The sequence below is a fragment of the Hyphomonas beringensis genome, from assembly GCF_000682755.1.
GTDB classification, from domain to species: domain Bacteria; phylum Pseudomonadota; class Alphaproteobacteria; order Caulobacterales; family Hyphomonadaceae; genus Hyphomonas; species Hyphomonas beringensis.
The window spans coordinates 1-56052 of sequence record NZ_AWFF01000098.1; the positions used below are offsets into that span (position 1 = coordinate 1).

Genomic DNA, 56052 nt, shown 5'->3' on the forward strand with positions numbered 1-56052 from the left:
GTGTGAGCAGACCTGAAGTATGGCTTGGGGCACTATCAGACGGATTGGGTTCGGGGTGGAGGGTCTCATGAGCCGCCAGTCATCCTTCGACTTCTCTCAGGATGAGGTGCGGTTCTTGGGGTGAGGCGAAAGAGCGCTCATGGTGAGCGAAGTCGAAGCATGGAGCGCGGGCTTGGGGAGTGAGCCTCTCTCTGTCCCACAAACTTCTGCTCCTGTGGCTCTGGACCCCGGCCTGCGCCGGGGTGAGCGGAAGAGGGGAAAGCTCCCCACCCTTGTCATCCCGGAATTTGCATCAGCAAATATCCGGGACCCAGTTCAGACTTGCGCCTCTGCGTCTGGGTCCCGGATAAACGCGCAGCGTTTTCCGGGATGACACGGCAGACTCAATCGCAGTGTATGGGGCAGGGCCATTATCATGTGGCGCGAATGCCCTTACTCTGCGCGCTGAAAGCGGGATGAGGGGCGCGAGTGTGCTGAAACGGGCGATCATTGCGGCAGGGCTGGCCATTTCCGGGCCGGGCGCGCTGGCAGAGGGGGAGGCCGCCCCGCCACCGGATTGCGAGCATTTGCTGGTGGAGGTGGATGGTGCCGGGCAGGTGAGCGCAGGGGACAAGGCCGCGCTGATTGAAGCTGTCCGCTCAGGCCAGTCCGTTCAGGTCGGCTTCCGGCTGGCCGAGACACCGGCGGGCGGCTTTTTCCTGACGCACTGGTATGCGCCCTATTCGATGACGGTGATGGGGGAAGATGTGTTCACCCATTCATCGCGTGTGCACCTGCAGATGCCGGACGCAGAGATTGAAGACCTGCCGCCGGCAGAGCGCTCTCAAATGTGGGTGACGCTGATCGGAACCGACGGTGTTCTGCATGGCCGCTATCCGGATGAAGCCACCCCCACAGCCCACGCCGTCACCGCTTGGTGGTGCGCACTGGAGTAGGCAGGACAGGCGGAAGCGAAACTCGCCCCTCACGGGAATCGATTCCTCAGTCTGGCCCTTCCAATTCCCCTGAAAATGGGCCATAAGCCGCGCCTTGTGGTGGGATTTCGGGTTTTGACCCGGCTGGACGACATCCCGGCCGCGGCCAAAGGCTTCGATCCCCACCAGAAAACCCCGCCAAATCAGGCGTTTATGTGAAACCCGCCGCAAGGCGACAATATGAAAGATATACGATGTCGATTACTGCTGAGAAAAAGCAGGAGCTGATCTCCAAATTCGCCACCAAGCCTGGCGATACCGGCTCTCCTGAAGTCCAGGTCGCGATCCTGACCGAACGGATCAACAATCTGACCGACCACTTCAAGACCAACAAAAAAGATCACCACTCCCGCCGCGGCCTGCTGGCCATGGTGGCAACGCGCAGAAAGCTGCTTGATTACGTCAAGGGCAAGGATGAGTCGCGTTATACCAAACTCATCTCCGAGCTGGGCATTCGCCGCTAGGCTCTTCAAAAACAAGCCCGCCGGGCACTGGGGCCGCGGCGGGCTTTTCGTATGTGAAAGAAAGACTTTTAGATGTTTGACAAGAAATCTGTGTCGCTGGAATGGGCCGGCCGCACGCTGAAAATCGAAACGGGCGAAGTTGCCCGTCAGGCCGATGGTTCCGTCATGGTGACCTATGGGGACTCTACTGTCCTGGCCACGGCTGTTTATGCCAAGGAAGCAAAACCGGGTCAGGACTTCTTCCCCCTGACCGTGAACTATCAAGAGAAATATTACGCATCGGGCCGCATCCCTGGCGGCTACTTCAAGCGTGAAGGCCGCCCGACAGAGAAAGAGACGCTGACGTCTCGCCTGATCGACCGCCCGATCCGTCCGCTGTTCGTCAAAGGCTTCAAGCATGAAGTCCAGGTCGTTCTGACCGCCATCTCCTATGACCTCGAAAATGATCCGGACATTCTGGGCATGATCGGTGCGTCTGCGGCGCTGGTTCTGTCCGGCGCGCCCTTCATGGGCCCGATCGGTGCAGCCCGCGTTGGCTACAAGGACGGCGAATACCTGATCAACCCGACCGTCATGGATCTGGAAGAGTCCGAACTGGACCTCGTCGTGGCCGGCACCGCCGACGCCGTGATGATGGTGGAATCCCAGGCCAAGGAACTCTCCGAAGAGATCATGCTGGGCGCCGTTGTGGCTGGCCATGACGCGATGCAGCCGGTGATCGACGCGATCATCGAGCTGGCAGAGCAGGCCGCCAAGGAACCGTTCGACTTCCAGCCCGTGGACAATTCCGCCGCGCTGAAAGCGATTACGGATCTGGTCGGTACGGATCTGTCCGCCGCCTACAAGATCACCGAGAAGCTGGAACGCCAGGCCGCAGTGGGCGCTGCCCGCGACAAGGCCAAGGAAAAACTGGTCGGCACGGAAGACGCGCCGGGTGAACTGAGCGGTGAAGCCTTCAAGGCTGCGTTCAAGGAAGCCGAAGCCAGCGTTGTCCGCGGTGACATCCTGAAAACGGGTCAACGTATTGACGGCCGCAAGCTGGATCAGGTTCGCCCGATCCTGGCTGAAGCCGGTTTCCTTCCGCGTACGCACGGTTCTGCGCTGTTCACCCGTGGTGAAACGCAGGCGATCTGTGTCGCCACTCTGGGAACGTCAGACGACGAACAATACATTGACAGCCTGGACGGCACCCGCAAGGAACGCTTCCTGCTGCACTATAACTTCCCGCCATATTCCGTTGGTGAGACAGGCCGCATGGGCGGCGCTGGTCGCCGCGAAATCGGCCACGGCAAGCTGGCATGGCGCGCCCTGCAGGCTGTTCTGCCGGACCATTCGGAATTCCCGTACACGATCCGTCTCGTTTCCGAGATCACGGAATCCAACGGGTCTTCCTCCATGGCAACGGTTTGCGGTTGCTCTCTGGCCATGATGGATGCCGGCGTGCCGGTCAGCCGTCCGGTCTCCGGCATCGCGATGGGCCTGATCCTGGAAGGCGAAGAGTTCGCTGTCCTGTCCGACATTCTGGGTGACGAAGACCACCTCGGTGACATGGACTTCAAGGTCGCCGGTACGGAAGCGGGTGTGACCAGCCTTCAGATGGACATCAAGGTGGCCGGTATCACCAAGGACATCATGGAAAAAGCCCTCGCTCAGGCGAGCGGTGGCCGCATGCATATCCTGGGTGAAATGGGCAAAGCGCTGGATACGTCCCGCGACAGCCTGTCCGAAAACGCCCCGCAGATGGAAATCATCAAGGTGCCGACAGACAAGATCCGTGACGTGATCGGTTCTGGCGGCAAGGTCATCCGCGGTATCGTGGATGAGTCCGGTGCCAAAGTGAACATCGATGATGATGGCACGGTTCAGGTCTCTGCCCTGGACAAGGAATCCATCAACAAGGCCCTGAAGATGATCAAGGAGATCGTCGCAGAGCCGGAAGTCGGTGAGATCTATGAAGGCAAAGTTGTCGGCCTGAAGGATTTCGGCATCTTCGTGAACTTCTTCGGACCGAAGGACGGCCTCGTCCACGTTTCCCAGATGGCCAACAAGCGCGTGGGCCATCCGAAGGAAATGGTGAAAGAGGGCGACACGGTCTGGGTCAAGCTGATGGGCTTTGACGATCGCGGCAAGGTTCGCCTGTCGATGAAAGTCGTCGATCAGGAGACCGGTAAGGAAATCACCGAGGACGAAAATGGTGGCGAAGAGGAATAGTCTTCCTCTCCACTGCCCAAGAATTGGAAGGCCGCTCCCCGGAGCGGCCTTTTTTTGTGCAGAAATCAGGCAAACAGCTCATGCTGCGCAATGTTCACTCATTTGTCGGGAACCTGCCTCACAAAAGAACGTATCGCTCATCTCCAATCGCAAGCCGGACCATGCCATGCCGAACAGAGTCGATACCGTCAGCCGAGTGATCAGGGCTTCGGCAGCTGAGGTTTATGACGCGATGTTGCACCCCGATGCGCTGGAATTCTGGCTGGTGCCCGATGGGATAGAGGCGCGGGTGGTGGCGTTTTCCCCACGGCCTGGCGGGCATTACAGGCTGCAGGTGGAACCAGGCTGTGGCCGCGACGAAGCAGAAATCTGGAGCAGCGCCGAAAGCATGGAAGCGCGTTACCTGGATATGGTGCCGGGCAAATGCATCGTGCAGGCGGTCGATTTCGCAACGGAGGACGCGCGCTTTCAGGGCACAATGCGGCTGAGCTGGCTGATGAGCCCGGTGGCAGAGGGCACAAAGGTGACGATAAGGGCCGAGAATGCGCCCGATGGCCTGACTGTCCAGAGCCATGAAGCGGAGATGGCGTCATCCCTTGCAAAGCTGGACCATTATGTGACCGGACTTCAGGAACGTCAGGTCGCCTGAGACCTGTCAGAGGGCAGGCTGCAGACGAAGGCCCGTCTACGGGCTTTCCCCGTTGAACATGTGGGGGCTTTGCCAGTAAACCCCTCCCATGATGGCGAAACGCAAACCCTTTCTCGTGGCTATGTCCGGCGGCTCTGGCTCCGGCAAGTCGACCCTGGCAGAAGCCCTTCTGGAGCATTTGCCGGACGGCCAGGCCGTTCTCTTCGGGGAAGATGCCTATTATTATCCGATGAGCCATTATGGCGAGCCGCAGAGCAAGGAAGAGTGGACCGAACTTGTTGCAGGCATCAACTATGATGCCCCGCGGTCGAAAGAGGCAGACCGTCTGGTAAAGGATCTGCGCGCGCTGAAGGCCGGCGAGACGATCCAGCAGCCCATCTATGATTATGAGCGCCATGACCGCAGCCCGGACACACGGGAGATCAAGTCTGCGCCGATCCTGATCCTGGAGGGGATACACGCGCTATCCTTCCCGAAAATCAGTTCGCTGATCGATTTGTCAGTCTATGTGGACACGCCGGACGATCTGCGCCTGGCGCGTCGTATCCGCCGAGATGTGACAGAGCGTGGCCGCAGCCTGGAAAGCGTGTTGCAGCAATATCTCGGCACGGTCCGCGCGGCGCATTATCAGTGGACTTATCCGGCGAAATTCGAGGCGGATCTGGTGATCGCCGATGAAGGCCTTCCAGCCTATGGCAATGTGCGCCCGACTGGTGAAGCGATCGAGCGCATGATTGCGCCGGTGCTGGCACGTCTGCAGACGGCCGGCGTCATCTGATCAGACGCCCTGTAAAGTCCGCATGATTTCGATCTTCCCTGAGGGGGGGAGACTGAGTAGGGTGCCCGCACATCAGAGCGGAGCACGTGAAAATGACGGTTAAACGGACAATCCTTACCGGCCTGGCCCTGGCCACCAGCCTGGCGCTTTCCGGCTGTATCATCGTGGATGAACAGACAAGCCCGCCGCGTGTTGTAACCGTGACGGAAGTGGTGGAGCCTGCTGGCCCGGCGCCCGATGACCGGCTGAACGCGGCACTGTGGATGCAGCAGGCCGTGGAATACAAGGCAACGACAGACGGCATTTACGCGCTGGCGGGAATGCGCCTGGATGAAGCGCTGGCGGACCCGGACTGGACCGCCGTGCCGGAAGCGCAGCAGGCAGGCTATCAGGATTTGCCGCCCGCCATCATTCTGGATGCCGACGAAACCGTTCTGGACAATTCCGCCTATGCGGCCTTTGGCATCCAGCAGGGCCGCGAATTCGACGGGCCGAGCTGGAATGCCTGGGCCAGTTCCGGTGTGGCCGGGCCCGTGCCGGGCGCGGTGGAGTTCACCAATGCCGCCGCCGCCAAGGGTGTGAAAGTGTTCTATGTCACCAATCGCGATGCGGTGACGAAAGAGGGCACGGCGCGGAATCTGCAGGCGCTGGGCTTTCCGATGGGCGGCAATGTCGACACGTTGATGACCAAGGGAGAGCAGCCGGACTGGGGCTCTGCCAAGGGCACACGGCGTGCGGCGGTTGCCGCGAACTACCGGGTTGTCATGCTGCTGGGCGATAATTTCGGTGACTTTACTGACGAATACAAAGGCTCCCCCGAAGAGCGTGAGCGCGTTTATGAGGCAAACGCCGCCAAATGGGGCCGGGAATGGATCATGCTGCCGAACCCGGAATATGGCAGCTGGGAAAGCTCCGCCTTTGGCAATGACTATTCCCTGTCGCCGGAACAGCGCCGCGAGATGAAGATCGAGCAGCTGAAGGCCTGGTCTCAGGACTGATCGCGCGTAACTGTTCTGTTCATGTTCGGCGCGCTAAACTTGTCGCCGATATGACATTGCGTTCCTTGCTTCTGGGCCTCGGCCTGTCAGCGGCTGCTTTGCCGGCGATGGCGTGCGATCTGGATTTGGCAGGCCGGGCCACGGCTGTGGCCGATTATGTGGAAAGCGTTGCGCCCTGTTTCAGCGACTTGCCCATCGGCTATCAGTTCGATGCCGGGATGGAGCAGGAGTTTCTGGACCGTATCAATGCGGCGCGCGCAGATGCGGGGTTGCCGCCGCTGATCTATCGCCCGGCGCTGCGCAATACGGCGCGGTTCCACAGCCTGGACATGGCGTATAATGACTTTTTCGGTCATGTCGGCCCGGATGGCCGAGAGCCACAAGACCGGGTCTCTGCCTTTGATCGGCGAGACTTTATTCAGTACTCAGCCGAAAATGTTGCCATGGTGGAAGTCACGCGCGGGCGCTGGAATGTGGAGCGCAATGCCGTAAAGCGCCTGCACCGGAATCTGATGGAGAGCCCCGGCCACCGCGCGAATATTCTGAGTGAAGAGGCCACCCATGTTGCGATCGGTGTTGTGCGCACGGAGACCGGCGTCTGGGTGACGCAGAGCTTCCTCAATCTGTCGGGCAGTCTTGCGCGGGATCTGCCGGTGCGGATGCGTGTGGGACAAAAGGTGCAGCAGATGCCTGTGCTGGAAGGCTGGCGCTTCCGCCGCTTTGGCGCCCAGACTCCGAACGGTGACTATCTGCCGATGGAGAACGGCGTGCCGGCCGGCATCAGCGGCGATGTCGGCATTGCTGCAGAAGGGCGAAGGCCCGGCGACGAACCGCTCAGCTATTACACGATCCATCTGCCGGGCCCGTCTGTAACCGTAGACGGATAATCAAGATGCCCGGCGGGCGGCCTGCGCGCCGCGGGCCTCTGCCTTCTTCAACCATTTTGCGATTGTTGCGTCTGAGGCCGTCTTGACCGGCCCGACCTGCAGGATGCGGGCGGGTTTGATGCCGGCAAAATGCAGCACAGGTTTCTGCACCTGCAGCTTTGCCGCGCGCCCATTGGAGAGCCGGTCAAACCAGACCGGGGCATCGGCGGTCATCAGCACATCGGCTTTACGGCCGGAGAGCAGGCGATCCCAGAACGGATCATCCTCATGATACTTCATGGCATAGCCGGGCAAGAAGCAGCGGTCGATCACGCCTTTCATCTTGGCAGGCATACCGCCCCACCATTGCGCGTAAGCCCAGCATGTATGGTTCGCCCAGGAGAGAGTGTCCCGCCATTCCTCAAGACAGGGCTCCAGCGTTTTGCGGGCGTGATAGCCTTCGGTGAGGTCCGGGTCGAACTGCATGTCGGACAGGTTCATCCGGCGCACCTCAGCGCCCTCAGCCTCAGCGCCCCGCTGATAGGCATCTGCCAGGCCATGGCTGAGGGATGTGGACCGCGGATGGCCGACGAAAACGAAAAGTCGGGCTGACATGTTATCTCCAATGATACGAATGAACAAAACGCTCATTATTCAATCTGGGTATCATTGCAAGGAGAAAACAGGTCGTTTCTGCAATTGGCTGGGTGGCGTCAGAGGGCCGGTCAGCCCCGCTTCAGCGCGCTGACGGCTTCAGCAACAGGATGGTCGCCATTCGTCAGCTCGATGATCTCGTTGGTGATGTCCGGCGCATCGATCAGCTCTGCGAGCATGGCGGCGACGTTACCGCGTGCGACATCACCATAGGGAATAGCGCGGCCTGAATTGACGCGGCCATCGCCATCATCATCCTTCAGCGTGCCGGGGCGGACGATGACATAGTCGACGCCGCTCTGCGCGAGGGACGCATCGGCGCGGCGCTTCATGGCCATGTAATGCTCAAAGCCCTCGGATGTGTCGCGGTCGCGGCCGGCATCCATGAAGACGGAAACGAGATAGATGCGCTGAAGCCCGGTGGCCTTGGCGGCGGCGACCAGTTTCTCCGGGCCTTCGCCGTCAATCTTGGTGGCACGCTCTTGCCCGCTGCCAGCGGCGCCTGCGGAGAAGACGGCGATGTCACAGCCTTTTACGGCCTCTGCCAGATCGTCCGAACTCATCTCGATAATGTCGCCAAGTACGGGTTCGACGCCCTGCGCGCGTAAATCATCCGCCTGTTCGGCCTTCCGGTGCAGGCCTTTGACTGTGTGACCGGCAGAAATGAGCTTGGGGATCAGACGGCTGCCAACGCCGCCTGTTGCGCCAATGATGAAGATGTTTGCCATGAGGGGGGAACTCCCGTGTTCTTTTGTGGATCTGCCGTAACAACAGACCGCACAGCACGGGAGTTCCCGGTTCAACTCAGCCGGTGCCAATCCATCGCATCAGCGATTGCCCAGTTCGGCGCGGACGAGTTGCAGGCCCCGGCGCGTGATGCGGTAAGGCCCGCCGCCCTGAGAGGCGATGGCGCGGTTACGCTTCAGCTTGCGGAAGAGGCGCAGATTGAGGCCCGCATAGCGCCAGCCATCGCGGGTATAGCAATACAGCTCGACCGGCTTTTTGCTCTCGTTACGGATGATGTCGATATGCCCGCCCTGGGCGAGCAGGTGGAGGATGCGCTGTTCGGCGCGTGAGATATCCATTTGCAGGTGGTCCGAAGTCGGGCGCCGCATGGATGTGCATGGGGCGCGCAAAAACGTTTCCGGCACATGGCTGTGCCAGGCTTCGCTCTTGCCGGCCTGCCAGACGCTGACCCTCAGCGCCTCAAACGGCAGGCCCCTTACCGGGACTCAAACAAATTGGACATAAACACTCCGTTGAGGCTGCAAATTGGGGATGCAGCCTCAACGGGTCAAGTCGTTTTTAAGAAGATCAGTCTTCCGGCAGGTCCGGGACGCCGACGACGTGGAAGCCGGCGTCGACATGGTGGACTTCACCGGCGACGGAGTGGCCGAGGTCTGACAGCAGGTAGAGCGCGGCGCCGGCGACGCCTTCCATGCGCGTGTCTTCCTTCAGCAGGGACCAGTCACGGCCCGTGCCCATAAGGCTCTTGCCGCCGCGGATCCCGGCGAGGGAAAGCGTACGCATCGCGCCGGCGGAAATCGCGTTGACGCGGATGCCTTGTGGCCCGAGGTCGCGCGCCGCATAGCGGGTTGCCGCTTCGAGGCCTGCCTTGGCAACGCCCATGACATTGTAGGAAGGCACGGTACGCTCAGCGCCCAGATAGGTCATGCAGATCATCGCGCCGCCATCGGGCATGATCTCGCTGGCCCGGCGGGCGCAATCAATGAAGCTGTAGACAGAGATATCCATCGCGCGGCGGAAGCCTTCGCGGGTCGTGTTGGCGACCATGGAGCCCTGAAGCTCGTCCTTGCCGGCAAAGGCAATGGAGTGAACCAGGAAATCGATCTTGCCCCATTTGTCTTTCACGGCCTCAAAGGCTGCGTCCATGGAGGCATCATCGGTCACGTCAGCCGGGATCATGAAATCCATGCCGATGGATTCGACCAGAGGGCGGACGCGCCGCTCAAGGTTTTCGCCCTGATAGGTGAAGGCGATCTCTGCGCCCTGGGCGGCCAGCTGCTGGGCAATGCCCCAGGCGATGGAGTTCTGGTTGGCGACACCCATTATGATGCCGCGCTTGCCTTTCATCAGGTCGCCGGAAGGCGGGGTCCAGTCATCAGCCATGGCGGCATCTCCCTTGGATACTGTCGTTTGCTATCTATGAAGGGCTAGGCAGCGCCTCGCCAAAGGTCAAGCGCTCTAGGCTTGTGCGTCCACGTTCTTGAGGCCGACTTTCATGTCGAGCGCGGTGTAGACATGCTCTCCGTCGACATAGACGCGGCCATCCGCGATGCCGAGATTCAGCTTTCCACGGCGCACGCGCTTGATGTCGATCTCGTAGCGGACAAGTTTCTTGTCCGGTGTGATCTCGCCCGTGAACTTCACTTCGCCAACGCCCAGCGCGCGGCCCTTGCCGGGGCTGCCGGACCAGCCGAGCCAATAGCCGACAGCCTGCCACATCGCGTCCAGGCCGAGACAGCCCGGCATCACCGGATCACCCGGGAAGTGACACTGGAAGAACCAGAGGTCTGGTGTGATGTCGAGTTCGCCGATCACACTGCCCTTGCCGAACTGGCCGCCATCCACGGTGATCTCCGTGATACGGTCCATCATCAGCATGGGGGGGACAGGCAGCTGGGCATTGCCCGGTCCGAAATACCCACCCTTGCCGGATTCCAGCAGGTCTTCCTTTGTGTAGGAATTCTTGGGCGTGTGATAATCGTGCGGTCCGGACATAGCGGTTCCCTTGTTCAATCAGCGCAAGCAGTCTTACGAGCGCGCCCGGGCCAGCTTGTCAACACTCAGGGTAAGCGCGCAGGCATGCAGATTTACAGGGCAGCCTCTGCCGTATCTGTGCCCCAGAGGGCCGTGGCGGGCACGAAACCTTTGAAATTCCTGGCTTCAATCCGGCACCATCCGCTTTTGCAGGGGCCAAGCTCTACCAGCACAGTTGCCTCGATATGCGCAATTTCCGGGCTCATCGCGTCAGGGTCTTCATGCAAGGTGACATTCGATTGCACCATGGCGGTATGACCGGGTTCCAGCATGCGGGCATGCACCCAGACCTCCGCGCCGGAGGGATCGCGCACGCGCCGCCAGTTCTGGCTTTCCTTGATGATCAGCAGGGGCAGGCCCTTGCGCTCATAATGCCAGAGGATGGGGTGATCGCGGCTCGGCCCGGCGCGTCCGTTCACGGCATTGTATTTCAGCACCTCGAACCGGGGCACCTCCTTGCCGGAAAATTTGCTGACGCGGACATAGGTCGGCCCCTCTGCGAAGGCGCTTGCGCCAGCCAGTAATAATCCGGACAGGAATATGGGTGCCCACTTCATGTGCAGTCTTTTCCCATTGTCTGCGAGCCGCTACGATTCCACGGTCAAATGAATCTAGGGTAAAATATGAAGCGTTGGCGATGCAGGATCCCTCTGCTAAGGCCCGTTTTGAGAATATTTGCAAAAAGAGTCCCCATGTCTGCAAAGAAGCTGAAAGTCGTTGTGACCCGTAAACTTCCCTCACCCGTAGAATTGCGGCTGAAGGAATTGTTTGATGCGCGGCTGAACGAGGATGATCACGCCTTCACCCAGGATGAACTGGTGGACGCGATGCAGACCGCAGATGTGCTGGTGCCGACCGTGACGGACCGTCTGGATGGCCGTGTCATGGCGCGGGCAGGCGAGCAGCTTCGCCTCATCGCGCAATTCGGGGCAGGCGTGGACAATATTGATGTGCAAAGCGCCATTCAGCGCGGCATCACCGTGACCAACACGCCGGGCGTGCTGACCGATGATACGGCGGATGTCGCCATGGCGCTGATCCTGTCCGTGCCGCGCCGCCTGTTCGAAGGCGCACAGATCATGAATACGGGCGGCTTTGATGGCTGGACGCCGACCTGGATGATGGGCCGCCGACTGGCAGGCAAGCGTCTGGGCATTATCGGCATGGGCCGCATCGGTCAGGCGGTCGCCCGCCGCGCCAAGGCCTTTGGCCTGCAAATTCACTATCACAACCGCAAACCGGTCAGCCCGCGTATCGAGGAGCTGCTGGAAGCGACCTATTGGGACAGTCTGGACCAGATGCTGGCCCGCATGGACATTGTGTCCGTCAATTGTCCGCACACGCCGGCGACGTTCCACCTGATGAATGCCCGCCGCATCGACCTGATGAAGCCGGAAGCCTATGTGGTGAATACGGCGCGCGGCGAAGTGATTGATGAGGCCGCGCTGGCGCGTGCGCTGAAGGCTGGCAAGATTGCGGGCGCAGGGCTGGATGTGTTCGAGCGCGAACCGGCCGTTAATGAGGAATTGCTGGGCCTGCCGAATGTCGTGCTGCTGCCGCATATGGGCTCAGCCACGATCGAGGGCCGCACCGAAATGGGCGAGAAGGTCATCATCAACATCAAGACCTTCGCGGACGGTCACCGCCCGCCGGACCGGGTAATTCCGGCAATTCTGTAGGGTTTGCGGGTCTAGTCCAGTGCGCCGATATAGGGCAGGCCGCGATACTTGCCCGCATCGTCCATGCCATAGCCGACCAGATAGCGGCCTGGTGCTTCAATGGCGCAATAATCCACACCGTCTTCACCGCGCGGGGCCCAGGGCTTCTGGGTCAGCGCGCAGGTAATCACCTCCCGCGCGCCCTTGGCCAGCATATGCTGTCTGGCAAAAGCGAGCGTGCGGCCGGTGTCGAACACATCATCCAGGATGAGCACGCCGCGATCCGTGACCGAGCGGGTGAGATCCGCACGCACAACGACCCGGCCAGAGCTCTCGCGCGCGTCGCGATAGCTTTCCAGCCAGATGACATCCAGCGTCGGGTGAATGTCGCGGCGGGCCAGCGCCTTCATCAGGTCTGAGGTAAACGGCGTCGCGCCAATCAGGATGGAGACAATCGTCCACTCACCGGTGAGGCGCGGGGCCAGCGTCTGGGCCATCTTGTCGATATGCGCCATCAATTCTTCTTCCGGCACGACGACTTCTATCTGGGGCGTTTCGCTCATTCCGGGGACTCGTCTGTTTCTGCGTCTGTCGCCAGACTTTCATGAGGGGGCATGTCCGCTGTCGCAGGCACCTGGTCTCGCGGTACGAAGGACAATTCGATTTCGAAGCTTTCAATCGGTGCCTGCTGCACCACGATCTGGAAACTGCCGGTCTTTCCGGCGGGCAGGGTTTCCGGCTGGATCGGGCCGTAAGTGGTGCTGACAATCGCGCCGCGTTCATCCTTCAGCTCTACCCGGACGGCAGGGGTGTGCACGGCGGAGCGGGAAATGTTCACCGCCTTGCCTGCCACGGTGACGATCGGGATCGTGTCATTGAAGGTTCGGCTGCGCTGAATGTCTTCGAATTCCAGCCCGTAAGGGTTCACATCAAAGCCCAGCTGCTTGTAGGCGCCGGCGGCCTGGGGCCAGGCTTTCACAACTTCATTGCGGAAGACGATGGCGCCAACGCCGAGCGCGAAGAACAGGCCCGCCGTGATCAGCCAGGACAGCAGGGCCGCAAAGCGGCTTTTGCGGCGGCGCTGTTCGCGAACGCGCTCACGATAAATCTCGTGGGCGGCAGCGGGATTACGCCGGGCCGATTCTTTCTGCTCTTTCGGGGCGACGAACCATGAGTTTCCGCAGGCAGCGCACTTAACCGTGCGTCCGCTTTCACCGATTGTTGAGTCATCGGCGAAATACTGGGTCTCACAATTGGGGCAGGTGAGGATCATGTCTTGGTCTTTCCCGCAATTCGCCCCAATAATCCACTCGTCTGAGCAACCCGACAGGAGCCGATGACCCTATCCCGCCTCGACCTGTTTGACGATGTCGCCGTGCGCCTCGACGGAGTGTCGCTTCGGTATGGTACGTCAGAAGATATACTTAGCGGTATTGATCTGGTCCTGAAACCCGGATCATTCAGCTTTCTGACAGGTGCTTCAGGGGCGGGCAAAACCACCCTGTTGAAGCTGCTTTATCTGGCGCTGAAACCCAGTATGGGAGAGGTGTCCCTGTTTGGCCGGCCAACCAGCCGCCTGACGCGGGACCAATTGTCGGCCCTGCGCCGCAGAGTGGGCGTCGTGTTCCAGGAGTTCCGCCTGCTGGACCATCTCACTTCATATGAAAATGTTGCATTGCCGCTGCGTGTCCTGGGTCGCAAGGAAGCGAGCTATCGCAGTGATGTGCAGGAATTGCTGGCCTGGGTCGGCCTTGGCGAGCGGATGCATGCGCACCCGTCCACCCTGTCGGGTGGGGAGCAGCAACGCGTTGCCATTGCCCGCGCTGTGGTGACCCAGCCGGATATCCTGATTGCAGATGAGCCAACGGGGAATGTTGACCCGGAAATGGGCTCTCGCCTGATGCGGCTGTTCCTGGAGCTGAACAAGCGGCGTGGCACCACGGTGATCATCGCGACGCATGATCTGGGCCTGGTGCGTCAGGTGCAGGCGCCGGTCTACCGGTTGCAACATGGCCTGCTGGTGCAGGATGCCGAATACAGCGATGGCACGTCTGTGGCCGGGCGCCGGCGCACAGACCCGGCAAAGGCGGACTAGATGAAGGCCAAGGAAACCCCTCTGTTGCCCGTTGAGGATGCGCGCGAAGCGGCGCTGTTCTTTGTCGTGTGCGCGCTGTGCTTCCTGGCAGCCTTGGCGGCCCTGTCGGCAAAATCCACTTATGGCGCGGCGCGCAGCTGGACGGCGGAAGTGGAAGGCGAGCTGACGGTCTCCCTGCCGGATGTCGACCGGCGCGCGGCGGAAGCGGCGCGTGAACTGATCGCGAAAACCGATGGTGTGCGCGAGGCCCGCCTGCTGACCAAGGAAGAGATCGACGACTTGCTGGAGCCCAGCTTTGGCAGCCGCGGCCTGCCGGAAAGCCTGCCCCTGCCGCAATTGGTAGCGGTGACGGCGGACCCGCTGGCGCAATTTGTCGGGCCTAATATTGAACGGCGTCTGACAGAGGCCGGCTATGTCAGCGCGGTGGATGAACATGCCGAATGGGCCGGGGATGTGCGGCGCGTTCTGGGCATTGCGCGGCTGGTGGCGCTGACAGCAGTCGCCCTGCTGGCCTCAACAGCTGTGGCGGTGATCGCCTTTGCGACGCATGCCGCGCTGCTGACCCGGCGGGATATTGTGGATGTGCTGCATCTGGCGGGCGCCCGGGATAAATTCATTGCCAGCCTGTTTGAGCGGCGTTTCTGGTTGCTGGGCCTGAGGGCCGGATCGGTGGGGGCGCTGATGTCTCTCGGCGCGGCGGCGGCGATGATCTTTGCGGCCCGCTCCAGTGGTGCGCGGAGTGGCCTGTTGCCGGAACTGAGCATGGATTTCTATGATCTGCTGATTCTGGTGCTGACGCCGCTGATTGCGGGGCTGGCAGCCCGGCTGGCAGCGCGAATTACGGTAATCCGGTCTCTGAAGAGTGTGATGTGAGTGGAGAAAGGCGGCTCAGGAAGCGGCGGTTCGGCATTGTCCCCGCCATGGTGCTTGCCGCCTTGTGTGTGGCTGCAGTGGACTTCATCCTGTTCGCCAATCGCGTTGCCTCTGCCACGCATGATGAAGGTGCAAGGGCAGACGGCATTGTCGCGCTGACCGGTGGCTCCGGCATCCGCATTGCGGCGGGCGTGGAATTGGTGGCTGAGGGCCGCGGCCAGCGTTTGCTGATCTCCGGCGTCAATCCCGATGTGACCCGGCAGGAGCTGATCAATCTGGCCGGCGGTTCGGAAGAGGTCTGGGCGTGCTGTGTGGACATTGGCTACATGGCCGAGTCGACCAAGGGCAATGCCGAGGAGACGGCGGCCTGGGCCTATGAGCGCGACTATGAGCGGCTGATCATTGTCACATCGGATTATCACATGCCGCGCAGTCTGATCGTTCTGCAGAAGACGATGCCAGACATGGAGCTGATCCCGTGGCCAGTCCGCACGGTGAATGACCCCTCTTCGATCTGGACCGACCCCAATTCCTTCCGGGGGGTTCTGACCGAATGGCTGAAGTGGCGCGTGACGACACTGGAATGAGCGGCTATCTGATAGCGCTATGACATTTCTGCGCTCTATCCTGTTCGTGATCTGGATGTATGGCCTGATGGCCATCATGGGGATTCTGTTCCTGCCGACTCTGGTGATGCCGAAAGGCGTGATCCTGTGGGGGATCAGCGTCTATGCCCGCAGCCTGATTCTGGGCCTGCGCCTGATTTGCGGCATCGAGACGGAAATTCGCGGCCAGCAGAACATGCCGCGCGGCACAGTTCTTTACGCGGGCAAGCATCATTGCATGCTGGATGTGTTCATCCCCTTCATCGTGACGCGCGCGCCGGTTGTGATCATGAAGAAGGAATTGCTCTGGTATCCCTTCCTTGGCTGGTATGCGCTGAAGGCAGCGATGATCCCGATTGACCGGGAAGGCACGACCAAGACGCTGAAAAAGATGGTCGCCGACGCGACAGAGCGTGCCGCGGATGGCCGCCAGATCGTCATTTTCCCGGAAGGCACGCGGGTCGAGCCCGGTGCGCCGCCTGCCTATCATGCCGCAGGCCTCTCTGCGCTGGCCAAAGCGATTGTCGAGCCGATTGTTCCGGTGGCGACCAATGCGGGCCTGTGCTGGCCGGGCCGGGGGCTTAAGCGCTCCAAAGGCAAGATCGTCTACGAAATCCTGCCCCCCATACCGGCGGGGCTTGCGCGCAGGGATCTGATGACCCGGCTGGAAACGGAACTCGAGACGGCCAGCAACGCTCTTATTGAAGAAGGCCGCGCCGTTCAGGCGCGCCTGTCCACATAATCCTGTCAGGACCTGTCCATGGTTGAGCCCTCCACCGTTCAGAAGAAATCCCGCTTCTGGCTTTTCTTGCCTTTCGTCCTGCTGCTGATCGTTGTTGCGGCGTGGACAGCCTATTGGCTGATTGCACGCAGCCAGCTGGAGAAGGGCATCGATGAGTGGATCCGCACCGAACAGGGCAAAGGCGCGACAATTGAATACGCGTCGAAATCCCTTAGCGGCTATCCTTTCCGGTTCGAACTTGAGGTTCGCGACCCGGTCTATCAGCCACGCGGGCAGGCCCGCTGGGAAGGTGAGACGCTGCGCCTCGTCATGCAGCCCTGGAACTGGCAGCACATCATTGCCTATTCGCCCGGCCGGAACCTGATCACAGAGCCAAGTGCCCTGCGCCACACAATCAATCTGGATCCGAAATCCGCTATGAGCGTGTCGTGGGACAAGACATCCCTGAACCGGATTGGTCTGCAGTTGGGCAATGCGACGGCGCTGATCCGCGGGGAGCTGTATGCAACGACCGGCTTTTCCCTCAATCTGGCCCCGCGCAAGACGTCTCCCGATGACATGATGTTTGCTGTCCAGTGGGACAGGCTGACCCTGAACGCGGCGCCGCAGGAGGCAGAATATCTGGGCGATACGCTGGGGCCGTCTCGGTTGATCGGCGAAGTGCGCAATTTCTATCCCGCCTGGGAGCGTGCCGGCGGCGATCCGGAACGGCTCTATGAGAGCCTGATGGAGCAGGAGGGCGGCGTGGAAGTCGCGCAATTGCTGCTGAAATGGGGGCCGCTGGACCTCGGTGCGAAGGGCGATATCAGCTTCAAGGGCGGCAAGGCGAATGGCACGGTGGGCCTGCGCATAGATAATGCGGATGACCTGAAGGCGGAAATGGAGGCGGCGAGCCGCTTTGGCCAGCAGGAGCAGGCTGTGATCACGATGCTGGAAGCCTCTTCAAAGGATGGCGGCTTCCTGACTTTCACGATCAAGGACAATGAGCTGAAAATGGGCCCGCTGAGCCTTGGCCGTCTGCCGGAGCCGCGCTTTTGACGGCGCCCTCGCGGCGGAAACTGATATCGGCCTGTAAGACGCTGGCCGCAGCAGACCCTGCGCTGGAACGCGCCTATCAGGAAATAGGCGTGCCCGAATGGCGCGTGGGCCAACCGACTTACGCGGCGCTGTGCCGTCTCATCGCCTATCAGCAATTATCAACAAAAGCGGCGGGCACGATCTGGGGCCGCACCGAAGCGATGTTTGGAGAGGTGACGCCGGAAGCTGTGCTGGCGGCGGACCCCGAGGCCATTCGGGGCTGCGGCATGTCCCGGCCCAAGGTGCGCCACATGACCTCCATCGCCGAGGCCGTTGTCACCGGCACGTTGAATCTGCAACGGGTTTGCGCGTCTGATCTCGATTCCGCGCGCAAGGAACTGGTCGCCGTGAAGGGGATCGGCCCGTGGACCGCAGAATTATTCCTGCTCTATTCGATCGGCGCACTGGACGCGTTTCCGGTTGGGGATGTTGGCCTGATGGAGGCGCACAAGCAGCTGTCGGGTCATGAAACCCGTATGGAAATCAAGGAATTCACAAGCCATGCCGAGGTCTGGCGCCCTTATCGGGGGGTGGCGGCGCATCTGCTCTGGGGCTGGATCAATGCTGAGCGGGCCAAGGCCGGCGGGGCGAGCCCGCAGGCCTGAGCGACCGGTAAAAGATTGCAAAACGCTGGGGCTGTCATAATCTCATGACACGAATCGTCTATCCGCATGGACGAAACGAAAAGGAGCTGCGTCTTCAGTCAGTTCGTTGGACAATATGATCTCGCACATGGGAGAGTCCCATGGCTGAGATAATCACGGCCCCGCCCAGCGGTCGGCCGGCACTTGTTCTAAATGCGGACTACAGACCGCTCTCCTATTATCCGCTCTCCTTGTGGCCGTGGCAGGAAGTCGTGAAAGCGGTGTTCCTGGACCGTGTCGATATCATTGCGGAATATGATTATGTCGTGCGCAGCCCCAGTACGGAATTCCGCCTGCCGAGCGTGATCGCCCTGCGCGATTTTGTGCGTCAGGACAGGCCGCCGGCATTCACGCGCTTTAATGTCTTTCTGCGTGACGGCTTCAAATGTGCCTATTGTGGGGCTTCGGACAATCTGACCTTTGACCATGTCATCCCGCGTTCCAAAGGCGGGCGGACGAGTTGGGAGAATATCGTGGCGGCGTGCAGCCCCTGCAATCTCCGGAAGGGCGGCAAGTTCCTGCACCATACCGATATGCATCTGATGCGACGGCCCCTGCGCCCGAACAATTACCAGCTGCAGGAAATCGGCCGCAAATTCCCGCCCAACCATCTGCACGAAACCTGGATGGATTATCTCTACTGGGACGTCGAGCTGGAGAGCTAGCGAGATTCAATCTTCTTTTGATTGAATAGAGCGCTCGCATGAGTTACTTTTTACAGACAGCCTGGAGGAAGTAATCATGATCAGCAGCCGCTTCGCCTTTCGTGGTCTATTTGCAAGCGCCGTAATGGCATTGTCCTTCAATGCGGCAGCACAGCAGCCTGAGGGCGAAGTCGAACAGCAATTGCGAAATGAGACCGTGATCGTGGAGGGACAGGCGCCCACGCTCAAGGAGAGTTTCAATTTCACGCGTGAGCTTTCAGTTGAGGGCATGAAGTCGAAGCTTCTCGCGCGCTGGAACAAGAGAATATGTCCTGCCGTGTCAGGCCTCTCGCCAGACAAGGCCCAATTGATTGCAGACCGTATTTCAGAATGGGCTCTTGAGGTTGATCTATTGCCGGATGACCCAGGCTGCGAGCCGAATCTGGCCATTTTCGTTACTGATTCAGCGGATAGTCTGGCGCAGCAGCTGTATGAACTTGACCCTGAAACATTCGGTTTGGCTGCTGACTGGACCGTTTCCACAAGAGGCCGCTTTGCCTTTGAGGATTTTCTTGAAACCACGAGCCCCGTGCGCTGGTGGCATGTTTCAGAAAAACTGAGTGAACAGGGTCATCCCATTACAGGCGCCAGCCGATTCATTATGAAGGATGCCAGACAGGCGCCTCGGATAGCTACGGTAAACACGACGAATTCCTCGAGGTTAAAAGGCCACTATCGTCAGCACATCAATCACGGCATCATCATTGTTGATGCCAAACGTGTCGAGGGTGTTCGGCTTGATACGCTGGCAGACTATCTGGCTTTTGTAAGCCTGCTGCAGGTTGATCCGGATGCAGATGTAAAAGACGCGAACACCATACTGAACCTTTTTGATGAGGTCGGGATTGCGAACACTGGAATCAGAGGTCTGACGGAATGGGACACGCGCTATCTGAAGGCATATTACAAAGCCAAGCGTAACGCCTATAGTGAGAGGCAACAGGAACAGCAGATCGCCTATTATATGAGAAAATGATGCCGGCGGCCTGGAATAGGTAATTACAAGACATATCAAATCACCTAGAAGGTAGGTGTGTGATATTTTGCACGACATGGCTCAGACATGATGAGGGAAGGGGGCTTCTCTAGCGGTCGGATGACTTCATCTTTCCGCGTCTAGTGAAAGGGTCTTTCCATGAAATTCTTGAATATTGTGAGTTCGGGCCTGCTGGCCACGGCTATGATGATGACCGCCCCTCAGGCATTCGCCGGAGATGAGGACGTGCCCTCCGATGAAAGTAATGCTGAAGGCGAGGCGCCGCTGATCAATGATACGGTGACCGTCACAGGTTACACATTCAAGGACAGCTTTGATTTTGCCACCGAGCTGTCGGCTGTTCCGCGCAAAAGCAAACTGCTGGCCAGGTGGAATCTCGGTATCTGTCCCGCAGTTTCAGGCATACCTGCTGACAAGGCTCAGATGATTGCAGACCGGATTGCCATGAGGGCTATGGCTGTTGGGCTGAAGCCGGGAGAACCTGGCTGCAAACCCAATATCGCAATTATCATTTCGCCGGATGGTAATGCGGCAACCCAGGCGATTTACGAGAATGACCCCAAGGTCTTTTCGCTTTCGGGTGATCCAACTGTTACCACGATGGGAAAATTTGCTTTTGAAGATTTTCTGAAAACACCCCGGCCGGTTAGATGGTGGCATGTCTCGGAAACCAAGAGCGAGCAAGGTCATGAGATGTCATCAGGGGGACAATATTTTTCACGAGGCGGGGCAGCCAATATGCCAACCGTTTCCACAACGAGTTCTTCACGTCTGAAGGGCAGCTATCGTCAGGATCTCAACCATGCCGTTATTGTGGTGGATGTCGCCTTGGCGCAGGGCGTCAGTCTCGAAGCGCTGGCAGACTATCTGGCTTTTGTGTCATTGGTGCAAATCGATCCGGATGCAGAAACCGCTGGTTTCGATACCGTGCTGAATCTTTTCGACGAGACAGGCGTTCACGACACAAGCATCACCGGGATGTCAGAGTGGGATGTTGCGTATCTGAAGGCGCTGTACTCTGCCAAGCGTAATGCAAAGACCGCCAGGCAACAGGAACGTGAAATCGCTGAAACCATGGGTAAGTGATTGTGCTGACTGCCGGCCAGTGAATATGGATTATTCATAGACACAGGCCTCAATTTTTCGGGTTTTCGCCTGTGGAAATGTTTTCAGCGCGCGTCTTTGCGCCTAGGGTTTGCATGGGTGGGAGATTTGGACGGAGGGGGTGTGATGACTCCGGATTTCACACGGGCGGATCTCAAGGCGGCCATCCCGGCACGGTGCTTCCAACCGAGCACCGCCCGGTCGATGGCCTATCTGGTCTTTGACCTTGTCCTGATCGCGCTGGCCTATTGGGCGCTGTCGCAGGTGTCTGCCTGGTATCTGAAACTGCCGCTGATCTTTTTCATCGGCACGATGTTCTGGGCGATTTTCGTGATTGGGCATGAGGCCGGGCATGGTGCGTTTTCCAAATCCCGCGCCGTGAACACGGCCGTAGGCCTGATCACGCATTCCCTCATTCTGGTGCCGTATCGTGGCTGGCAGCGCAGCCATGCCATGCACCATATGAAGACAGGGCATTTCCGCGAGGAGGAAGTTTTCCGGCCTTGCCGCGCGGAAGATGACTGGCTGGCGCGGAAAGTGTTGTTCCGGTCCGGCCTGTTCCTGCTGATTGGCTGGCCGATGTACAAGCTGGGCTATCGCAATCTGACAACGTATGACCCCGTTAAGGGCAGTCACTACCTACCGGTCAGCGACCTGTATGCCAGCCATGTGAAATGGTCATGGGCGGCAAGTCTTGTGGGCGTACTGGCCTGTCTGGCATTGTACATTGCGCTGGGTGTGATGTTCGGCTGGGCCTTTGCGCTGACCTATATTGTCGGGCCGTATTTTGTATATGCGGCCTGGCTGACCTTTGTGACGTACATGCAGCATGTCGCGCCGGAAGTGCCGGTTTATGACAGCGATGACTGGAGCAGCCTGAAAGGTGCGCTGGCCACGGTGGACCGCAATTATGGCCCGTTCAACTGGCTGACCCACCACATTGGCGACCTGCATGTGGTGCACCATGTCTTCCCGACAATCCCGCACTACCGCACGCGGGAAGCCACGGACGCGATCAAGCCGATTCTGGGCGCGTGGTACATGAAGTCCGACCGCTTTGTTCTGACGGATTTCGTGCGTACCCTGATCGGATGTCATTATGTTGAGCCGGGTGACGGACAGGAAGTGTGGAAGTCCGCCTATCCCTGGGCGAAGAATGCTGGCACCGGCAAGACAGACAAAGTGAACGAAACGAACGGCGCGCACATTCCGGCGGAGTAGGGCGACCTATTCGGCGTCCAGACTCACAATGGTGCGGCCTGCTTCTTCCGGATCAGGGGCATCGGTAATGCTGGCCTCAATGTCTTGCGGTAGAATGCCAGCACCTGTCACCACATCCAGAATGGCCGCCTGACGCGCGGCGGTCAGGTCCGCATCATCTGTGCGGTAGGTGATAATGTGGACCCGCCCTTCCGGGCAGTCCGTGGCGCGATCCTCAATCACTTCCAGAACCAGATCATGGCCCAGGCTGGAAAGCTCTGAGGAGTCTGTGTGGAATCCGATGGAGTTCTGCTTCACGCGGCACGGTATGACCGTCTCATCCACCTCGACGACCTGCACTGTGTCCTTTGGCGTGTCGTCTTCACGCGGCAGGGCGGTTTCGTTTCCGCACGCGGCAAGGAACAGGCTGGCAGGTATCAGAATAAGCGGCAGTTTCATGGGTCTCTCCATCAGGGCAATCTAATATTGCCGGGTTCGGTGCGCCAGGCAAAGGCCTGTCGGGCCTGTTCGATATGGTCGAGTTTGGCCTGAAGGTCAGACCAGTCATCGCGCTCGGCAATCGGCGCCCAGAGAGATTCCACATCATCGACGAGCAGGCTGGCAGGATGCACTCCCTGGAAATAGGTGTGGGCAAGGCGCTCTGGCCGGGTAGGCTTGCGGGCGATAATTGCCTCGCGGACCGGTGTGAAGGCGTCTTGTCGATAGAGGTTTGCTTGCGGGGAGGCTGCCGCGCGGGGCTCGCTTTCGCGGCCGCAGAACCAGTCAAAGAAGGTTTGTGGCCAGCTGGCTTCGCTATTTGTCATCCAGGCATAGAAGGCCTGCAGGAATTCTGTATCGCTGTTGGCATCGCCAAGCGGTTCGAGGCCCAGCAGAGCGTGGGTGTGGGCGATAAAACTCTGCTGATAGGCCTGCTCATAGGGTTTGAGGCCGCCCGCGAGGGACTCGGCATCCGCCAGCGGAAGCAGAGCAGAAGCAAGCTGTTGCAGTGCCCAGCCGCCCTGAAGTGGCTGGCGACCAAAGCGGTAGAGGCCCTGCTGGTCAAAATAGGCCGCAGTGAAATTCGGATCAGAGACCGGCAGAAAACGCCAGGGGCCGAAATCGAAGGTTTCGCCGGTGATGTTGAAATTATCCGTATTCATCACGCCATGCACAAAGCCAGTCGCCATCCATTGGCCAATCATGCGCCCCGTCGCGTTGGAAATGGCGGCCAGCAGATTGACGGTCTTCTGGCTCATGTCCGGATCATCTGCTTCGGGATGGAAATAGCAGACGCAATAGTCAACAAGGCGGGCGAGGTCTTCCGTCTGTTCCAGATAGGCCAGACGCTGGAAGCTGCCAAAACGAATATGGCTGTGGGACAGGCGCGTCAGAACGGCAGAGCGCGTCGGCGAAGGCTCATCATTGCGGTGCAGGGATTCGCCGGTTTCGATGAGGGCGAAAGGTTTGGACGTGTTGACGCCGTGGGCTTCGAGATAGTTCGCGGCAAGGATTTCACGGGCACCGCCTTTGAGCGTCAGGCGGCCATCGCCCTGCCGGCTCCAGTGTGTTTGGCCGGAGCCCTTCGTGCCAAGATCCAGCCATCGCCCTTCTGTGTCCTGGATCTGCGCGAACAGAAACCCGCGGCCATCGCCCAATTGCGGATTATACACGCCGAATTGGTGGCCGTGATAACGCAGGGCCAGCGGTTGCGGCAGGTTATTAGCGAGTGGCGCAAAGCGACCGAAATGGGAAAGCTGGTCAGGTTCCTGAAGGTCTGACAGGCCTGTCTCTTCGGCCCAGCGCGCATTCCAGTATCGCAAGGTGAGGGTCGGGAAGTCCGCGGGCTCGACCGGATCGGCAATGAAGCTGGCAATATCCTGGATGGGAAGGGAATGGGTCATGCCTGACACATAGGGGCGCCATGCAAAAAGGGCGACCCTTGGGCCGCCCTTTCAGGAAGTTTGTTTGGCGTATGAGCGCCTAGTATTCGTAGGTCAGCTCCATACCGAGCATACGGCCTTTTTTCAGCGGGGAGAACGTGCCGCCAGCCGGGTAGGCCGGGTAGGAGTAGTTCACACCGGTAGACAGCGGGCCCGGGAAGGGCAGCTGTGTATCGTTACCAGCCTGAACTTCGTCCAGCATGTTCTTGCCGTAAAGGGAGGCAGACAGACCGTTGAACGGTGTTTCCCAGGTCAGGTTGAAGTCCAGCATGTCGCCTGCCTGCACCCAGCCAAAATTGCTGTCAGTGTAGGCAATGCGGTCACGGTGCTGGAAGTTCACCCCGGCAACCAGGGCGCCATTGGCACCCATGTCGATATCCTTGATCAGGCCGACACCCCAGGTGAGTTCCGGAACACGCGGCAGGTCAAGGGCCAGATCGCTCTGGCCTACAACACCGTCAGCATCCAGATCGAAGAAGACCTTGTCATAGGACGCGTCAATGATGCCGACATTGAATGTGCCGAGCAGGGTATCCGTGATCGCCCAGCGGCCATCGGTTTCAACGCCATAGATGGTTGCATCTGCGGTGTTGATGATGTTCTGGACAACGCCTGAGCTACCGGCCGTGTTGACCTCACGCTGCATGTTCTTGATGTCGGTGTAGAAGACCGAGCCATTGATCTGGATGCGGCCATCTTCGCTTTGAGACTTGAAGCCGACTTCATAGGCGTCCAGCTCTTCCTCATCAAAGCCGAGATTACCGGTTTGAGCAACAAACTGGTAGAAGATCGGAACATCGGTGATGCGGAAGTTATAGCCGCCGGAGCGGAAGCCCTTGCTCCAGGTTGCATAGGTCTGGACATAGTCGTTCCAGAAATACTGCAGGCCCAGTTTCGGCGTCCAGTTGGACCAGGTATTGCCGTCGCTGAAGCCGTTCGGCTCCTGGGCACCACCGCTGATCAGGGCGATCAGGTCATTGGTGCCGTCCGGGCTGCAAGTGCCTTGAACCACGGAGCAGGGGAAGCGCGGACGAATGAAGACGACGTCTGCATCTTTCTCCTCATCGGAGTAACGCAGACCAACCGTACCGACCAGTTTATCCGTAAGCGCATAGTCTACGTTGACAAACGCGCCCCAGACGGAGTGATCCATCTTGCCGCCGCCATAGAAGCCCCACGGAATGGAAGCCGGAAGCGCACTCGGACGCGTGGTCGGCAGGTTACGGATTTCCGTATATTCCAGCTCTTGTTCGAAATAGTACAGGCCGGTCGTCACGTCTGCCTTGCCGAAGGTGCCGGCATAGCGAAGCTCATCAGAGAATTGCTCTGCATTGAACTCTGCATCGGAGTGGAACAGCGTGAACGGCGTTGCGTCGATGTCGGCGCGGCTGGTGGTTTCCAGATCGCGATAGCCGAAGATGTTGGTGATACGGCCATTGCCGAAATCAACATCATAATCTGTGCGCAGAGATCCGAAGGTTGTCTCTGCTTCGCCAAAGCCCGGCTCGTTGATGGACATGTCGAACGTGTCACGCTCGAAATAGGAACGGTTCTGGCCGCTCGGGCCATCGCCGCGGGAGTCACTATACTCCACCTTGCCGAGGAAGGTCAGGCGTTCGGTCGGCGTGAATTCCAGGGCGCCGCGATAAGTGGCAGCCTGAAGTTCGCCGTGATTGTCACCATTATACTGGTTTTTGAAGTAACCGGCATCGGTGACATAGGACGCGCCGAGCTTGCCGTTCAGAACGCCTTCGATCAGCGGACCGGAAACATAACCCTGAACCTTGGCGGAGGCGCCGCCACGATCATCATCAATCGGGCCGTTGACGTCCACGCCCACCTTGTAGGTGAATTCATCCGTCGGGTTGCCCGTGTTGATGACAACTGCACCGCCCGTGGTGTTACGTCCGAACAGCAGGCCTTGCGGGCCACGCAGGATTTCGATGCTGTCGACATCGAACAGGTCAACCACAACCTGGCTGTTCACGCCGATATAGACGCCGTCAATGAAGACGCCGACGGCCGGGTCGATGGACGGGATGGAAGAGTTCACGCCCAGGCCGCGGATGGCGAAGTTTGCCGTGCCGCGCGCCGTGCCGACATCATCCAGAGAGACGTTCGGGGAGGAGTAGGACAGGCTTTCCAGCGTCGTGACGTTCAGCGCGTCCAGCGTGTCAGCGTTGAAGGCGGACACAGCGACGGCAACGTCCTGAACGTTTTCGACGTCTTTCTTCTTGGTGGCGGTAACAGTGACAGTGCCAAGAACGCGGTCAATGGCAGATTCGCGTTCGTTTTGGGTGTCTGTCTGTGTGTCGGCTTCCTGCGCGTGGGCCGCGCCGAGCAGAAGGACGGCAGAAGCCGTCGCAAACAGAGTTTGTTTGAGAAGCATAGCGGTTTCCTAAATTGTATTATTTATTGAGTTCCGGGAGGTATTTCGGATCCGCTCTTCTTGGCGGATTACTCCTAAAAATAGAGGCAAATATTATAGTTTCACCTATTCAAGGTGGTCTCGCGATGAATTCTTGCAGACTGTAACATTTACGCCACAACACGCCCATGTTTCGCTAGAGTTTCTACAGGTTTGCGCAGGGGTAAGCGCGGTTACACATGGGTGACAACGTTGTATACTTGTGAATAGCCAAATTTATATTGCGGCGCACAACAACTCCTGCCTTCTGAAAGGCCTTATGGCGCATATGCTGACCCTCTGATGAGTAATCACGGACGTCAAAAAGATCCGGATGCTCATGTTACGGGAGGAAAATATGAAGCGATCTATGAGACTGTGGACCAGTGCGTCTTGTGCTGCCCTGGCGCTGGTATTTCCAGCGTTTGCGCAGGAAGAGGACGGGTCTGAACTGAGGCAATCAACGGTGACCGTTACCGGGTCCCTGATTGCCGGTACGCCAGAGGATGCCGCCCTGCCGGTCGATGTGCTGACCGCCGGGGAACTGAAGCTGGAAGGCTCACCCTCGATTACGGAACTGATCCGCAATCTGGGTGTGTCATCCGGTGTGGACGGACAAACCAACCAGTTCTCCTCGAACGGACTGGAAGGGACATCCAACGTGAACCTTCGCGGCCTTGGCGCGGCGCGGACCCTGGTTCTGATCAATGGCCGGCGCCAGACCTATCACCCCTATGCCATTGGGGAGCAGGCACAGCTGTTCATCGACACGAACATGATTCCGTCCGCTGCTGTGGGCCGGATCGAGGTTCTGAAAGATGGTGCGGCAGCGATCTACGGCTCCGATGCCATTGCGGGTGTTGTGAACTTTATCACCCGGTCTGATCTGGATGGCTTCGAAATCGGCGGGGACTTTTCCCAGTTCGACGGCACGGATGGGGATTATAACCTCAATGCCGCCTACGGCCTTCAGGGTAATAACTGGAACTGGGTAACGTCGGTCGGATACAATTATCGCAATGAAGTGCCCCTGCTTGAGAAAGACTGGGGCATTCTTCCCTATGCTGAGAACCCTGTTGGCGGTTGGTCATCCCTGTCCAATCCAGGCCGCTACGTGGCGCTGGGGATTACAGGCGGCGCAATCGGAGCAATCGGCGCGCTCGATACTGAAGCGGGCTGTGACGATGTGGGCGGCTTCATAAATGCGGCAGATAACAATAGATGCTATTTCAATTTTACCCAGTATGACAATCTGGTGGAAGAAGAAGAGCGCTATCAGATCTTCTCCGAGTTTAACCGAACCTTCGAAAACGGCATGGATCTGCACCTGGAGGCCCTTTACGGCTACAGTGATGTTCCGAGCTGGAAGACCTCTCCGTCCTATCCGCCGCAGGAACTGGCCACGCAGGTCGTTCCGGCATCCAATCCGGGTTTCCAGCAATACATGATGGACAATCCGGGTGATTTCCCGGCGGGCACACTGGCGGCGCTTTATATCGGCCGTTCCTTTGGCTGGGGCGGCTTCCCGGGTACGGATTATGGTCCGCAGGAAGGCTATCGGAACTATAAGAGCTATCGTCTGGCAGGGGATGTCTCCGGTCAGTTCACGAACGGCATAAACTATGATGCCGCCCTCAGCTGGTCCACCACCGAGGGGGAGCGGAGTACGAATGATACATACATTGCCGGCTTCACGGCCGCGCTGAATGGCTATGGCGTCTGTGTAGACCCGATCACAGGGAATGATCCGGCAACGGGCACTCAGCCCTGGACGGCGGGTTATACCGGTACATTGGCAGCAGGCGCTGGCGGCTGTGAATGGTACAACCCATTCTCCAACGCCATTCCGGCTAATGGCATAACCGGCCAGGCCAATCCTACCTATGTGCCCGGTCTCGAAAATACGGCAACGCTGGCCAACTGGATGACCGATGGTGTGGGAACGGTTGTGACAACGGACCTTCTGGTGCTGGATGCATCCATCTCTGGTATGAGCGGTGTTCAGGCTTCAGGCGGAGAGATTGGCTGGGCCCTGGGTATGCAGGTTCGCCGTGAAGGTTATGAAGTTGACCCGAATGAGCTGTCTGACCTGACGGTCAATCCGGGTCCAGGCGGAACGGGTCCGTTCTCCTTCCTTGCGGGTACAACGCCTGCGGATGAAGACCAGACGATCTATGCGATCTTTGGTGAGCTCCAAGTGCCGCTCTATGACAATATCGATATGCAGGTTGCCATGCGGTATGAGGATTATGGCGGCGATGTTGGCTCTACCTTCGATCCAAAGGTCGCCGTGAAGTGGCAGGCCAATGACAATCTGGCCCTGCGCGGCTCTGCCCAGACATCGTTCCGTGGGCCGACCCTGAACCAGCTGTCAGGTCAGGTGACGACACTGCAATTTGTTGCGCCAGCGTCAGCTTTCAAAGCTATCGACCAGTTTGGCAATGCTGAGCTATCGCCGGAATCGGCGTTCAGCTTCAATCTGGGGGCTATCTACGACAACCAGAATGGCTTCACGGCCTCAGTCGATTACTATAATTTCGACTTCTCTGACCCGATTATTGTGGAAGACCAAGCTTCAATTGTGAATGCAGCTATTGCTGCGGTGACCGCTGGAGACGCAGAAGCAGGGATACTCTCTCGGATTACCTTCGAAGGTGGAGATCCCTTCGGTTTCACCACCAGACCAGGGGATAATATAGCCCGCGTACAAACTAATGTTGTCAATGGTCCGGATATACAGACTTCTGGTATCGACCTTCGGGCAGAACAGGCCTGGGACATGGGGCAGGCCGCGCTCACGGTCGGCGGCGACATGACCTATATCATCGAATATGATGTTGATGATTTTGATATCGAAGGGGTCGCCATCCCCGGCGGTGATCGTGTCGGTCAGTTCAACCGGTCCAACTTCTCCCGGTCATTGCCACAGTGGAAGGCAAACCTGTTTGCCAACTACGCCATCGGAAACCACAATTTCCGCGGTGTCATGCGCCACATCGACTCCTATGACGATGAGCGCGGCGACCTGACGGGCAATGGCACGAGCGAGATCGACAGCCAGACTACATTTGACCTGTTCTATACATGGCAGTCCGAATGGGATCTGGATATCGGCCTTTCGGTCGTGAACGTCACGGACGAAGACCCGCCCTTCGCGCAATTTGACCTGAACTATGATCCCTACACCCACAATCCGTTTGGGCGTACGTTCAAGATCAGCGTCACAAAACGTTTCGGCGGCGGACAATAACTGCCACCGGATGCAGCACTGGGGGCGGCCTTTCGGTCGCCCCCTTTTTTATGTTTTGGGGTCAGACGGCTCCGAGCGCGGTGCCAGCGACATGGCCGGCATCGCGGATGGCAATGCGCACGGCATCAGACAGGGCGGTCATGTTCATGAAGCCATGCACCATGCCGGGATGTTCCCGCACGCTGACCGGCACGCCAAAGCTCGCCATCTTGTCGGCATAGGCCAGGCCCTCATCCTTCAGCGGGTCCCAGCCGCACAGAACGAAATGTGCAGGGGGCAGGCCCTTGAAGGCGTCGGGGGAGGCAAAGAGGGGAGAGACGCGAGGGTCCATCCGCTCGGCTTCCTCGCCGATATAGGCATCGCGGAAATATTCGAACAGGTTCGCAGAGATGAAGAACCCACCCTCCTGGAAGCTCATCTTCTTGGTGCGGATGTCCACGAATTGTACCAGCGGGTAGAGCAGCAGCTGGAAGGCCGGGGAGAAACCATCGGTCCGGGTCATTTCCTGCGCAAGAAAGGCAGAAAGATTTCCGCCTGCACTGTCACCGCTGACCGCCAGCCGCTCCGGGTCCACCCCGCATCTGTCGCCATGTGTCGTGATCCAGTTCCATGCAGTCAGCGCATCATCATGCGCCGCCGGGAATTTGTGCTCCGGCGCGAGGCGATAGTCCACCGCAATCACGCGGCAGCGCGAGCCCTCGGCCAGACGACGGCAGATCATGTCATGGCTGTCGAGATCGCCCAGAACAAAGCCACCGCCATGGAAGAACACAATGCCCGGGCCCGGCGGAATGCCAGCGCCAAGAGGCGTATAGAGCCGCGCGCGCATCGTGCCGGAAGGGCTTGGGATGCTGAGATGGGAGATATCGGCCATTTCGGGCGCGTCACGCTCAATCGCACGGCTGGCCAGGTAGAATTGCAGACGCAGCTTGTCGACGGACCCCTTCCAGTCAACGGAAGAGAAGTCCGGCATTTGGAACTTGTCCATGAACTGGCGGAAGGACTGGTCGAGATTCATGCTGCCTTAGATGGACCCGAATTCCGGCCTTGTGAAGACGGCATTACGCCTCTCTTACGGCAGGCTGTGAAGGCATGTCAGAAATGGCAGAGAAAGCGCTGGCAAAGGCAAGCGTCGGGATCACGCCATAGGGACAAAACTTCAGGCTTCGGCGGAGACAGCGTCCACGACCATGCTGAGCGCAGTTTTCATGCGGTCTTCTTCCAGCGCCTCAGCCATCACACGGATCAGCGGTTCGGTGCCCGATTTGCGCACCACCATGCGCCCGCGCTGGCCGAGATAGGTCTCGGCCTCCTGAAGGGCGTCGCGCACGCGCTCGGTGTCCATGGGGTTTGTGCCGGTGAAGCGGATATTGACCAATTCCTGGGGGGCCGGATCAAATACATGGGTCAGTTTTGAGACGGGTTTGCCGCTCTGCGACACGGTCTTGAGAACCTGAAGCGCGGCCAGCAGGCCATCGCCGGTTGTGGAGACATCCGACAGAATGATGTGTCCGGATTGTTCACCGCCCAAATTGAAGCCGTGTTGGCGCATATGTTCGCCGACATAGCGGTCGCCCACTTTTGTGCGGGCAAGCTTTAGGCCCTGAGTCTTGAGGTATTCCCCGAGGCCCATATTGGACATCACCGTGGCGACCATGCCACCCCCTTTCAGGCGACCTTCGCGGTGAAGCTCCGTCGCAATCAGGGCCATGATCTGGTCGCCATCGACTTCTTCCCCGGTCTCATCGACAACGATCAGACGGTCGGCATCCCCGTCAAAGGCGATGCCGATATGAGCTTCTGTTTCCAGAACGGCGGTTTTTAGTGCGCCGGTTGATGTGGAGCCGAAACCGGAATTGATATTCAGGCCGTCCGGCGCGTTGCCAATGACGGTGAGGTCTGCGCCCAGCTTGCGGAAGGCTTCGGGGCCAACTTCGAAGGCAGCGCCATGTGCACAATCAAGCACAATTCTGAGGCCTGAAAAGTCGAGGCCCTCACCCAGCGTTTCCAGGCAGCGATTGGCGTAAAAGCTGGCGGCGCCCGTCATGCGGGAGGTTTCACCGATGGCCTCTGGCGCAGCATAGTCTCCGGTAAAGGCCTCGGCCATGGCGACTTCCAGTTCGGCCTCTACCTTGTCCGTGAATTTGATGCCTGCGGGGCTGAACAGTTTCAGGCCATTGTCTTGGAACTTATTGTGTGAGGCTGACACCATGATGCCGAGGGCGGCGCCCGTTTCGCGCGCCATCAGAGCGACGGCAGGGGTCGGCACGACACCCAGCAGAACAGGGCGCAGGCCCATACTGGTGAGGCCCGCGACGAGCGCGGCTTCGATCATCTCTCCCGAACGGCGCGTATCCCGACCGATGACCACGCCGCGTCCACCTTCGGGAGAAAAGGTCCGGGCAGCGGCTATGGCAAGACGCAAGGCGGTCTCGGTGGTCATCGGGCTTTTGTTCACCCGGCCACGAATGCCGTCAGTTCCGAAATATCTCTGTGTCATTCCACTCTCCAGAAAAGGATACCGGAAATCTATCGGTAAAGCGAAGCACGGATCAAACCGGGGTCACATCTCCGTACACAATGAAGTGCGGATTATCGTAGCCACGTTCTTTCTTGCCATAAAGTAAAGGCGTGTTGTCCTCGGTCAGAACGCGGCCACCTGCGGCTTCGACCACGGCGTGACCGGCGGCGGTATCCCATTCCATTGTGCGACCCATGCGAGGATAGAGATCGGCTTCACCTGCGGCGATGAGGCAGAATTTCAGGGAAGAGCCCGCGCCCTTTATGTCGGCCACATTATGTTTGCCCAGCCATTCATCGGTTTCAGCTGAACGGTGGGATTTCGAAGCAACGGCAGTGACGCCTTCGGCTGGGGCCGGGCGGATTTTCAGCGATGTGCGTTCGGTCGGGACCTCTGCGCCGGGTGCCGCGGAGGCTTGCCAGGCGCTATTATGGCTTTCGGCCACGAACAGGCGGTCTTTTGCAGGCGCATAAACGACGCCCATGACGGGTCGGCCATGTTCAATGATGGCTATATTCACCGTGAACTCGCCATTCTTGTTGACGAACTCCTTGGTGCCGTCCAGCGGATCGACCAGGGCAAAGCGGTGGCCATGTTCCGGCACCTTGCCGTCAGAGAAGGATTCCTCTGCCACAACCGGGAGGTCTGGCTCTGCTTCGGCCAATCCCTTGAGAATTAGGGTTTCTGCACGCTGGTCTGCTTCGGTGACGGGAGAGGCATCATCCTTCCGGTCGACGCTGAAGTCACTCTCATAGACATCCATGATGAGTCGGCCAGCATCTAGAGCGATGCGGGCGAGCTGGTCAGGTGAGATCGTCAAATTGGTCATATCCTTGATTGTATGCCGGTCTTTCCTGTCAGGCCGGGTGGCGCGAAGCAAGTCTGTAGCGCCGTCACGGAGTGAAACGCCTCTCTGCGAGGCGATTTACCTTCGTGAGATGAGTGGAGTGGGAACGTGAATTCACGCTGGTACATGGTGTCGCTTGGAGGTGCCGCCGCGCGGGCCGTGATCACCGCGACCGCCAACCAGCAACAGTCCTGCTTCCAGTCCTCCGTCCGCCTGCCCATCTTCTTCCGGGCAGACGTGGAATACAGCTGAGCGCGCTAGTTCTTCAGTACGTCCAGCAGTTCGACTTCGAACATCAGGTCGGCATTGGGCGGGATCGGGCCGCCGGGCGTACCCTTTTCGCCATAGGCAATGTCAGACGGGATATACAACAGCCAATGGTCGCCCGGCTTCATCATGGACAGGGCTTCGACCCAGCCACGGATGAGGCGATCTGACGGGAAAAGTTCTGGCTGGCCGCGCTCGAATGCGCTGTCGAACATTTCGCCCGTTTCGGCCAGGCGGCCTTCATAATAGACGGCGACCATTTCGCCATTCTTCGGGCTTTCGCCAGCCGGGTCGCCACTTTCCAACACGACATATTGCAAGCCGGAGTCGGTTTTCTTCACTTCCGGAAGATCCGGGTTCCAGGGCGTATACTTTTCCCAGGCTGCGGCATCGGCGGATTTCGGCTCCATGATGTCGACCAGTTCGACCTGGAAGACGAGATCGTCGCCTGCCTTGATGACCGGACCGCGATCCTGCTTGCCATAGGCCAGAGCGTTCGGAACGTAGAACAGGAAGACATCGCCTTCGTGCATCTGCTGCAGGCCCTGCGTCCAGCCGGGGATGACCTGGTTGAGGCGGAACATGGCGGGGGAACCGCGATCATAGGAGGAGTCGAATTTCTCTCCGTCGGCCGTGCGGCCTTCATAATTCACGCGCACCAGATCTGTCGGCGCGGGTGTGGTGTCCCCATCGCCCTTGTGCAGCACGATATATTGCAGGCCGCCATAGCCTTCCTGGACATCTGCATTGTCTGCGTCCCAGGGCAGGTATTTCTCGAAGGTTGCGTCTACATCTGCCGGGGCCTTGTCTCCGCTGCAGGCGGCGAGCATGGCGATGGCAGCAAAGGCTGCAGTGAAGATCCGGATCATTCTCGGCTCCGTCTTGTCTGAGGGTTCAGCGGGTCTAGGCGTTAATCACCATGAAGTCACGCTACAGGCCAGGCCTTAAAGGGACCGCGGCGGATAGCCGGCCTGTGCCAGGGCATCGATTACTTCCTGTGTGTGCTGACTGTCGCGTGTTTCGATCAGAATATCGAATTCCGCGCCTTTGGCCGGCACGTCGAGGGCAATACGGTTGTGCGCAACTTCCATGATGTTCGCGCCCGCGTCGCCGATGATTTTGGAGACCAGCGCCAGCAGGCCCGGCCGGTCGTCCCCGATGATGCGGATAGAGGCGAGGCGGTTTTCCCGCACCATGGCGCGTGTAAGAACAGAGGACAGCAGGCGTGTATCAATGTTGCCGCCGCACAGGACGAGGCCGACCTTGCGGCCATAGAAGCGCGACGGGTGCGCCAGCAGTGCGGCAAGCCCAGCAGCGCCAGCGCCCTCGGCAATGGTCTTTTCGACTTCGGCATAGAGCGTGATCGCGCGTTCGAGGTGTTCCTCCTCGACCAGCACGATGTCATCGACCAGCTTCTCGCAGAATTGACGTGTCAGCAGGCCGGCTTCCTTGACGGCGATGCCTTCCGCGATGGTGGCGCCGCCGGTCTTGGGGCTCTTGCCATTCAGCGCGGCATGCATGCACGGATACATCGCCGACTCGACGCCGATGATCTTGATGTCCGGCTTCAGTGCCTTGGCCGCAACAGCAATGCCGCTGATCAGGCCGCCGCCGCCGATCGGCACAACCAGCGTGTCGAGGTCGGGATTGGCCGCAAGCATCTCAAGCGCAACCGTGCCCTGTCCGGCGATGATGTCTTCATCATCAAAGGGGTGAATAAAGGTGAGGTTCTCGCGCTCTCCCAGATCGAGGGCAAATTGCTTGGCCTCGTCAAAGACCATGCCTTCCAGCAGAACACGGGCGCCATGATTGCGGGTGTGTTCCACCTTGCTGAAAGGGGTTGTCTTGGCCATCACAATGGTGGCCGGGATGCCAAGGCGGCGGGCATGATAAGCGACGCCCTGCGAATGGTTTCCAGCAGAGGCCGCGATCACACCGCGCTTCTTCTGCTCATCCGTCAGCTTTGACAGCTTGTTCAGCGCGCCACGCTCCTTGAAGGCGGCCGTAAACTGGTGGTTTTCGAACTTCACCCAGACTTCCGAGCCGGTAATCGCCGACAGCGTCCGAGACATGGTCATCGGGGTATGCACAATCTGCCCTTCGAGCACGCTCGCGGCGGCTTCGACATCGCTTAGGGTTACGGGCAGATCGGAATGCTGTGTATCTGGCATGGGTGAAACTTCCGGGGGGTCAAAATCGCGCGCACCCTATGCCCGGCGCCCTGTCAGGGCAAGGTTTGAACTACTGCGCCGGTTCCAGGCTGGCGATCCATTCATTCACAACGGCCAGGCCGCGTTCATCCACAACGCTGCGGCCGAGTTCCGGCATGGCGATACCGGCTTCATCAGAGGCCATGCGGAAGGTGAGGATGGAGGTTTCAGGATGGCCCGGGTCAATGACGATGCGGCGGCCTCCGGAGCCGCGTCCGGCGGCTGTTGGGTGCTTGCCGACGCCATAGGTGACAGGGGTCTTCTCGTTCCAGTCCAGGAACAGGCCGGAATTGGACGCAGACCCATCCGCCTTGTGGCAGTGTGCGCAATTGATATCGAGATAGGCGCGGGCGCGGCCTTCAACCGGCAGGCTGACATCCCAGGCATCCGGCACCGCAGGCGGATGGGCCGGAATGCCGTCCAGAATGCCGCGCGTCTGCCAGTCGATCAGTTGGTTCAATCCGGCCGGGCCGTCATGGTTCAGATTGCGCGCCTTTGGCCCGATGGGCAGAACGGCGTCGCCGCTCTGATGGCAGGTCTTGCACTGGTTTTTGTTGGGCACGGCATAGCGAATTGTCAGCGGGTCGCCGCCCGGATCCGTAAAGCTGATATCGACCATCTTGCCTGCGGGGGCATAGACAGCATCCGTGCCAGCTTCATTCCAGACATAGGGAAAGGCGGCCCAGCCATTTTCCTTATGGATCAGCAGGCGGGTCTCGACCTTGTAACGGTCTGTATCAGGCGCGCGTAGATCCGGTGCGAAAGAGAAGGTTTTCACCAGCACCGTACCGACCGGGAAGTCCAGCGCGTCGGTCTGGGAATATTTGGCCTTCTGACCTTCCGGCACGAACACATAGCGGGTCTTGAGCGCGTGATCCGAGAAGAGTGGGTTGATCAGGTCATACGGTACGACGCCCGCTGCAGGTTTTGCTGCGCCGAGGTCTGTGAAGAGGCCATAGTCTGAGAGTTTCGGTGCCGCGCTGCCATCCAGGATGACTTCAAGATCTGGGCCTTCCGAGCCGTCCGACCGCGCGCCACAGGCTGCCAGCAGCATGCAGGTTGCAAGGGCAAGGCGACGTAACATGGCGCGGGGCTATTTCTTGTCCTGCGGAAGCACCACAGGCGCAGGTTCATCCACAGGATCAGATTTCGGACGTGTGGTGGACGGAGCCACTTGCATCGGATCGACAGGATAGCGCCCGATACCAAGATCCAGATATCCGATGGACTCCTCCTCTGCGATCACCAGATTTGGCTTTTCGGAATGGGTTGTCCAGCTCGTGACGCCATCGGTAACAATCGGGGGAAGGGTGCCGCCCACCGCCATGGCGAGAGGTTGCAGTATGCCCTGGGGATTATGTCCGCCGCCCGAATAGCTGTTGTCACGCACGACAATATCGCGCGGTAGCGGATTGTAACGGTCATCCTTGATCTCTTCCGGATAAGCGACCAGCAGCACATGGGCGCTGCGATTGTCTGTAAATGTGTTTTCAAACACGTGGACATTGCTGTTGGCCATGACCATCAGGCCTGTGCCGGAGGGAACGCCAGCCACGATATTGCCTGCAGGGGCGAAGTTTCGCGTATTGTTGGTGACAATCTGATTGTCATAAATCCGCGTTGAGTGGCCGCCGACCTTTGGCAGGTCCGGCAAATCAAACACCAGGATGCCACCGGCATTGTGGCGTGCAACATTGCCATAGACATCTGCGGCGGTGGAGTTTTCGATCTCGATGCCGGCCACATTGTATTCGGCAACGGAATTTCGCACGATGATATTATTCGACTGGCCGACATAGATGCCGGCATCAGAGGCGCCGCGAACGGTGACATTCTCAATCAGCACATCATCAGACTCGACCGGATAGACGCCATAGGCGCCATTCTTTTCGTCGGGGCCATCGGTCCACTCCACTGTTAGGTAGCGATAGATGATCCTGTCGGCGCCTTTGGATTTGATCCCGTCGCCCTTGGTGTTGTGAATGGCGAAATCGGTCAGGATGACGTCATCCGCTGTGACGAGCAGGCCTTCGCCCGCGCCAGCCTGGTTTTTGAAGTCAAGAATCGTCTTGTCTTGCCCGGCCCCCACAAGAGAGACTTTGTCCACATCCAGGGATAATCCTGTTTCGAGGGAGAAGACGCCTTCCGGGATCCGGATTGTTGTGCCGGGCTGGGCCTCAATCAGGGCTGTCTGCAGGTTTGTCGCGAAATCTCCATCGGCAGAGATTTCAATGTCGCTATCTGCCTGCGCCGAATGCATCGTTTTGGGATCATCACTTTTGCCGCAGGCCGCAAGCGCAGCAAAGCCTATGCAGAAAGTGGAAAAAACAAAAAATCTCATGCCCGAACTCTCCCCCTGACGATAATCTCAGTTTTCATGCAAGGGGAGAGAAAGGCAAGAAGTTGTTTTCGGCAAATGTGCTAGTGCACGCTGAGAGGTTTGAGGTCGTGTGCACGGGCCGCTGCAAAAGCGGCTTCACGACCCTGAACCACTGCCAGCCTGACGCCATCAGCGGAGGCGACCACAAAAAGGTCTTCTGGCTCTTCGATCTTTTCGATCGCATTGGCGGGCATGAGGCCCTGAATTTCGCCGGCATCCATATGACGGATGTAGACGAAGGCTTCGCTTTCAAACGGATTCGTTTTCAGTTCAGTTGTCATCGGTCCAATCCTTTCCGTCGTGAGACAGATACGCCGAACTCGGGAACGCCAATGTCCCTTCTGTTCACTATAAAGGTGGGGCATTCCTGGGTCTGTTCAAGAAGCGGATTGGGGCCTTATCGGGGCAGCAGCATTCAGGTCAGGTTCACAGAACCGATCAGCGCCCAGCCAGAACAGGTGTATTTAAGGGGATGGGTGATCCTCCCGGGGAGTGGAGGAAAATGGTGGAGCCAGACGGAATCGAACCGACGACCTCTTGCATGCCATGCAAGCGCTCTCCCAACTGAGCTATGGCCCCGAACCGGGAAGCGAGGGATTACCTCCCTCGCTCGCACGTTTCAAGTCTAATCTTCATCTTCTTCATCAATTGCGAGATCATCATCGTCATCATCATCGTCATCGATGTCGAAATCATCGTCGTCGTCGGTGAGAATGACATCGTCGTCGTCGTCATCCACGCCGTCTTCAGTGAAGCCAGCCGGCACTTTGGCAGGCGTTTCGTCTTCCTCGTCATCATCCGCGCCGCCTTCGAGGATCACTTCCTCTTCGTCGCCGCCGAGTTCCTTGGCTTCTTCTTCGTCGTCTTCATCTTCGTCGTCATCGACATCATCATCGCCGCGTGTGGCGGTATCGACTTCGTCTTCATCATCATCGTCATCATCATCTTCGGATTTGACGGCGGCCTTTGCGGCCTTTGCCTTCACCTTGGTGATGGTGGTGCGGATAACTTCGTCTTCCGGATCAAACTCCTCGCCGCATTTGGGGCAGACGCATGGGCGTTTGTTCAGGTCGTAAAAGCGTGCCTCGCAGGACGGGCAGACTTGCTTGGTTCCAAGTTTGTCTTTGGACACGGGCGACAGCCTCCTTGGGGGTCTTCGCGGAAATTGTATGGGCGGGCGCTTGCCATGAACGCCGCACGCTGTCAAAGCCCCAATTCACGTGATCAATCAACTAGGAATTTTCCGGAAATGGTGTGGACCAGTCGTCCTGTCAAAACCCTGAAGGGAGCGATCCGTGCCCCCGGGGACAAATCATGCAGTCACAGAGCCCTTATCATGGGCGGATTGGCAGAGGGCACCAGCCAGTTCAGCGGCCTTCTGGAAGGCGAGGATGTGCTGCGCACGGGATGGGCCATGGAAGCCCTGGGCGCAGATGTGAAACAGCTGGGCGGCGGCAAATGGCAGGTGACCGGTGTGGGCCGGAAGGGCCTGTCTCAGCCGGACAAGGTGCTTGATTTCGGAAATTCCGGAACGGGCTCGCGCCTTATCATGGGCGTGGTGGCCGGCTATCCCATCGCAGTGGAAATGACGGGGGATGCAAGCCTCAGATCGCGCCCGATGAAGCGTATCCTGACGCCGCTGCGCCTGATGCGCGCGCTGGATACGTCCGGGCCGGACGGGCAGCTGCCATTTTCTATCGTCGGTACGGATGACCTGAAAGCCATTACCTATTCGCCGCCCCATGCCTCTGCGCAAATCAAGTCTGCTGTCATGCTGGCGGGATTGTCGGCAGATGGCACAACCATTGTGGAAGAGGCGAAACCCACGCGCGACCATACGGAGCGGATGCTGCGGGGGTTTGGCGCGACGGTGGATGTCACGCCTCAGCCAGGCGGCGGCATGCGGATTGCGGTTGAAGGAGGTCAGGCGCTGAGCGCCATCGAGGCCGCCATTCCGGGCGACCCGTCCTCAGCAGCCTTCCTGATTGCAGCGGGCATTCTGTCACCCGAAGGCGATGTCGTAGTCGAGGGTGTTATGTCTAATCCGACACGGTCCGGCTTTTTTGATGTGGCAAATCTGATGGGCGCACACCTTGGCGCCGAGGAAGCCGGCGATGCGGCGGGCGAGCGCCTGATCAATCTGCATGCCGGGGCCGCTGCGCTGAAGGGCAAGGCTGTGCCGGAACGCCTTGTGCCGTCCATGATTGATGAATTTCCGATACTTGCCGTCCTCGCCGCCTTTGCGGAAGGCGACACGATCGTGACCGGCGCGGAAGAATTACGCGTCAAGGAATCTGACCGCATCGGCGCGACGGTTGCCATGCTGCGCGCAAATGGTGTGGAGGCCGAAGAGCGCCCGGACGGCTTTGCCGTACAGGGCTGCGCCGGCAAGGTGCCGGGCGGCGGCCTCGTCGAGACCCATCACGACCACCGCATCGCCATGAGCGCCCTCATCATGGGCACCGCGGCACAGAACCCTGTGCGGGTCGACGACATCTCCATGATCGATACATCGTATCCGGACTTCCTGAGCCATATGGCGGAGTTGGGCGCGGATATTTCGGAGACATAGACGATCATTACTCAAATCAACGAAGAACTCGACAATATTTGGTCTGAGCTAGCACGCTCAGAACCGAACATCCTCGTTCCCAAATACTTCGAGCCGTTGAATAAAAAAACCATCACTTTCGTCGGCTTCAACCCCTCCTTTGTTGAGGGTAGAACAGCCAAATTCTTCCGAAGTAAAGGCGTCGATTTCAACTCAATTCGCGAACATTATTTATGGAAAAATCGAAACGCGTTCGCGCATGAAGTTGATGACGATTTTAGCTTTGAGTCCCGCAATGAATACGATTTTTTTGCTCAGCACAGAGAAATGGCAAGTTTTCTAAGCTATAAAAACTGGGACCACATCGATCTTTTCCAATTCAGAGAAACAAGCCAAAAACGGGGTTTGGATCTTTTAGCTAGGAATGACGGTTTTCGGTCTGTCCAATTGGACATGTTTGAACGCGTTCTCGAAATTGCTTCCCCAAAATTGATTGTCGTCGTCAACGCCAAGGCCAGTAAAATCTTGAAAGACCGTTGGCAGATGGGGGCGATTAACGCCGCTTCGGGGTGCCACTTCCACAAGGTTTCAAACCGCCCCGTCCCTGTTTTTTTCTCCGGAATGCTCACAGGTCGGAGGGCGCTAGACGTTCATTCTCGGGAACGGCTCTTTTGGCATGTACGCCTGGTTTCACAGTCAATACAATAACACAATGCCCCGTGTCGTTCTCTATCCCGGCAGCCTGCTCGACGTGGAGACGGACGTGATCGTCAATGCCGCCAATTCCAGCCTGATGGGCGGTGGCGGGGTGGATGGCGCGATCCATTATGCCGCCGGGCCTGCGCTGAAAGAGGCCTGCCGCCCGCTCGCCCCCTGCCCGCCGGGGGAAGTGCGCGTCACCGACGGCTTCGGCCTCGCCCCGCGCCTTATCTTCCATACGGTCGGGCCGGTCTGGCATGGCGGGCAGAATGGCGAGGCGGACATTCTGGCGAACTGCTACCGCAATTGCCTGACCGAACTCGGCCAGAGGAACTTGAACAGGATTGTTTTCCCCGCCATATCGACCGGCGCCTATGGCTACCCGCCCGCACAGGCCGCCCATATCGCCGTCACAGTCTGCGCTCGTCACCCGGCCGTGCGGGATGCCGAAATCGTCTTCGCAGTCATCGACCCGGACAACCGCACCGCACTCGGCGCAGCGCTGAATGTCGTCCGCTAGCCCCTCTGCCCCAACGGCAGAATTGACCTTCCCACTCCCAACCCCAAAGTACATCCATGACTGATCTTGATTCCCCCCTGACATTCGCCCATGGCCCGGCCATGAAGAACCGCTTCATGCTGGCGCCCCTGACCAATCAGCAGAGCCATGCCGATGGCACGCTCAGCGAGGATGAAATCCACTGGCTGGATATGCGCGGGCAGGGCGGCTTTGGCGTCGTGATGACGGCGGCTGCGCAGATTGACCCCCATGGCATCGGCTTTCCCGGCCAGTTGGGCGTCTATGATGACCGCCATTTGCCGAAGCTGACCGAACTGGCGACGAAGCTGAATGCCAGCGGCACGCATTCTGTGGTGCAGCTGCATCATGCCGGCATGCGCACCCCGCATGATCTGATCGATGGCAAACCGGTCTGCCCGTCAGACAATGAGGAGTTTGACGCGCGGGCCATGACACTGGCCGAAGTGGAAAAGGTGCGTGATGATTTCATTGCAGCGGCCCTCCGCTGTGAGAAGGCCGGATTTCATGGCGTCGAAGTGCACGGCGCGCATGGTTATCTGCTGTGCCAGTTCCTCAGCGCCGAGATAAACCAGCGTGACGACCAGTATGGCGGGTCTCTGGAAAACCGTTTCCGCCTGACCCAGGAAATCATTGATGGCATCCGCGCCGCGTGCGGGCCTGACTTTTCTGTCGGGCTGCGCCTGTCTCCGGAACGTTTCGGCATGGATTTGATGGAAGTGCGGGACGTGGCCCAGAAGGTGATGCGTGAGGGCAAGATCGATTATCTCGACATGTCACTATGGAATTGTTTCAAGCTGCCACAGGATGAAGCCTATCAGGATCGTGACCTGATTGGCTGGTTCGCGGATCTGGAGCGCGGGAATGTACGCCTTGGTGCAGCGGGCAAGCTGACGACGGGCGCAGCCTGCCGGAAAGCGATGGAAGCGGGGCTCGATTTTGTTGTGATTGGCCGCGGCGCCATCCTGCATCATGATTTCCCGGAGAAAGTTGCCGCCGATCCGGACTTTGAACCGATCTCCCTTCCGGTGCCGGCATCCCACCTGCGCAATGAGGGTCTTGGACAGGCATTCATTGATTATATGAGTGGCTGGAAAGGCTTTGTGGACGTTGGGGAAGAAGAGACGGCCTGAGCTGCTTGACTTGAATGGCCGGTTCGTTCACCTCCCGCCCCCATGATTATCGCCATTGATGGAACCACGGCGTCGGGCAAAGGCACGATCGCGAAGCGGCTGTCAGCCCATTACGGGTTGCCGCATATGGATACAGGCCGGCTTTATCGCGCGACAGCTGTTGCCGCGCTGAAAGCCGGCGTTCCACTGGATGATGCGCAGGCGTTGGCGGATCTGGCTCGCAGCCTGGATCTGGCAGACTATCAGGAGGCCGAATTGCGTACGGCAGAGGCCGGTAAGGCGGCCAGTGTCGTGGCCGTCATTCCTGAAGTCCGTCAGGCGCTGTTTGAACTGCAACGGGCCTTTGCGACACAGGATTTGGGTGCCTTGCTGGACGGCCGTGACATCGGCACCGTGATTGCGCCGGACGCCGATGTGAAGCTCTGGATCGATGCCAGCGTTGAAGAACGTGGCTATCGGCGCTGGAAGGAACTCTGCAGTCATGGCGAAGATGTCACGCTGGAGGCTGTGATCGAACAGCTCCGCGTGCGCGACAAGAGAGACCAGTCCCGCAAGGATGCCCCGGCAGAAATGGCGGTAGATGCTGTCTTGATTGATACGACTGAGCTCTCTATAGAAGCCGCAGTGGAAAAGGCGCTGGCAGCCATAGAGGCTGCTCTCGCTCGTGGAAACCGCACCTGAGGGGGCTTTTCAGCCTCAAATCCAAACAGGTTGCACCACTTCAAATTCAAGAGACCACGCTCTCGGGTCGTTCTGAGCGGGCTGCAATGGTGCATGTCCGCCCTGAGCCGTTCGATCCGCCGAAGGAACCCAAATGTCTGATAAAATGAACCCGTCGACCGATGATTTCGCAGCAATGTTTGAATCATCCACGGCCGCCAGCGCCATGCAGGAAGGCCAGGTCATCCCGGCAACTGTGATCCGTATCGATAATGATGCGGTGCTGGTAGATATCGGCCTCAAGACCGAAGGCCGTATCCCACTCAAAGAATTCTCGATGGAAGACAAGGAGCCGGCATCCGGCGACATCGTTGATGTCTACCTTGATCGCATCGAAAACGCCCTTGGCGACGCTGTCCTGTCCCGCGACAAGGCCCGCCGTGAAGAGCGCTGGATCAAACTGGAAAAGAGCTTCAACGCCGAAGAGCCCGTCAAAGGTGCTATCTCCGGCCGCGTCAAAGGCGGTTTCACCGTCGATCTTGGCGGCGTGAATGCCTTCCTTCCGGGCTCTCAGGTCGATATCCGCCCTGTGCGCGACGTAGGCCCGCTGATGGGCGAAGTTCAGCCCTTCCAGATCCTCAAGCTGGACCGCGCACGCGGCAACATCGTTGTGTCCCGCCGTGCGATCCTCGAAGAGAGCCGTGCCGAACAGCGCGCAGAGATCGTCTCCGATATGGCTGAAGGTGATGTCCGCAAGGGTATCGTCAAGAACATCACCGATTACGGTGCGTTCGTTGACCTTGGCGGCATCGACGGCCTGCTGCACGTTACCGACATGTCCTGGAAGCGCATCAACCACCCGTCTCAGGTGGTCGAAGTTGGTCAGGAAGTCGAAATCCAGATCATCAAGATCAATCCGGAAACCCAGCGTATCTCGCTCGGCATGAAGCAACTCGGCTCCGATCCGTGGGACGGCATCGACGCACGTTACCCGGTTGGCGCACGCCTCAAGGGCCAGGTTACCAACATCACCGATTACGGCGCCTTCGTGGAGCTGGAAGATGGTGTCGAAGGCCTGATCCACGTGTCCGAAATGAGCTGGACCAAGAAAAACGTCCATCCGGGCAAAATCCTGTCGACCTCTCAGGAAGTCGATGTGGAAGTCCTGGACGTTGATTCCGAGAAGCGCCGTATCTCTCTCGGCCTGAAGCAGACCATGGACAATCCGTGGACCGCTTTCCTGGCAGAGCATCCGGTCGGCACCGAAATCGAAGGCGAAGTTCGTGGTATCACGGAATTCGGTCTCTTCGTCGGCCTCGGCCCGGACCTCGACGGTATGGTTCACATCAACGATATCGCTTGGGACAAGTCTGGCGAGCAGGCCATCGAGTCCTTCAACAAGGGCGACATGGTCAAAGCCAAGGTCCTCGACGTTGACGTTGACAAAGAGCGTATCTCGCTCGGCATCAAGCAACTGTCTGGCGACCCGATTGAAGCCCCGGCTGATGGCGGCGCTGCCGTCAAGCGTGGCTCCACGGTCACCTGTACGGTTACGGAAGTCACGTCCGGCGGTATCGAGGTTGAGTTCGGTTCCCCGGCGATGAAATCCTTCATCCGCCGCTCCGACCTGTCCCGTGACCGCGCTGACCAGCGTCCTGAGCGTTTCGCTGTAGGCGACAAGGTCGACGCCAAGGTGATCTCCGTGGATCGCGGCTCCCGCCGTGTGTCCCTGTCGATCAAAGCCCTGGAAATCGCGGAAGAAGCAGAAGCCGTCGCACAATACGGTTCTGCGGATGCCGGCGCGTCTCTGGGTGACATCCTGGGTGCAGCCCTGGCGTCTTCCGGTACGTCCAAGGAAACGTCCGACAAGGTCAACCCGACGCCGCCGTCCACCGACGGTCAGGCCACGGCTGACGAGTCTGCTCTCGACGAGAAAGGCCGCCTTTCGGGCCCGCAGGGCGATGCTGATGATCTGAAGGAGATCAAAGGTGTTGGTCCGGCTTTCGAGAAGAAGCTGAATGAAGCTGGTATCTACCATTTCTGGCAGATCGCTGCGCTGACAGATGCCCAGATTGCCGTCCTCGAAGAGGAAGTCGGCACCTCTGGCAAAGGCGAAGAATGGAAAGCTCAGGCTGAAGAACTCAAGAGCGCCTGAGCCGGCTGATACGGTCTTCGGATCCGTATTCTAAAATTGATGAAATGTTTGCGGCGGGGGCCTAGCGCTCCCGCCGCAAATGCGTGTAATATCAAAGACATGCTGAAGTCAGAACTGATTGCAAAACTCGCCATGGAATATAGCCATCTGCGCCAGGAAGATCTGGAGCGGGTGGTGAATGTCATTCTGGACGAGATCGGTGCGGCGCTTGCCCGCGGGGACCGTGTCGAACTGCGCGGTTTCGGGGCCTTTTCCGTGCGCCAGCGTGATGCCCGCAAGGGGCGTAACCCCCGGACAGGCGAAGCCGTCAGTGTCCCGGCCAAGGCCGTGCCCTTCTTCAAGGCCGGCAAGGAATTGCGCGCCCGCGTAAACGGCGGCGAGGATCCCGAGGCGAGATAGGCTGACCGGGTTCGCGCGCGTGATGAACGCGCTTGACGATTTTGCCGAATGGGCAGCTAATCTCTGATCATTCCAACCGGCGGTATATTGAGAAAAGGGGCCTTTATGCTGAAGGAATTCAAAGAATTTGCGATGAAGGGGAATCTCATCGACATGGCCGTCGGCTTTGTCATGGGCGGCGCCTTCGCGACAGTCGTGACGGCCTTTATTCAGGGCGTCTTCCTGCCGCTTCTGGCACCCATAATGGGCGGCATTGATCTGTCAGAGATTGCCTACACGATTTCCCCTGCCGAGGTGAACGCAGCTGGCGAAGTGGTGAAAGAGGCCGCAGTGGTTGAACTCGGTAACTTTATTGCTGCCGTCATCTCATTCATAATCGTGGCCTTTGTCATGTTCCTGATCGTTAAAGGCATGAACAGAATGAAGAAAAAGGAAGAAGCCGCTCCATCTGCGCCCCCGCGCCAGGAAGTGCTTCTGGAAGAAATTCGCAATCTTCTTGCCAAACAAAGCTGAAATCTGCGAAGAGTCATTCATGAACGGTTAAGCAGTATTTGTTTACCTTCATGAATAGTAGAGTAAACGAGTAGAGTATTGAGGGGCGGCCTTATTGGCTGCCCTTCTTTTTTGCCCGCGATATTCTTGTCTGGGCTGTCCTTACCCATCCGGTCCAATGTAACGGAGAGCCAGCTATTCTCGTCAGAGGGGTGCGGCACGCCGCAACTGAACCTTAAGCCTGCTCTGACAGAATGGCGTGATGGAAACCTTGGCCGCCTTCACGTCATACTTGCAGAATGAGCGCCGCATGGCGGCCAAGACGGTTGAGGCCTATCAGAGCGATCTGGCCGGGTTTCTGAGGTTTCTGCAGACTTATCTGGAAGAAGAGCCGACGCCGAAACGCCTTGGGAAGTTGCGCGCACGCGAAGTGCGGGCCTTTCTGGCGCAGCGTCGGCGTGAGGGGCTGTCCGATGCCTCGATTGCGCGCCTCCTGTCGTCGGTTAAGGCACTGTACCGCTGGCTGGGCCGCGCGCATGACATCGAGAATGCCGAGATCGCCTATCTGCAGGGTCCGAAACGGCCGCAGCGCCTGCCACGACCGGTTTCGGTTGAAGCGGCAAAGGATCTGATCGACGAGGCCGCGTCAGACCCGGACACCGAAGCCTGGATCAATGCGCGGGACGCCGCCGTCCTGTCACTGCTGTATGGCGCAGGGCTGCGCATCTCTGAAGCGCTCAGTCTCACCGGGTCTCACATCCCCGCGCCAGAGCGTCTGAGGATCACCGGCAAAGGCAACAAGGTGCGCATAGTACCACTTATCCCAGCCGTGCGGCATGCGATGGAAGCATATGCTGAGGTGTGTCCGTATCGGCTGGGGCCGAATGATCCTTTGTTTCGCGGGGCCAAGGGCGGGGCATTGAATCCGCGTCTCATTCAGGGCCTGGTGCAAAAGCTGCGTGCGATCCTTGGCCTTCCGGATACGGCGACCCCCCACGCCTTGCGGCACGCCTTCGCGACACACCTTCTGGCTGGGGGCGCAGACCTTCGGGCGATCCAGACCCTGCTCGGACATGCTTCGCTTTCAACGACTCAGGTCTATACAGGCGTAGACAGCGAACGTCTGCGGGATGTGCACTCCGCAGCGCATCCGCGCGCCTGATTATCCTTACAAAACCCTTTCAAATTGCCCATTACCGCCTCAATTCGCGGTAATCCTGATGATGTAAGCTCTGGGGAGGGATGCAGAAAGGACTGGCGCTATGGGTGTCAAAAGAAACGCAATTCTGGGGATTCTCACCCTCGCCACCTTTATCGGCTGTGGGCTTCCTCTAGAGGCTCAGGAAGATCAAGTCGACTATGAGGGCTTTGCCGCGCTGACAGATGAGGTGTCTGCGTATCGCGAGACGCGGCTGGTTGATCGGGACGCGTTCAACAAGATGAAAGCCGAAGACGGGACACTGGTTCTGGAGACACGTCGTCAGGTGGCCTATGTGAAGGGGCATATCGATGGCGCTGTTCATCTGAACTTTCCGATTTCACGAATGCCAAATTGGCCGACACAATTCCCTCTATAGCCACGCACATCCTGATCTATTGCAACAACAATTTCATGGATGATGTCACGCTGGTTCCGCTCTAGCGCGCCGTCCTTCATCAATCTCTATGGCTATGGGTACCAGAACATCTATGAGTTGGACGGCAGCTATCAGATGGCAGATCCGGACATTCATTGGGTTTCTGGAAGCGCCCCGCTCTAGGCCTTTTGTTTGCCTTAATGGGCCATAAGCGCGCATTACGCAGTTTCCACTATTGCAAACCGTTCTCAATTTTGCCTTTAAAGGTCCGCAACGCCGTGCACTGGGACTCTTCAGTAAATCTGAAGTGTTCGCCGTGTGCATTGCATTTGTCCGGCTAAGGCGTCATGTGACGCCGCGTACCCGTAAGGAGCAAGAGCCAAGACATGACAGCAGAAGCATCCCCTGCCCCCGCTGCCGCCAAAAAGGTGAACCCGAACGCGCCAACCGAGGAAACCGTCCTTGAGGTGAAGCACTATACGGACCGGCTATTCCGGTTCCGCCTGACCCGCCCGTCGACCTTCCGCTTCCGGTCTGGTGAGTTTGTGATGATTGGCCTCTACAAGGATGATGGCCGTCCGCTGTTGCGTGCCTATTCCATTGCCAGCCCGAGCTGGGATGAGGAACTGGAATTCTACTCCATCAAGGTGGCCGATGGCCCGCTGACCTCGCGTCTGCAGAAGATCCAGCCGGGCGACAAGGTTCTGCTGGGCAAGAAGCCGACCGGAACGCTGGTGCATGATGCGCTGGTGCCGGGCAAGCGTCTCTATTGCTTCTCCACCGGCACGGGCTTTGCGCCCTTCGCAAGCGTTGTGCGCGATCCGGAGACCTATGAAAAATTCGACGAAGTGATCGTCACACATACCTGTCGGGAAGCGGCTGAACTGGAATATTCCAAGGAGATCGTTGAAGAGACGCTCAATCACGAATTTCTGGGTGAACTCGCCCAGGGCAAGCTGCGCCGCTATGGCAGCTGCACACGCGAAGACTATGAATACAAGGGCCGTATCACGACCCTGATCGAGACAGGCAAGCTGTTTGAGGATCTGAACGTTCCGCCACTTAATCCGGAAACGGATCGCGTGATGATCTGTGGCTCCATGGAGATGATCCAGGACGTGAAGGATCTAATGCTCAAGGCGGGTCTGACAGAGGGCTCGAACGCAGCGCCGGCAGAGTTCGTCATCGAGAAAGCCTTCGCGGGCTAAGACCTCCGAACCAAACGCTTTGCGGAATGAAAGCGCTATGGTTAACCTCCTGCCCGGGAGGACGACGCATATGCGCGCTTTGCAGTCACTTACATTTTCCCTTGCGGCGATTGCCTTGCCTTTGGTGGCGAGCGCTCAGGAGCGGACCTGCCGCGTGGACGACACGCCGAGCGGCGCGAAGGTCGTCGGCGGGGTCAGCGCACATCTTGAGAACTGGCCGGGCATTGCCTCCATCCAGCTGCGCATGCGCGAGAAAACGTACCATGTCTGCGGCGGTGCGGCGATCGCTCCCCAATGGATAGTGACGGCGGCACATTGTGTTGAAGGCTTTGCCGTGTCTGAGGATAGCGGCCGCGTCTTTGCCTATGAGTCCGCAGGTGCAGGCGCGCCTTTGCGCAAAGTGGCCGCCATCCGGATTCAGCTCGGTACGGAAGATCTGGGATACATGCCTGGCAATGCGCATGGGTCTTTTGTGACCCAAGTCATTACGCATCCGGACTATGCCGGGGCCGAAGATATCTACAAGGGCGCTGACATCGCCTTGCTGAAACTGGCGGACCCCTGGACGGGGCCGCTTGCCACGCTGTCTGTTGATGCGTCGACAGATCGTCTTTCCAAGGCAGGCGAAGAAGCCTGGGTTGCAGGTTTTGGGAACTTGGAAGAATTGGAGCTCGGCGAACGCACAAAATGGCAGAATGCACGAAACTTTGCGCTAGCAGCACCGAGTCTCGTATTGCAGGAAACTTCCGCGCCGACCGTGGAGGCATCCGTCTGTCAAAAGCGTCTGAGGAGAGCCTCGCTGCTGGAAGGGTATCCGGCAGCTTACCAATCCCTGATTGTCGACAATCATCTGATCTGCGCGGGGCTGGAACAGGGCGGCAAGGATGCCTGCCAGGGCGATAGCGGCGGCCCGCTTGTAAAGTATGACAAGAATGGTTGCCCCTACCAGATCGGCATCGTCAGCTGGGGTGTGGGTTGTGGACGCGAGGAGAGCCCCGGTGCCTATACCCGCATCTCTGCCTATGCGGATTGGGTGAAATCCCATGTGCCTGATGCGAACTTCATTCAGGCGGCGGATCTGCCCGCGCCGACGCGCGGTGTGCCGGATCTCGTTTCCAGCGTGCAGCAGGATTTTGAGCAGATCGTTGTGGATATGCCGGTGACGCTGGTGAACGCGGCGGGTGAACCCGTGTCTGTGATCGAGAATGGCGAAATGGTGGACCTGAAAGTCACGCTGCCTGTGCGGGGCAAGCTGGTGCTGTTCGATTACAATTCCAATGAAGTGCTGACGCAGCTCTACCCCAACCCGATGGAGGCCATAGACGCCTGGCCTGTACGGGAAGCGGGCGAGGATGTTTATCTGGCAAAAGATCTTTTCGGAGAGCCGGGCCTGCAGGCCGGTCCGCCGCTGGGGCCGCAATCCATGATCGCCATGGTTGTGCCTGAAGATGCGCGGCTTCCAGTGTCTCCGCAGCGTGGTTTCAGCGAGATTGCGGCGCCTGTCGATTATATCACGCGGTTGATGCGCACGGCGCTTCGCCAACAGGAAAGTGTGCGGGGCCTGTTCCGTATTGCGGCAGATGAAGAGGCAGGCGTGGATGACGCTGCAGCTCTTACGCCGCACCTGGCGATGGGTGTGCTGAACTATTGCATAGATTCCCGCATTTGCGGCGCCCAGGACGCGGCAGAAAACTAAAAGGCCATTTCCCTTCCATCGCCAGATAGATGAAATTCGCAACATCCTGTTCAGCGGGCAGTTACTACGCGCATGCTACGCGAAGGGATGCTTCGCCGTCTTATTGCCATCCTGCTGACAGTCTATGCGATCGCCTTTGCCTTTGGCGCGCTGACGGCTGTTCGCTGGCCTTCCATCATGATGGTGATGAGCTGGATCGTGCAGGATGACATTGCCTCAGGTCTTGAAAGCGTGGACTGGCGCCAGCTGGGCATCGCCCATGGCGGCCCGTACCTGATTGCATCCCTGTGCTTTTACAGCTCTGGCATCATGGTTGCGGCCCGGCGCCGCGGCGGGGTGCTGTGGTATCTCTATGGCCTTCTCGCCGGTATTCCCTGCCTCTATCTCGTGACGTTCGAGCCAGGCTGGTGGCGTGACCCCAGCGCGGAAGAAGGCGCGATTGCCGGGGTCTGTGTCGGTGCCATTCTATTGTTCTTCGCTGTCTGGGAGTTGCGTGTGCGTCCGCGTCGTGAGGTTCAGCCTGCCAAGGCAGAAGATGTCCCCATGCTGCTGACCACGCCGCTGGCCCCGCAAGTGCAGGCGCATAGCCCGGCCCAGGATGTTCCGGCTGTTGTCCGCAAGCCGAAGCCCACTTTCGTGCCAGCTGCGGTGGCGCGTCAGCGTGCCAGTTTTGCCTTGCATGGCCGCAAGATGCAGGCGCGCCGTCGTCGTGCTGGCTAGAGCGGCTCCCGGCAGGCATATCTGTTTCCATTTGCTGTAGGTGAGGCTTCGCCCTACCCTTTCCGGATAAAAGAAAAGGGGAGGATGCAATGTCTATCATTTGGCGCTTGCTGGCCGTGCTGATCACTTTGATCGCGGCCTGGTTGTTCTGGGGCGGTCTGCATGCCGTGAATATCGTGGTCAGCCGGGGCAGCAGTGTGTCTGATGCCCTGTTGCAGCCTCCGACCAGTCTGGTGCGTCTTGTCGCGACAGGTGTGATGGTGCTTGGCGGTTTGCTGCTGATCTTCCGGCAGTCTGTCGGAAAATGGATCCTTCTGGTGGGCATCTTGCTGTTCACGCTGCTCGCCGGACTGATGGCGGCGTCAGGTGCGGACCCGGTGCTGTGGATGGATGAGGCCATTACGACAGGTGTTCTGTGGCTACTTTTCGTGGGCCTTGCCGTAACGAAACGCAGCTAATCCAATTCTGCAGAGCCTGTCGCATTGATTTCAGAAGTAAAATGCCTAGTTTGGCGGCTCATTCCTTTGAGCCCCTAGACCAAGGCAGATTTCCCCATGGCTGAGACATACGACGTCGTCATTATCGGTGGCGGCCCCGGCGGCTACAATTGCGCAATTCGCGCAGGACAACTCGGGCTGAAGGTTGCCTGTATTGAATCCCGTGGCACGCTTGGCGGCACCTGCCTGAATGTGGGCTGCATCCCGTCAAAGGCTCTGCTTCACGCCTCTGAACTGTTCGCCACGGCGCAAAATGACTTTGCAGGCATGGGCATCAAGACCGGCAAGCTGGAACTCGATCTGGACCAGATGATGGCCCAGAAGACCGAAGCCGTGAACGGCCTGACCAAGGGCATCGAGTTCCTCTTCAAGAAGAACAAGGTCGACTATGTCAAAGGCCGCGGCAAGATCCTCGGCAAGGGCAAGGTCGAAGTGACCGGCGAAGACGGCAAGACGCAGACGCTGGACACAAAGAACATCGTGATCGCGACGGGTTCCGAGCCGGCAAACCTGCCGGGCATCGAGATTGACGAAGAGCGCGTTGTCACGAACACGGGCGCCCTTTCGATGACGTCTGTACCGAAACGCCTGATCCTGATTGGTGCAGGCGTGATCGGCCTGGAGATGGGCTCCGTCTGGGCGCGTCTCGGCTCCGAAGTGACGGTGGTTGAGTATCTCGACCGCATCATGCCGGGCGCAGACAATGAGATCGCCAAGGAAGCCCAGAAAGTTCTCAAGAAACAGGGCCTCAATTTCCGTCTTGGCATGAAGGTGACGGGTGTTGAGAAGCTGAAATCCAAGCTCAAACTGAGCATGGAGCCAGCTTCTGGCGGCGAAACCGAAGTTCTGGACGCAGATGCCGTGATCGTTGCAATTGGTCGCAAGCCCTATACCGAAGGCCTCGGCCTCGAATCCGTGGGCGTTACGACGGACAAGCGCGGCGTTGTGCAGGTGACCGATGGTCACTTCAAGGCGGCTGACGGTGTCTGGGCTGTTGGCGATTGCATTCATGGGCCGATGCTTGCCCACAAGGCGGAAGATGACGGCGTTGCCGTGGCCGAGTTGATTGCGGGCAAGGCAGGTCATGTGGATTACAATCTGGTGCCGAGCGTCGTCTACACGAAGCCGGAAATGGCCTGGGTCGGGAAGACCGAGGAGCAGCTGAAAGAAGAGGGCGTGGAATATGTGAAGGGCAAATTCCCCTTCATGGCCAACTCTCGCGCGCGCACCAATCACGAGACCGAAGGGTTCGTGAAAATTCTGGCGGACAAGAAGACGGATCGCATCCTTGGCGCACACATGATCGGTGTCGGCGTTGGCGAGATGATTGCTGAACTATGCGTCGCAATGGAATTCGGCGCTGCCTCTGAGGACATTGCCCGTACGTCTCACGCCCACCCGACCATGTCGGAAGCTGTGCGTCAGGCGGCAATGGCTGTCGAAGGCTGGACGATGCAAATGTAGGCAGGCATCCCCCCTAGGGGTGTTTCTGCGCTAGCCAAAACCGGGAATAGACTAAACCCTGATTGAATTCAGGGGGACGTTTCAATGATCCGGTGCATGAAATTGATTGGGGCAGCCTTATGTCTTGCCCTGCTGGGCGAGCCTGTTTTGGCGCAGGCCGCTGACCCGCGTGCGCCTGAGCCAGCGGCGCCCAATCCCAATGCGATCCTCGCGGAACTGTCAAACGTGGCTAAGATCACGGAAGCGGCGAAGACGTGCAACTGGACTGACCCGATCAACGTACTGGCATCGGAATCCATTCTCGCGATCAGAGCGGCGGACCTGAAAGCCATGGTGATACCCGAGGTTCGTGGACAAGTGGACGCCGCATTGGAGCAAGCTAAGGCCAGCGTGGCTGGAATGGCCTGCAAGCAGCCTGACGGCACAGACCTGCCGCAACAGCACCAGGCCAAGATGTTCGTGATGGATCAGTACTGGCGTATGATTGCGCATGTTGATGTGCTGGGCAGCCTCCGCTGGGGCGAAGTGTTCCGCTACACGCCGGAGGAACGCGCGGCGCTCGACAAGGAGATCGCGCATATCAAGGAATTCAAGGGCTACGGTTATTACGAGGCCGCCAATCCGCTGGAGACGCTGGCCGAGAAGACCCAGACGCTCGCCTGCCGAGAGCGCCCGTCCAATGGCAAACCCTGCCGCCCTGTGCCTGCGGAACTTGAAAACAATGCCGCGACCGTGAAAATCATGATCGAGACAACCGAGGCCTTCGGCAAAGCCGTGGCCGCCGAGAAGATCAAGGAGCAGCAGGACTTTCTGGCTGCCGTGGGCGACATCACCCAGTTCAGCGCATTCAAGGATGAGGCCTGCAAGGCAGACATGCTGGTGGTGAAGACCGGCGAGGCGCGCGTCAAATCGAAGGAGACCGAGGACACGCTCGGCAAGATGACACACCAGGTCATGTTCGTTGAAAAATTCCGCCTCGGAAAACCGCAGCCCATCGGCTGGGTGCTGTTGTTTCGCAGCATGATGTATGCGGGCGATAATGCGCCTTACGTTGTCATCGCGGAGGATGGTGGCGAGTGGGATGAGGAATCTGCACGTATGGGCGCCGGCGAAGTGAAAAATTTGTACGATGAGCAAAAGGCTCGCATTGCCAGCTTGCCGCCCGGCGAACGGCAGAAGGCCAGCGAAGCGGCGCAGGACGCGATTTCGAAAACCTATTTCGACAATTTCGTCTCGATGGGCCTGATGCAGAGCATCAAGACCGGCGGCGGCAATCTCAAGCTCGTACAGTGCGCGGCAGACTGACATAAGACACGAACCCGGCTGGACGCGCTGCCCGTCTCTGCCTAGCCTGCTTTGCATGTACAAACATGCAGGAGCCGGATGGAGCATCAGGCCGTTCACACGGAACGACCGGATCGCGTGCCTGCATATCTTTCGCGATAGCTTGCGCGCCTTCCCTTGGCGAGGCGATTGGCAAGCCTATCTGCCCGTACTGCAGAATGCCTTTGCGAGTGCCCGCGTGCTGGTGGCTCAGGAGCCTTCGTCGGGCGTCATAGGCTTCCTGACGTTCAAAATGGCGACAGGCTATGTCGATCATTTGTTCGTGCATAATGATTGGCGGCTATGCGGCGTGGGTCGCGGTTTGCTGGAAGTCGCCCGTCAGGAAACAGGTGTGCCGCTCAGCCTGGATGTCGACATGCAGAATGTGAGTGCACGCAAGGCGTATGAGGCACTCGGCTGGAAGGTCGGTGCTAAGACGGGGAAAGCAAAGGCCGACCAGATACGCCTGATCGGCCCTTGAGATTATGAACTATTCTGCAGCCTTCATAAGGGACTGCATCCGGTCGAGCCAGGCGAGCCACGCTTTGCGACCCGCTTCTGTCAGGTGGATTCGTGTTTGGGGCTTTCGGCCGACAAACAGCTTTTCGAGATCCACATAGCCAGCCTCTTCCAGTTTGCGCAGGTGGGTCGACAGATTACCATCCGTGGCGCCCACCTTGTCTCGTAATTCGCCAAAGATGGCGGGGCTGACCGTGGAGAGATAGGCCATGACCCCAAGGCGCAAACGGCCATGAATCACATCGTCGATGTCGGAGTGGTCAAAGGGATTGGTGTCCGTCATCGAGGACCTCAGACAGTTTCGCTGGGTTCATGACGCATCAGGATGATACCGGGCGCCAAGACGCAAACCGCCGCGACGGCAGACCCGAGCAGCCACATATAATTCGTACCGCTGAGCAGGATGGCGGGAACAACGCTCAACATGGCCAAAATACCAGCCAGCTTGAGGGGAGCGGTGTTAGAGATCACCCCTGATACATATTGCGACAGGCCGTAGAGACCGACGACCATCGGGACGGACCA

General features: G+C 58.8%; 59 protein-coding genes, 1 tRNA gene and 1 pseudogene (1 of these 61 only partly in view). 38 read left to right on the top strand and 23 right to left on the bottom strand.

Translation table 11 applies throughout. The annotated features are described in order from the left end of the window. The first annotated feature begins 470 nt into the window (after positions 1-470). From HY29_RS16825 to HY29_RS18695, 7 genes are all read left to right on the top strand, one after another. Positions 471-935: a hypothetical protein gene (locus HY29_RS16825; RefSeq protein WP_034799260.1), complete on the top strand. Its 465-nt coding sequence runs from the start codon at positions 471-473 to the stop codon at positions 933-935. Positions 936-1168: 233 nt separating this feature from the next. Further along, positions 1169-1438 (top strand): 30S ribosomal protein S15, encoded by a 270-nt coding sequence (gene rpsO / locus HY29_RS16830; RefSeq protein WP_034799262.1) that lies wholly within the window; start codon positions 1169-1171, stop codon positions 1436-1438. A 72-nt stretch (positions 1439-1510) separates the two neighbouring features. Continuing rightward, complete coding sequence (gene pnp / locus HY29_RS16835) at positions 1511-3649, top strand: polyribonucleotide nucleotidyltransferase (RefSeq protein WP_034799263.1); 2139 nt, start codon at positions 1511-1513, stop codon at positions 3647-3649. Between the two features lie 166 nt (positions 3650-3815). Further along, positions 3816-4298 (top strand): SRPBCC domain-containing protein, encoded by a 483-nt coding sequence (locus tag HY29_RS19070; RefSeq protein ID WP_034799265.1) that lies wholly within the window; start codon positions 3816-3818, stop codon positions 4296-4298. Positions 4299-4386: 88 nt separating this feature from the next. Next, positions 4387-5076, top strand: coding sequence for a uridine kinase (udk, locus tag HY29_RS16845; RefSeq protein ID WP_241765251.1), 690 nt, complete (start codon positions 4387-4389; stop codon positions 5074-5076). 92 nt (positions 5077-5168) lie between these two features. Continuing rightward, positions 5169-6074 (top strand): 5'-nucleotidase, lipoprotein e(P4) family, encoded by a 906-nt coding sequence (locus HY29_RS16850; protein WP_034799275.1) that lies wholly within the window; start codon positions 5169-5171, stop codon positions 6072-6074. A gap of 50 nt (positions 6075-6124) precedes the next feature. Continuing rightward, positions 6125-6961, top strand: a complete 837-nt coding sequence (locus HY29_RS18695) for a CAP domain-containing protein (protein ID WP_051601711.1) — start codon at positions 6125-6127, stop codon at positions 6959-6961. Here HY29_RS18695 and HY29_RS16860 read toward each other — a convergent pair whose 3' ends face one another. The 6 genes from HY29_RS16860 to HY29_RS16885 all read right to left on the bottom strand — a co-directional run bounded on the left by HY29_RS16860 (position 6962) and on the right by HY29_RS16885 (position 10932). Next, positions 6962-7555 carry an NAD(P)H-dependent oxidoreductase gene (locus HY29_RS16860; protein WP_162176755.1) on the bottom strand — a complete coding sequence of 198 codons (594 nt, stop codon included), beginning with the start codon at positions 7553-7555 and terminating at the stop codon, positions 6962-6964. Positions 7556-7665: 110 nt separating this feature from the next. Continuing rightward, positions 7666-8322: an SDR family oxidoreductase gene (locus HY29_RS16865; protein ID WP_034799278.1), complete on the bottom strand. Its 657-nt coding sequence runs from the start codon at positions 8320-8322 to the stop codon at positions 7666-7668. Positions 8323-8421: 99 nt separating this feature from the next. Next, positions 8422-8679: a YjhX family toxin gene (locus tag HY29_RS16870; RefSeq protein ID WP_034799552.1), complete on the bottom strand. Its 258-nt coding sequence runs from the start codon at positions 8677-8679 to the stop codon at positions 8422-8424. 229 nt (positions 8680-8908) lie between these two features. Then, a complete protein-coding gene (locus HY29_RS16875; RefSeq protein ID WP_034799280.1) occupies positions 8909-9724 on the bottom strand; it encodes an enoyl-ACP reductase FabI in 816 nt (271 codons plus the stop codon). A 75-nt stretch (positions 9725-9799) separates the two neighbouring features. Next, positions 9800-10336 carry a bifunctional 3-hydroxydecanoyl-ACP dehydratase/trans-2-decenoyl-ACP isomerase gene (fabA, locus tag HY29_RS16880; protein WP_034799283.1) on the bottom strand — a complete coding sequence of 179 codons (537 nt, stop codon included), beginning with the start codon at positions 10334-10336 and terminating at the stop codon, positions 9800-9802. A 92-nt stretch (positions 10337-10428) separates the two neighbouring features. After that, complete coding sequence (locus HY29_RS16885; protein WP_051601715.1) at positions 10429-10932, bottom strand: SH3 domain-containing protein; 504 nt, start codon at positions 10930-10932, stop codon at positions 10429-10431. Positions 10933-11067: 135 nt separating this feature from the next. Between HY29_RS16885 and HY29_RS16890 the strand changes: the two genes are divergently transcribed. Further along, the gene (locus tag HY29_RS16890; RefSeq protein ID WP_034799286.1) at positions 11068-12054 is read left to right on the top strand and encodes a 2-hydroxyacid dehydrogenase; all 987 of its coding nucleotides are present in this window, start codon (positions 11068-11070) and stop codon (positions 12052-12054) included. A gap of 11 nt (positions 12055-12065) precedes the next feature. Here HY29_RS16890 and HY29_RS16895 read toward each other — a convergent pair whose 3' ends face one another. Then, positions 12066-12596: a phosphoribosyltransferase gene (locus HY29_RS16895; protein WP_034799287.1), complete on the bottom strand. Its 531-nt coding sequence runs from the start codon at positions 12594-12596 to the stop codon at positions 12066-12068. After that, positions 12593-13306: an MJ0042-type zinc finger domain-containing protein gene (locus HY29_RS16900; protein ID WP_034799290.1), complete on the bottom strand. Its 714-nt coding sequence runs from the start codon at positions 13304-13306 to the stop codon at positions 12593-12595. Before HY29_RS16900 ends, HY29_RS16895 begins: the two co-directional genes overlap by 4 nt. Before the next feature lie 63 nt (positions 13307-13369). Between HY29_RS16900 and ftsE the strand changes: the two genes are divergently transcribed. From ftsE to HY29_RS16950, 10 genes are all read left to right on the top strand, one after another. Then, a complete protein-coding gene (ftsE, locus tag HY29_RS16905; RefSeq protein ID WP_081811480.1) occupies positions 13370-14128 on the top strand; it encodes a cell division ATP-binding protein FtsE in 759 nt (252 codons plus the stop codon). Further along, positions 14129-15001 carry a cell division protein FtsX gene (locus tag HY29_RS16910; RefSeq protein ID WP_034799293.1) on the top strand — a complete coding sequence of 291 codons (873 nt, stop codon included), beginning with the start codon at positions 14129-14131 and terminating at the stop codon, positions 14999-15001. Beyond that, on the top strand, positions 14998-15588 hold the full coding sequence (locus tag HY29_RS16915) for a YdcF family protein (protein ID WP_155838401.1): 591 nt from the start codon (positions 14998-15000) through the stop codon (positions 15586-15588). Before HY29_RS16910 ends, HY29_RS16915 begins: the two co-directional genes overlap by 4 nt. Before the next feature lie 19 nt (positions 15589-15607). Continuing rightward, positions 15608-16348 carry a lysophospholipid acyltransferase family protein gene (locus tag HY29_RS16920; RefSeq protein WP_034799298.1) on the top strand — a complete coding sequence of 247 codons (741 nt, stop codon included), beginning with the start codon at positions 15608-15610 and terminating at the stop codon, positions 16346-16348. Positions 16349-16366: 18 nt separating this feature from the next. Next, a complete protein-coding gene (locus tag HY29_RS16925) occupies positions 16367-17386 on the top strand; it encodes a DUF2125 domain-containing protein (protein ID WP_034799301.1) in 1020 nt (339 codons plus the stop codon). Next, complete coding sequence (locus HY29_RS16930) at positions 17383-18030, top strand: DNA-3-methyladenine glycosylase family protein (RefSeq protein ID WP_034799303.1); 648 nt, start codon at positions 17383-17385, stop codon at positions 18028-18030. The genes HY29_RS16925 and HY29_RS16930 overlap by 4 nt, the downstream gene beginning before the upstream one ends. Before the next feature lie 140 nt (positions 18031-18170). Then, complete coding sequence (locus tag HY29_RS16935) at positions 18171-18734, top strand: HNH endonuclease (protein WP_034799305.1); 564 nt, start codon at positions 18171-18173, stop codon at positions 18732-18734. A 76-nt stretch (positions 18735-18810) separates the two neighbouring features. Continuing rightward, the gene (locus tag HY29_RS16940; RefSeq protein WP_034799307.1) at positions 18811-19749 is read left to right on the top strand and encodes a hypothetical protein; all 939 of its coding nucleotides are present in this window, start codon (positions 18811-18813) and stop codon (positions 19747-19749) included. A 204-nt stretch (positions 19750-19953) separates the two neighbouring features. Further along, entirely contained in the window at positions 19954-20856 is a 903-nt protein-coding gene (locus HY29_RS16945; protein ID WP_155838402.1) for a hypothetical protein, read from the top strand. A 144-nt stretch (positions 20857-21000) separates the two neighbouring features. Continuing rightward, positions 21001-22095: a fatty acid desaturase gene (locus HY29_RS16950; protein ID WP_051601719.1), complete on the top strand. Its 1095-nt coding sequence runs from the start codon at positions 21001-21003 to the stop codon at positions 22093-22095. Positions 22096-22101: 6 nt separating this feature from the next. On the opposite strand, the gene HY29_RS16955 is transcribed toward HY29_RS16950, so the two are convergent. From HY29_RS16955 to HY29_RS16965, 3 genes are all read right to left on the bottom strand, one after another. After that, positions 22102-22533, bottom strand: a complete 432-nt coding sequence (locus tag HY29_RS16955) for a hypothetical protein (protein WP_034799312.1) — start codon at positions 22531-22533, stop codon at positions 22102-22104. A gap of 11 nt (positions 22534-22544) precedes the next feature. Beyond that, positions 22545-23975 carry a protein adenylyltransferase SelO family protein gene (locus HY29_RS16960; RefSeq protein WP_051601721.1) on the bottom strand — a complete coding sequence of 477 codons (1431 nt, stop codon included), beginning with the start codon at positions 23973-23975 and terminating at the stop codon, positions 22545-22547. A 79-nt stretch (positions 23976-24054) separates the two neighbouring features. After that, positions 24055-26403, bottom strand: a complete 2349-nt coding sequence (locus tag HY29_RS16965; RefSeq protein WP_034799315.1) for a TonB-dependent receptor — start codon at positions 26401-26403, stop codon at positions 24055-24057. Between the two features lie 376 nt (positions 26404-26779). On the opposite strand from HY29_RS16965, the gene HY29_RS16970 reads away from it, so the two are divergent. Then, positions 26780-29671: a TonB-dependent receptor domain-containing protein gene (locus HY29_RS16970; RefSeq protein WP_034799566.1), complete on the top strand. Its 2892-nt coding sequence runs from the start codon at positions 26780-26782 to the stop codon at positions 29669-29671. Between the two features lie 61 nt (positions 29672-29732). Here the strand turns inward: HY29_RS16970 and HY29_RS16975 are convergent, their stop codons facing one another. From HY29_RS16975 to cysQ, 3 genes are all read right to left on the bottom strand, one after another. Continuing rightward, a complete protein-coding gene (locus tag HY29_RS16975) occupies positions 29733-30689 on the bottom strand; it encodes an alpha/beta hydrolase (protein WP_034799318.1) in 957 nt (318 codons plus the stop codon). 141 nt (positions 30690-30830) lie between these two features. Further along, entirely contained in the window at positions 30831-32171 is a 1341-nt protein-coding gene (glmM, locus tag HY29_RS16980) for a phosphoglucosamine mutase (protein WP_034799320.1), read from the bottom strand. Between the two features lie 52 nt (positions 32172-32223). Beyond that, positions 32224-33021 carry a 3'(2'),5'-bisphosphate nucleotidase CysQ gene (gene cysQ / locus HY29_RS16985; RefSeq protein ID WP_034799322.1) on the bottom strand — a complete coding sequence of 266 codons (798 nt, stop codon included), beginning with the start codon at positions 33019-33021 and terminating at the stop codon, positions 32224-32226. A gap of 126 nt (positions 33022-33147) precedes the next feature. Between cysQ and HY29_RS19285 the strand changes: the two genes are divergently transcribed. Continuing rightward, positions 33148-33291 carry a hypothetical protein gene (locus HY29_RS19285; RefSeq protein WP_155838403.1) on the top strand — a complete coding sequence of 48 codons (144 nt, stop codon included), beginning with the start codon at positions 33148-33150 and terminating at the stop codon, positions 33289-33291. A gap of 5 nt (positions 33292-33296) precedes the next feature. Here the strand turns inward: HY29_RS19285 and HY29_RS16990 are convergent, their stop codons facing one another. The 7 genes from HY29_RS16990 to HY29_RS17020 all read right to left on the bottom strand — a co-directional run bounded on the left by HY29_RS16990 (position 33297) and on the right by HY29_RS17020 (position 39028). Further along, complete coding sequence (locus tag HY29_RS16990; protein WP_051601723.1) at positions 33297-34175, bottom strand: FKBP-type peptidyl-prolyl cis-trans isomerase; 879 nt, start codon at positions 34173-34175, stop codon at positions 33297-33299. 75 nt (positions 34176-34250) lie between these two features. Then, on the bottom strand, positions 34251-35477 hold the full coding sequence (locus tag HY29_RS16995; RefSeq protein WP_155838404.1) for a threonine ammonia-lyase: 1227 nt from the start codon (positions 35475-35477) through the stop codon (positions 34251-34253). Positions 35478-35547: 70 nt separating this feature from the next. After that, positions 35548-36600 carry an SO2930 family diheme c-type cytochrome gene (locus HY29_RS17000; protein ID WP_034799324.1) on the bottom strand — a complete coding sequence of 351 codons (1053 nt, stop codon included), beginning with the start codon at positions 36598-36600 and terminating at the stop codon, positions 35548-35550. 9 nt (positions 36601-36609) lie between these two features. Continuing rightward, positions 36610-37857, bottom strand: a complete 1248-nt coding sequence (locus HY29_RS17005; RefSeq protein WP_034799325.1) for a parallel beta-helix domain-containing protein — start codon at positions 37855-37857, stop codon at positions 36610-36612. Between the two features lie 80 nt (positions 37858-37937). After that, a complete protein-coding gene (locus HY29_RS17010; protein WP_034799327.1) occupies positions 37938-38177 on the bottom strand; it encodes a DUF1150 family protein in 240 nt (79 codons plus the stop codon). Between the two features lie 222 nt (positions 38178-38399). Continuing rightward, a tRNA-Ala gene (locus tag HY29_RS17015) sits at positions 38400-38475 on the bottom strand. Positions 38476-38521: 46 nt separating this feature from the next. After that, complete coding sequence (locus tag HY29_RS17020) at positions 38522-39028, bottom strand: TIGR02300 family protein (RefSeq protein ID WP_034799329.1); 507 nt, start codon at positions 39026-39028, stop codon at positions 38522-38524. 117 nt (positions 39029-39145) lie between these two features. Here HY29_RS17020 and aroA point away from each other — a divergent pair, with 117 nt between their 5' ends. From aroA to HY29_RS18705, 18 genes and pseudogenes are all read left to right on the top strand, one after another. After that, positions 39146-40468, top strand: a complete 1323-nt coding sequence (aroA, locus tag HY29_RS17025) for a 3-phosphoshikimate 1-carboxyvinyltransferase (RefSeq protein ID WP_034799331.1) — start codon at positions 39146-39148, stop codon at positions 40466-40468. Between the two features lie 96 nt (positions 40469-40564). Beyond that, positions 40565-41155, top strand: a complete 591-nt coding sequence (locus HY29_RS18700; protein ID WP_051601725.1) for a hypothetical protein — start codon at positions 40565-40567, stop codon at positions 41153-41155. A gap of 4 nt (positions 41156-41159) precedes the next feature. After that, on the top strand, positions 41160-41666 hold the full coding sequence (locus tag HY29_RS17035) for a macro domain-containing protein (RefSeq protein ID WP_034799334.1): 507 nt from the start codon (positions 41160-41162) through the stop codon (positions 41664-41666). 56 nt (positions 41667-41722) lie between these two features. Then, positions 41723-42817: an NADH:flavin oxidoreductase gene (locus HY29_RS17040; RefSeq protein ID WP_034799337.1), complete on the top strand. Its 1095-nt coding sequence runs from the start codon at positions 41723-41725 to the stop codon at positions 42815-42817. Between the two features lie 42 nt (positions 42818-42859). Next, positions 42860-43498 (top strand): (d)CMP kinase, encoded by a 639-nt coding sequence (gene cmk / locus HY29_RS17045; RefSeq protein ID WP_034799340.1) that lies wholly within the window; start codon positions 42860-42862, stop codon positions 43496-43498. A 145-nt stretch (positions 43499-43643) separates the two neighbouring features. Continuing rightward, positions 43644-45311, top strand: a pseudogene (gene rpsA, locus HY29_RS17050) (30S ribosomal protein S1); the annotation flags it as partial. A gap of 420 nt (positions 45312-45731) precedes the next feature. Further along, positions 45732-46031: an integration host factor subunit beta gene (locus HY29_RS17055; RefSeq protein ID WP_034799346.1), complete on the top strand. Its 300-nt coding sequence runs from the start codon at positions 45732-45734 to the stop codon at positions 46029-46031. A 105-nt stretch (positions 46032-46136) separates the two neighbouring features. Then, positions 46137-46544 carry a large conductance mechanosensitive channel protein MscL gene (mscL, locus tag HY29_RS17060; RefSeq protein ID WP_034799349.1) on the top strand — a complete coding sequence of 136 codons (408 nt, stop codon included), beginning with the start codon at positions 46137-46139 and terminating at the stop codon, positions 46542-46544. Between the two features lie 241 nt (positions 46545-46785). Further along, positions 46786-47685, top strand: coding sequence for a tyrosine recombinase XerC (locus HY29_RS17065; protein WP_034799352.1), 900 nt, complete (start codon positions 46786-46788; stop codon positions 47683-47685). A 100-nt stretch (positions 47686-47785) separates the two neighbouring features. After that, positions 47786-48100 carry a rhodanese-like domain-containing protein gene (locus tag HY29_RS17070; protein WP_034799355.1) on the top strand — a complete coding sequence of 105 codons (315 nt, stop codon included), beginning with the start codon at positions 47786-47788 and terminating at the stop codon, positions 48098-48100. A 39-nt stretch (positions 48101-48139) separates the two neighbouring features. Beyond that, a complete protein-coding gene (locus HY29_RS19290; RefSeq protein WP_155838405.1) occupies positions 48140-48283 on the top strand; it encodes a hypothetical protein in 144 nt (47 codons plus the stop codon). Positions 48284-48486: 203 nt separating this feature from the next. Beyond that, the gene (locus HY29_RS17075; protein ID WP_034799358.1) at positions 48487-49308 is read left to right on the top strand and encodes a ferredoxin--NADP reductase; all 822 of its coding nucleotides are present in this window, start codon (positions 48487-48489) and stop codon (positions 49306-49308) included. A gap of 70 nt (positions 49309-49378) precedes the next feature. Next, positions 49379-51004 (top strand): serine protease, encoded by a 1626-nt coding sequence (locus HY29_RS17080; protein WP_034799361.1) that lies wholly within the window; start codon positions 49379-49381, stop codon positions 51002-51004. Positions 51005-51091: 87 nt separating this feature from the next. Then, complete coding sequence (locus tag HY29_RS17085) at positions 51092-51724, top strand: hypothetical protein (RefSeq protein ID WP_034799364.1); 633 nt, start codon at positions 51092-51094, stop codon at positions 51722-51724. An 89-nt stretch (positions 51725-51813) separates the two neighbouring features. Continuing rightward, positions 51814-52182 (top strand): hypothetical protein, encoded by a 369-nt coding sequence (locus tag HY29_RS17090; protein ID WP_034799366.1) that lies wholly within the window; start codon positions 51814-51816, stop codon positions 52180-52182. Positions 52183-52278: 96 nt separating this feature from the next. Next, entirely contained in the window at positions 52279-53685 is a 1407-nt protein-coding gene (gene lpdA, locus HY29_RS17095; protein WP_034799369.1) for a dihydrolipoyl dehydrogenase, read from the top strand. 96 nt (positions 53686-53781) lie between these two features. Continuing rightward, positions 53782-54990 carry a hypothetical protein gene (locus HY29_RS17100; protein WP_155838406.1) on the top strand — a complete coding sequence of 403 codons (1209 nt, stop codon included), beginning with the start codon at positions 53782-53784 and terminating at the stop codon, positions 54988-54990. A 55-nt stretch (positions 54991-55045) separates the two neighbouring features. After that, a complete protein-coding gene (locus HY29_RS18705; RefSeq protein ID WP_051601727.1) occupies positions 55046-55489 on the top strand; it encodes a GNAT family N-acetyltransferase in 444 nt (147 codons plus the stop codon). A gap of 9 nt (positions 55490-55498) precedes the next feature. On the opposite strand, the gene HY29_RS17110 is transcribed toward HY29_RS18705, so the two are convergent. Further along, positions 55499-55810 carry a winged helix-turn-helix domain-containing protein gene (locus tag HY29_RS17110; protein WP_034799374.1) on the bottom strand — a complete coding sequence of 104 codons (312 nt, stop codon included), beginning with the start codon at positions 55808-55810 and terminating at the stop codon, positions 55499-55501. 8 nt (positions 55811-55818) lie between these two features. Next, positions 55819-56052, bottom strand: the 3' portion of a protein-coding gene (locus tag HY29_RS17115; RefSeq protein WP_155838407.1) for a hypothetical protein. 387 nt of this gene lie beyond the right edge of the window; the window shows 234 of its 621 coding nt (coding positions 388-621); its start codon lies beyond the right edge, outside the window; it ends in the stop codon at positions 55819-55821.

Coding starts and splice junctions, on each gene's coding strand:
- rpsO (WP_034799262.1), top strand. CDS start 1,169: ATGTCGATTACTGCTGAGAAAAAGCAGGAGCTGATCTCCAAATTCGCC.
- pnp (WP_034799263.1), top strand. CDS start 1,511: ATGTTTGACAAGAAATCTGTGTCGCTGGAATGGGCCGGCCGCACGCTG.
- HY29_RS19070 (WP_034799265.1), top strand. CDS start 3,816: ATGCCGAACAGAGTCGATACCGTCAGCCGAGTGATCAGGGCTTCGGCA.
- udk (WP_241765251.1), top strand. CDS start 4,387: ATGATGGCGAAACGCAAACCCTTTCTCGTGGCTATGTCCGGCGGCTCT.
- HY29_RS16850 (WP_034799275.1), top strand. CDS start 5,169: ATGACGGTTAAACGGACAATCCTTACCGGCCTGGCCCTGGCCACCAGC.
- HY29_RS18695 (WP_051601711.1), top strand. CDS start 6,125: ATGACATTGCGTTCCTTGCTTCTGGGCCTCGGCCTGTCAGCGGCTGCT.
- HY29_RS16860 (WP_162176755.1), bottom strand. CDS start 7,555: ATGTCAGCCCGACTTTTCGTTTTCGTCGGCCATCCGCGGTCCACATCC.
- HY29_RS16865 (WP_034799278.1), bottom strand. CDS start 8,322: ATGGCAAACATCTTCATCATTGGCGCAACAGGCGGCGTTGGCAGCCGT.
- HY29_RS16870 (WP_034799552.1), bottom strand. CDS start 8,679: ATGGATATCTCACGCGCCGAACAGCGCATCCTCCACCTGCTCGCCCAG.
- HY29_RS16875 (WP_034799280.1), bottom strand. CDS start 9,724: ATGGCTGATGACTGGACCCCGCCTTCCGGCGACCTGATGAAAGGCAAG.
- fabA (WP_034799283.1), bottom strand. CDS start 10,336: ATGTCCGGACCGCACGATTATCACACGCCCAAGAATTCCTACACAAAG.
- HY29_RS16885 (WP_051601715.1), bottom strand. CDS start 10,932: ATGAAGTGGGCACCCATATTCCTGTCCGGATTATTACTGGCTGGCGCA.
- HY29_RS16890 (WP_034799286.1), top strand. CDS start 11,068: ATGTCTGCAAAGAAGCTGAAAGTCGTTGTGACCCGTAAACTTCCCTCA.
- HY29_RS16895 (WP_034799287.1), bottom strand. CDS start 12,596: ATGAGCGAAACGCCCCAGATAGAAGTCGTCGTGCCGGAAGAAGAATTG.
- HY29_RS16900 (WP_034799290.1), bottom strand. CDS start 13,306: ATGATCCTCACCTGCCCCAATTGTGAGACCCAGTATTTCGCCGATGAC.
- ftsE (WP_081811480.1), top strand. CDS start 13,370: ATGACCCTATCCCGCCTCGACCTGTTTGACGATGTCGCCGTGCGCCTC.
- HY29_RS16910 (WP_034799293.1), top strand. CDS start 14,129: ATGAAGGCCAAGGAAACCCCTCTGTTGCCCGTTGAGGATGCGCGCGAA.
- HY29_RS16920 (WP_034799298.1), top strand. CDS start 15,608: ATGACATTTCTGCGCTCTATCCTGTTCGTGATCTGGATGTATGGCCTG.
- HY29_RS16925 (WP_034799301.1), top strand. CDS start 16,367: ATGGTTGAGCCCTCCACCGTTCAGAAGAAATCCCGCTTCTGGCTTTTC.
- HY29_RS16935 (WP_034799305.1), top strand. CDS start 18,171: ATGGCTGAGATAATCACGGCCCCGCCCAGCGGTCGGCCGGCACTTGTT.
- HY29_RS16940 (WP_034799307.1), top strand. CDS start 18,811: ATGATCAGCAGCCGCTTCGCCTTTCGTGGTCTATTTGCAAGCGCCGTA.
- HY29_RS16945 (WP_155838402.1), top strand. CDS start 19,954: ATGATGATGACCGCCCCTCAGGCATTCGCCGGAGATGAGGACGTGCCC.
- HY29_RS16950 (WP_051601719.1), top strand. CDS start 21,001: ATGACTCCGGATTTCACACGGGCGGATCTCAAGGCGGCCATCCCGGCA.
- HY29_RS16955 (WP_034799312.1), bottom strand. CDS start 22,533: ATGAAACTGCCGCTTATTCTGATACCTGCCAGCCTGTTCCTTGCCGCG.
- HY29_RS16960 (WP_051601721.1), bottom strand. CDS start 23,975: ATGACCCATTCCCTTCCCATCCAGGATATTGCCAGCTTCATTGCCGAT.
- HY29_RS16965 (WP_034799315.1), bottom strand. CDS start 26,403: ATGCTTCTCAAACAAACTCTGTTTGCGACGGCTTCTGCCGTCCTTCTG.
- HY29_RS16970 (WP_034799566.1), top strand. CDS start 26,780: ATGAAGCGATCTATGAGACTGTGGACCAGTGCGTCTTGTGCTGCCCTG.
- HY29_RS16975 (WP_034799318.1), bottom strand. CDS start 30,689: ATGAATCTCGACCAGTCCTTCCGCCAGTTCATGGACAAGTTCCAAATG.
- glmM (WP_034799320.1), bottom strand. CDS start 32,171: ATGACACAGAGATATTTCGGAACTGACGGCATTCGTGGCCGGGTGAAC.
- cysQ (WP_034799322.1), bottom strand. CDS start 33,021: ATGACCAATTTGACGATCTCACCTGACCAGCTCGCCCGCATCGCTCTA.
- HY29_RS16990 (WP_051601723.1), bottom strand. CDS start 34,175: ATGATCCGGATCTTCACTGCAGCCTTTGCTGCCATCGCCATGCTCGCC.
- HY29_RS16995 (WP_155838404.1), bottom strand. CDS start 35,477: ATGCCAGATACACAGCATTCCGATCTGCCCGTAACCCTAAGCGATGTC.
- HY29_RS17000 (WP_034799324.1), bottom strand. CDS start 36,600: ATGTTACGTCGCCTTGCCCTTGCAACCTGCATGCTGCTGGCAGCCTGT.
- HY29_RS17005 (WP_034799325.1), bottom strand. CDS start 37,857: ATGAGATTTTTTGTTTTTTCCACTTTCTGCATAGGCTTTGCTGCGCTT.
- HY29_RS17010 (WP_034799327.1), bottom strand. CDS start 38,177: ATGACAACTGAACTGAAAACGAATCCGTTTGAAAGCGAAGCCTTCGTC.
- aroA (WP_034799331.1), top strand. CDS start 39,146: ATGGTGTGGACCAGTCGTCCTGTCAAAACCCTGAAGGGAGCGATCCGT.
- HY29_RS17035 (WP_034799334.1), top strand. CDS start 41,160: ATGCCCCGTGTCGTTCTCTATCCCGGCAGCCTGCTCGACGTGGAGACG.
- HY29_RS17040 (WP_034799337.1), top strand. CDS start 41,723: ATGACTGATCTTGATTCCCCCCTGACATTCGCCCATGGCCCGGCCATG.
- cmk (WP_034799340.1), top strand. CDS start 42,860: ATGATTATCGCCATTGATGGAACCACGGCGTCGGGCAAAGGCACGATC.
- HY29_RS17055 (WP_034799346.1), top strand. CDS start 45,732: ATGCTGAAGTCAGAACTGATTGCAAAACTCGCCATGGAATATAGCCAT.
- mscL (WP_034799349.1), top strand. CDS start 46,137: ATGCTGAAGGAATTCAAAGAATTTGCGATGAAGGGGAATCTCATCGAC.
- HY29_RS17065 (WP_034799352.1), top strand. CDS start 46,786: ATGGAAACCTTGGCCGCCTTCACGTCATACTTGCAGAATGAGCGCCGC.
- HY29_RS17070 (WP_034799355.1), top strand. CDS start 47,786: ATGGGTGTCAAAAGAAACGCAATTCTGGGGATTCTCACCCTCGCCACC.
- HY29_RS19290 (WP_155838405.1), top strand. CDS start 48,140: ATGATGTCACGCTGGTTCCGCTCTAGCGCGCCGTCCTTCATCAATCTC.
- HY29_RS17075 (WP_034799358.1), top strand. CDS start 48,487: ATGACAGCAGAAGCATCCCCTGCCCCCGCTGCCGCCAAAAAGGTGAAC.
- HY29_RS17080 (WP_034799361.1), top strand. CDS start 49,379: ATGCGCGCTTTGCAGTCACTTACATTTTCCCTTGCGGCGATTGCCTTG.
- HY29_RS17085 (WP_034799364.1), top strand. CDS start 51,092: ATGCTTCGCCGTCTTATTGCCATCCTGCTGACAGTCTATGCGATCGCC.
- HY29_RS17090 (WP_034799366.1), top strand. CDS start 51,814: ATGTCTATCATTTGGCGCTTGCTGGCCGTGCTGATCACTTTGATCGCG.
- lpdA (WP_034799369.1), top strand. CDS start 52,279: ATGGCTGAGACATACGACGTCGTCATTATCGGTGGCGGCCCCGGCGGC.
- HY29_RS17100 (WP_155838406.1), top strand. CDS start 53,782: ATGAAATTGATTGGGGCAGCCTTATGTCTTGCCCTGCTGGGCGAGCCT.
- HY29_RS18705 (WP_051601727.1), top strand. CDS start 55,046: ATGTACAAACATGCAGGAGCCGGATGGAGCATCAGGCCGTTCACACGG.
- HY29_RS17110 (WP_034799374.1), bottom strand. CDS start 55,810: ATGACGGACACCAATCCCTTTGACCACTCCGACATCGACGATGTGATT.